This window comes from Mesorhizobium sp. M1334, assembly GCF_040317995.1.
Classification (GTDB): domain Bacteria; phylum Pseudomonadota; class Alphaproteobacteria; order Rhizobiales; family Rhizobiaceae; genus Mesorhizobium.
In genome coordinates this window covers 57,254-111,837 of record NZ_JAMYLM010000004.1, presented here as the reverse complement: position 1 = coordinate 111,837, position 54,584 = coordinate 57,254, and the positions used below count along the sequence as shown (strand labels likewise).

56 protein-coding genes, 1 tRNA gene and 2 pseudogenes (2 of these 59 running past the window's edge) are annotated in these 54,584 nt (G+C 62.5%); 23 read left to right on the top strand and 36 right to left on the bottom strand.

Annotated features, from left to right (window positions below):
* From NKH17_RS10190 to NKH17_RS10180, 3 genes and pseudogenes are all read right to left on the bottom strand, one after another.
* A pseudogene (locus NKH17_RS10190) lies at positions 1–712 on the bottom strand (sarcosine oxidase subunit beta family protein); it reaches 544 nt to the left of the window's first position.
* A gap of 10 nt (positions 713–722) precedes the next feature.
* Complete coding sequence (locus NKH17_RS10185) at positions 723–1,871, bottom strand: M24 family metallopeptidase (protein WP_352895668.1); 1,149 nt, start codon at positions 1,869–1,871, stop codon at positions 723–725.
* A 74-nt stretch (positions 1,872–1,945) separates the two neighbouring features.
* Positions 1,946–3,181 carry a M24 family metallopeptidase gene (locus NKH17_RS10180; protein ID WP_352970687.1) on the bottom strand — a complete coding sequence of 412 codons (1,236 nt, stop codon included), beginning with the start codon at positions 3,179–3,181 and terminating at the stop codon, positions 1,946–1,948.
* Positions 3,182–3,377: 196 nt separating this feature from the next.
* Between NKH17_RS10180 and ehuB the strand changes: the two genes are divergently transcribed.
* The 5 genes from ehuB to NKH17_RS10155 are packed head-to-tail and all read left to right on the top strand — an operon-like array spanning position 3,378 to position 7,188.
* The gene (gene ehuB, locus NKH17_RS10175) at positions 3,378–4,247 is read left to right on the top strand and encodes an ectoine/hydroxyectoine ABC transporter substrate-binding protein EhuB (protein WP_352807697.1); all 870 of its coding nucleotides are present in this window, start codon (positions 3,378–3,380) and stop codon (positions 4,245–4,247) included.
* A gap of 55 nt (positions 4,248–4,302) precedes the next feature.
* Positions 4,303–5,031, top strand: coding sequence for an ectoine/hydroxyectoine ABC transporter permease subunit EhuC (gene ehuC / locus NKH17_RS10170; protein WP_352476742.1), 729 nt, complete (start codon positions 4,303–4,305; stop codon positions 5,029–5,031).
* A complete protein-coding gene (gene ehuD / locus NKH17_RS10165; RefSeq protein WP_254818530.1) occupies positions 5,028–5,687 on the top strand; it encodes an ectoine/hydroxyectoine ABC transporter permease subunit EhuD in 660 nt (219 codons plus the stop codon). The genes ehuC and ehuD overlap by 4 nt, the downstream gene beginning before the upstream one ends.
* Positions 5,684–6,463, top strand: coding sequence for an ectoine/hydroxyectoine ABC transporter ATP-binding protein EhuA (gene ehuA, locus NKH17_RS10160; RefSeq protein ID WP_302895675.1), 780 nt, complete (start codon positions 5,684–5,686; stop codon positions 6,461–6,463). Before ehuD ends, ehuA begins: the two co-directional genes overlap by 4 nt.
* A complete protein-coding gene (locus tag NKH17_RS10155; RefSeq protein WP_352895666.1) occupies positions 6,460–7,188 on the top strand; it encodes a GntR family transcriptional regulator in 729 nt (242 codons plus the stop codon). Before ehuA ends, NKH17_RS10155 begins: the two co-directional genes overlap by 4 nt.
* A 106-nt stretch (positions 7,189–7,294) precedes the next feature.
* Here the strand turns inward: NKH17_RS10155 and NKH17_RS10150 are convergent, their stop codons facing one another.
* A complete protein-coding gene (locus tag NKH17_RS10150; RefSeq protein WP_352895665.1) occupies positions 7,295–8,065 on the bottom strand; it encodes a helix-turn-helix domain-containing protein in 771 nt (256 codons plus the stop codon).
* Positions 8,066–8,337: 272 nt separating this feature from the next.
* On the opposite strand from NKH17_RS10150, the gene NKH17_RS10145 reads away from it, so the two are divergent.
* Complete coding sequence (locus NKH17_RS10145; protein ID WP_352895664.1) at positions 8,338–8,700, top strand: VOC family protein; 363 nt, start codon at positions 8,338–8,340, stop codon at positions 8,698–8,700.
* Entirely contained in the window at positions 8,697–9,032 is a 336-nt protein-coding gene (locus NKH17_RS10140; RefSeq protein ID WP_352895663.1) for a DoxX family protein, read from the top strand. The genes NKH17_RS10145 and NKH17_RS10140 overlap by 4 nt, the downstream gene beginning before the upstream one ends.
* A 107-nt stretch (positions 9,033–9,139) precedes the next feature.
* On the opposite strand, the gene NKH17_RS10135 is transcribed toward NKH17_RS10140, so the two are convergent.
* Entirely contained in the window at positions 9,140–9,382 is a 243-nt protein-coding gene (locus tag NKH17_RS10135; protein ID WP_352895661.1) for a DUF1127 domain-containing protein, read from the bottom strand.
* A gap of 154 nt (positions 9,383–9,536) precedes the next feature.
* Here NKH17_RS10135 and NKH17_RS10130 point away from each other — a divergent pair, with 154 nt between their 5' ends.
* Complete coding sequence (locus NKH17_RS10130) at positions 9,537–11,045, top strand: winged helix-turn-helix domain-containing tetratricopeptide repeat protein (RefSeq protein ID WP_352896007.1); 1,509 nt, start codon at positions 9,537–9,539, stop codon at positions 11,043–11,045.
* Positions 11,046–11,076: 31 nt separating this feature from the next.
* Here NKH17_RS10130 and NKH17_RS10125 read toward each other — a convergent pair whose 3' ends face one another.
* Positions 11,077–11,469 carry a GFA family protein gene (locus NKH17_RS10125; RefSeq protein WP_352508686.1) on the bottom strand — a complete coding sequence of 131 codons (393 nt, stop codon included), beginning with the start codon at positions 11,467–11,469 and terminating at the stop codon, positions 11,077–11,079.
* Positions 11,470–11,636: 167 nt separating this feature from the next.
* Complete coding sequence (locus tag NKH17_RS10120) at positions 11,637–12,485, bottom strand: beta-keto acid cleavage family enzyme (protein WP_352807707.1); 849 nt, start codon at positions 12,483–12,485, stop codon at positions 11,637–11,639.
* 95 nt (positions 12,486–12,580) lie between these two features.
* Here NKH17_RS10120 and NKH17_RS10115 point away from each other — a divergent pair, with 95 nt between their 5' ends.
* The 10 genes from NKH17_RS10115 to NKH17_RS10070 all read left to right on the top strand — a co-directional run bounded on the left by NKH17_RS10115 (position 12,581) and on the right by NKH17_RS10070 (position 24,622).
* Positions 12,581–13,486 (top strand): MurR/RpiR family transcriptional regulator, encoded by a 906-nt coding sequence (locus NKH17_RS10115; protein WP_352476750.1) that lies wholly within the window; start codon positions 12,581–12,583, stop codon positions 13,484–13,486.
* On the top strand, positions 13,483–14,814 hold the full coding sequence (locus NKH17_RS10110; protein WP_352895658.1) for an aspartate aminotransferase family protein: 1,332 nt from the start codon (positions 13,483–13,485) through the stop codon (positions 14,812–14,814). Before NKH17_RS10115 ends, NKH17_RS10110 begins: the two co-directional genes overlap by 4 nt.
* 93 nt (positions 14,815–14,907) lie before the next feature.
* Positions 14,908–15,861, top strand: coding sequence for a TAXI family TRAP transporter solute-binding subunit (locus tag NKH17_RS10105; RefSeq protein WP_352476752.1), 954 nt, complete (start codon positions 14,908–14,910; stop codon positions 15,859–15,861).
* 56 nt (positions 15,862–15,917) lie between these two features.
* Entirely contained in the window at positions 15,918–18,518 is a 2,601-nt protein-coding gene (locus tag NKH17_RS10100) for a TRAP transporter permease (protein WP_352895656.1), read from the top strand.
* A 253-nt stretch (positions 18,519–18,771) separates the two neighbouring features.
* Positions 18,772–19,512 carry a DMT family transporter gene (locus tag NKH17_RS10095; protein ID WP_352970679.1) on the top strand — a complete coding sequence of 247 codons (741 nt, stop codon included), beginning with the start codon at positions 18,772–18,774 and terminating at the stop codon, positions 19,510–19,512.
* Positions 19,513–19,705: 193 nt separating this feature from the next.
* Entirely contained in the window at positions 19,706–20,425 is a 720-nt protein-coding gene (locus tag NKH17_RS10090) for a FadR/GntR family transcriptional regulator (protein WP_352476755.1), read from the top strand.
* Between the two features lie 51 nt (positions 20,426–20,476).
* Complete coding sequence (locus NKH17_RS10085; protein WP_502901837.1) at positions 20,477–21,451, top strand: sialic acid TRAP transporter substrate-binding protein SiaP; 975 nt, start codon at positions 20,477–20,479, stop codon at positions 21,449–21,451.
* Between the two features lie 142 nt (positions 21,452–21,593).
* The gene (locus tag NKH17_RS10080) at positions 21,594–22,166 is read left to right on the top strand and encodes a TRAP transporter small permease (protein ID WP_352508693.1); all 573 of its coding nucleotides are present in this window, start codon (positions 21,594–21,596) and stop codon (positions 22,164–22,166) included.
* A gap of 3 nt (positions 22,167–22,169) precedes the next feature.
* Entirely contained in the window at positions 22,170–23,576 is a 1,407-nt protein-coding gene (locus tag NKH17_RS10075; protein ID WP_352895651.1) for a TRAP transporter large permease, read from the top strand.
* Positions 23,573–24,622, top strand: coding sequence for an L-idonate 5-dehydrogenase (locus NKH17_RS10070; RefSeq protein ID WP_352895649.1), 1,050 nt, complete (start codon positions 23,573–23,575; stop codon positions 24,620–24,622). Before NKH17_RS10075 ends, NKH17_RS10070 begins: the two co-directional genes overlap by 4 nt.
* Positions 24,623–24,749: 127 nt before the next feature.
* Here NKH17_RS10070 and NKH17_RS10065 read toward each other — a convergent pair whose 3' ends face one another.
* The 10 genes from NKH17_RS10065 to NKH17_RS10020 all read right to left on the bottom strand — a co-directional run bounded on the left by NKH17_RS10065 (position 24,750) and on the right by NKH17_RS10020 (position 30,769).
* The gene (locus NKH17_RS10065) at positions 24,750–26,492 is read right to left on the bottom strand and encodes a relaxase/mobilization nuclease domain-containing protein (protein ID WP_352895647.1); all 1,743 of its coding nucleotides are present in this window, start codon (positions 26,490–26,492) and stop codon (positions 24,750–24,752) included.
* Between the two features lies 1 nt (position 26,493).
* Entirely contained in the window at positions 26,494–26,739 is a 246-nt protein-coding gene (locus NKH17_RS10060) for a hypothetical protein (protein WP_352895645.1), read from the bottom strand.
* Positions 26,736–27,521: a lytic transglycosylase domain-containing protein gene (locus NKH17_RS10055; protein WP_352895643.1), complete on the bottom strand. Its 786-nt coding sequence runs from the start codon at positions 27,519–27,521 to the stop codon at positions 26,736–26,738. The genes NKH17_RS10060 and NKH17_RS10055 overlap by 4 nt, the downstream gene beginning before the upstream one ends.
* A 262-nt stretch (positions 27,522–27,783) precedes the next feature.
* The gene (locus NKH17_RS10050) at positions 27,784–28,110 is read right to left on the bottom strand and encodes a DUF736 domain-containing protein (protein WP_352895641.1); all 327 of its coding nucleotides are present in this window, start codon (positions 28,108–28,110) and stop codon (positions 27,784–27,786) included.
* 45 nt (positions 28,111–28,155) lie between these two features.
* Complete coding sequence (locus NKH17_RS10045) at positions 28,156–28,716, bottom strand: S26 family signal peptidase (RefSeq protein WP_352895639.1); 561 nt, start codon at positions 28,714–28,716, stop codon at positions 28,156–28,158.
* Positions 28,713–29,144, bottom strand: a complete 432-nt coding sequence (locus tag NKH17_RS10040) for a replication initiator protein A (protein ID WP_352895637.1) — start codon at positions 29,142–29,144, stop codon at positions 28,713–28,715. The genes NKH17_RS10045 and NKH17_RS10040 overlap by 4 nt, the downstream gene beginning before the upstream one ends.
* A gap of 16 nt (positions 29,145–29,160) precedes the next feature.
* A complete protein-coding gene (locus NKH17_RS10035; RefSeq protein ID WP_254818552.1) occupies positions 29,161–29,451 on the bottom strand; it encodes a helix-turn-helix transcriptional regulator in 291 nt (96 codons plus the stop codon).
* A 114-nt stretch (positions 29,452–29,565) separates the two neighbouring features.
* On the bottom strand, positions 29,566–30,090 hold the full coding sequence (locus NKH17_RS10030; RefSeq protein ID WP_352895635.1) for a DUF2285 domain-containing protein: 525 nt from the start codon (positions 30,088–30,090) through the stop codon (positions 29,566–29,568).
* A 46-nt stretch (positions 30,091–30,136) separates the two neighbouring features.
* Complete coding sequence (locus tag NKH17_RS10025) at positions 30,137–30,322, bottom strand: transcriptional regulator domain-containing protein (protein WP_352476789.1); 186 nt, start codon at positions 30,320–30,322, stop codon at positions 30,137–30,139.
* Positions 30,323–30,490: 168 nt separating this feature from the next.
* Positions 30,491–30,769 carry a DNA -binding domain-containing protein gene (locus NKH17_RS10020; RefSeq protein ID WP_352895633.1) on the bottom strand — a complete coding sequence of 93 codons (279 nt, stop codon included), beginning with the start codon at positions 30,767–30,769 and terminating at the stop codon, positions 30,491–30,493.
* A 126-nt stretch (positions 30,770–30,895) separates the two neighbouring features.
* On the opposite strand from NKH17_RS10020, the gene NKH17_RS10015 reads away from it, so the two are divergent.
* Positions 30,896–31,111, top strand: a complete 216-nt coding sequence (locus tag NKH17_RS10015; protein ID WP_023674290.1) for a helix-turn-helix domain-containing protein — start codon at positions 30,896–30,898, stop codon at positions 31,109–31,111.
* A 194-nt stretch (positions 31,112–31,305) separates the two neighbouring features.
* Here NKH17_RS10015 and NKH17_RS10010 read toward each other — a convergent pair whose 3' ends face one another.
* From NKH17_RS10010 to NKH17_RS09995, 4 genes and pseudogenes are all read right to left on the bottom strand, one after another.
* Entirely contained in the window at positions 31,306–31,635 is a 330-nt protein-coding gene (locus NKH17_RS10010) for a DUF736 domain-containing protein (protein ID WP_352896004.1), read from the bottom strand.
* Between the two features lie 781 nt (positions 31,636–32,416).
* Positions 32,417–33,351, bottom strand: a pseudogene (locus NKH17_RS10005) (DUF2493 domain-containing protein).
* A gap of 312 nt (positions 33,352–33,663) precedes the next feature.
* Complete coding sequence (locus NKH17_RS10000) at positions 33,664–34,710, bottom strand: DUF7146 domain-containing protein (RefSeq protein ID WP_352970781.1); 1,047 nt, start codon at positions 34,708–34,710, stop codon at positions 33,664–33,666.
* Positions 34,710–35,027 carry a hypothetical protein gene (locus NKH17_RS09995; protein ID WP_352896052.1) on the bottom strand — a complete coding sequence of 106 codons (318 nt, stop codon included), beginning with the start codon at positions 35,025–35,027 and terminating at the stop codon, positions 34,710–34,712. Before NKH17_RS09995 ends, NKH17_RS10000 begins: the two co-directional genes overlap by 1 nt.
* A 904-nt stretch (positions 35,028–35,931) precedes the next feature.
* On the opposite strand from NKH17_RS09995, the gene NKH17_RS09990 reads away from it, so the two are divergent.
* Positions 35,932–37,203 (top strand): tyrosine-type recombinase/integrase, encoded by a 1,272-nt coding sequence (locus tag NKH17_RS09990; RefSeq protein ID WP_352895631.1) that lies wholly within the window; start codon positions 35,932–35,934, stop codon positions 37,201–37,203.
* A 9-nt stretch (positions 37,204–37,212) separates the two neighbouring features.
* Positions 37,213–37,300: transfer RNA gene (locus NKH17_RS09985), tRNA-Pro, on the top strand.
* 696 nt (positions 37,301–37,996) lie between these two features.
* Here NKH17_RS09985 and NKH17_RS09975 read toward each other — a convergent pair.
* From NKH17_RS09975 to NKH17_RS09920, 12 genes are all read right to left on the bottom strand, one after another.
* Entirely contained in the window at positions 37,997–39,016 is a 1,020-nt protein-coding gene (locus NKH17_RS09975; RefSeq protein WP_352688768.1) for an ROK family protein, read from the bottom strand.
* Positions 39,016–39,738: a ribulose-phosphate 3-epimerase gene (locus tag NKH17_RS09970; RefSeq protein WP_254818563.1), complete on the bottom strand. Its 723-nt coding sequence runs from the start codon at positions 39,736–39,738 to the stop codon at positions 39,016–39,018. Before NKH17_RS09970 ends, NKH17_RS09975 begins: the two co-directional genes overlap by 1 nt.
* Positions 39,735–40,562: an alpha/beta fold hydrolase gene (locus NKH17_RS09965; RefSeq protein WP_352895628.1), complete on the bottom strand. Its 828-nt coding sequence runs from the start codon at positions 40,560–40,562 to the stop codon at positions 39,735–39,737. Before NKH17_RS09965 ends, NKH17_RS09970 begins: the two co-directional genes overlap by 4 nt.
* Positions 40,562–41,380: a sugar phosphate isomerase/epimerase family protein gene (locus tag NKH17_RS09960; protein WP_352895626.1), complete on the bottom strand. Its 819-nt coding sequence runs from the start codon at positions 41,378–41,380 to the stop codon at positions 40,562–40,564. The genes NKH17_RS09965 and NKH17_RS09960 overlap by 1 nt, the downstream gene beginning before the upstream one ends.
* Positions 41,380–42,456: a Gfo/Idh/MocA family protein gene (locus NKH17_RS09955; protein WP_352895624.1), complete on the bottom strand. Its 1,077-nt coding sequence runs from the start codon at positions 42,454–42,456 to the stop codon at positions 41,380–41,382. Before NKH17_RS09955 ends, NKH17_RS09960 begins: the two co-directional genes overlap by 1 nt.
* A gap of 4 nt (positions 42,457–42,460) precedes the next feature.
* Positions 42,461–43,282: a sugar phosphate isomerase/epimerase family protein gene (locus NKH17_RS09950; RefSeq protein WP_352895622.1), complete on the bottom strand. Its 822-nt coding sequence runs from the start codon at positions 43,280–43,282 to the stop codon at positions 42,461–42,463.
* 187 nt (positions 43,283–43,469) lie between these two features.
* Complete coding sequence (locus NKH17_RS09945) at positions 43,470–44,312, bottom strand: carbohydrate ABC transporter permease (RefSeq protein WP_254818568.1); 843 nt, start codon at positions 44,310–44,312, stop codon at positions 43,470–43,472.
* Between the two features lie 5 nt (positions 44,313–44,317).
* Entirely contained in the window at positions 44,318–45,214 is an 897-nt protein-coding gene (locus NKH17_RS09940) for a carbohydrate ABC transporter permease (RefSeq protein WP_352895620.1), read from the bottom strand.
* 137 nt (positions 45,215–45,351) lie between these two features.
* Positions 45,352–46,599 carry an ABC transporter substrate-binding protein gene (locus NKH17_RS09935; protein WP_254818570.1) on the bottom strand — a complete coding sequence of 416 codons (1,248 nt, stop codon included), beginning with the start codon at positions 46,597–46,599 and terminating at the stop codon, positions 45,352–45,354.
* Positions 46,600–46,719: 120 nt separating this feature from the next.
* A complete protein-coding gene (locus NKH17_RS09930) occupies positions 46,720–47,865 on the bottom strand; it encodes an ABC transporter ATP-binding protein (RefSeq protein WP_352895618.1) in 1,146 nt (381 codons plus the stop codon).
* Between the two features lie 89 nt (positions 47,866–47,954).
* Entirely contained in the window at positions 47,955–48,905 is a 951-nt protein-coding gene (locus NKH17_RS09925) for a PfkB family carbohydrate kinase (RefSeq protein ID WP_352895616.1), read from the bottom strand.
* A gap of 3 nt (positions 48,906–48,908) precedes the next feature.
* Positions 48,909–49,709 carry a beta/alpha barrel domain-containing protein gene (locus NKH17_RS09920; RefSeq protein WP_254818671.1) on the bottom strand — a complete coding sequence of 267 codons (801 nt, stop codon included), beginning with the start codon at positions 49,707–49,709 and terminating at the stop codon, positions 48,909–48,911.
* A gap of 179 nt (positions 49,710–49,888) precedes the next feature.
* Between NKH17_RS09920 and NKH17_RS09915 the strand changes: the two genes are divergently transcribed.
* Both NKH17_RS09915 and NKH17_RS09910 read left to right on the top strand, forming a co-directional pair.
* Positions 49,889–51,037: a Gfo/Idh/MocA family protein gene (locus tag NKH17_RS09915; protein WP_352895614.1), complete on the top strand. Its 1,149-nt coding sequence runs from the start codon at positions 49,889–49,891 to the stop codon at positions 51,035–51,037.
* A 14-nt stretch (positions 51,038–51,051) separates the two neighbouring features.
* Positions 51,052–52,047, top strand: a complete 996-nt coding sequence (locus NKH17_RS09910; RefSeq protein WP_352895612.1) for an alpha/beta hydrolase — start codon at positions 51,052–51,054, stop codon at positions 52,045–52,047.
* Here NKH17_RS09910 and NKH17_RS09905 read toward each other — a convergent pair.
* The 3 genes from NKH17_RS09905 to NKH17_RS09895 all read right to left on the bottom strand — a co-directional run.
* Positions 52,035–53,057: a LacI family DNA-binding transcriptional regulator gene (locus tag NKH17_RS09905; protein ID WP_352895610.1), complete on the bottom strand. Its 1,023-nt coding sequence runs from the start codon at positions 53,055–53,057 to the stop codon at positions 52,035–52,037. The genes NKH17_RS09910 and NKH17_RS09905 overlap by 13 nt on opposite strands.
* Before the next feature lie 504 nt (positions 53,058–53,561).
* Complete coding sequence (locus NKH17_RS09900; RefSeq protein WP_352895608.1) at positions 53,562–54,323, bottom strand: hydroxymethylpyrimidine/phosphomethylpyrimidine kinase; 762 nt, start codon at positions 54,321–54,323, stop codon at positions 53,562–53,564.
* Positions 54,314–54,584, bottom strand: partial view of a thiamine phosphate synthase gene (locus tag NKH17_RS09895; protein WP_352707751.1) — the final stretch only. 335 nt of this gene lie beyond the right edge of the window; only the last 271 of its 606 coding nucleotides appear in the window; the start codon falls outside the window, past its right edge; it ends in the stop codon at positions 54,314–54,316. The genes NKH17_RS09900 and NKH17_RS09895 overlap by 10 nt, the downstream gene beginning before the upstream one ends.

The following is a 54,584-nucleotide window of genomic DNA, read 5'->3' as shown; positions in this document are numbered from 1 at the left end:
GCGACCGCGAGGCCGACCTTGCCGGCGCCAATCCGGCCTTTCGTCGTTTCGACGCCGACGATGCTGTCGCCGTCACGGACAAAGCTGTCACCTCGCAGTTCTGGATGATGTCGACGCCATGGCTGTCGGCGGCACGCGCATAGCCCCAGGCGACGGCGTCGTGGCGTGCCGTGCCCGCGCGGCCCTGAAAGATGGCGCCATGGATCGGGAAGCGGGCGGTGTCGGAAAAATCGAGATAGGGCACCAGCCGGCGCACGTCTTCGCGGTCGAGGATGTCGGCGTCGATGCCGTTCAGCCGCATGACGTTGGCGCGGTGGCTGAAACCGTCGAGCTGATCGGCCGAATGCGCCGTGACGAGTTGACCGCGCTGGGAGAACATCACGTTGAAATTCAGCGCCTGAGACATGTCCTCCCAAAGCTTCATCGAGAATTCGTAGAACTGGGTGTTGCCGTCGAGCAGGTAGTTGGAGCGGATGACGGTGGTGTTGCGGCCGACATTGCCGCCGCCGACATAACCCTTTTCGAGCACCGCGACGTCACGGATGCCGTGGTTCTCGGCGAGGTAGAAGGCGGTGGCCAGGCCGTGTCCGCCGCCGCCAATAACGATCACGTCATAGGACGATTTTGGCTCCGCGGCCCGCCAGGCTCGCTGCCAGTTCTTCTGGCCTGACAGCGCGTTGCGGAAAACCGAAAATGCCGAGTAGCGCGCCATGTGTGCAGGCCTATCGAATGATCGGGCAGGCCGGCGTGCGGGTAAGCACTTCGGCGCCCGCATCGGTCAACAGCACCGCGTTGGAGACGAAGTCATTGCCGCGACCCGTTCCCATCAGCCACGACAGGATGTGAAAGCTCATCCCGGTCTCGATCTCGAGGTCGGAATCGTGCCTCAAGCCGGTCACCGAATTGCCGCCGGTCCATGACGGCGGCTGGCCGGCGCCGACAAGGTAACCGCAGTGATGGCGGCGATAGTGGGAAAGACCGGCCTCGTCGGCGACGGCCTGCCAGGCGGCGTAGACATCGCGCGCCTTGGCGCCCGGCCGTAGCGCCTCGACGACCGCGTTGAACGCCTTGGCGGTCACCTCCGCCATTGTGGCGTCTTCATCGCTGATGTGGCCTATGCGAACGAGCCGGCCGAGCGGGGCGTGGTAGCGCGAGATGCACCCGGACAGTTCGACAAAGACGGGCTCGCCCTTGCGGTAGATCCCGTCGCCCCAGGTTGTGTGCTCTTCACCCAGGCGCGCGGCCGGGCGGATGAACGGTCCGAAGCCCGGCGCATGACCGCCGGCGCGGATCATTGCCGCAACACATTGGGCGGCGACCTCCTGTTCGGAAGCGCGATCGGAGATCGCCGCGATCGCGGCACCGGCGGCGGCGTCCGTCACTTGTGCCGCCCGCCGCATCAGCGCCTGTTCTTCGGCGCTTTTCACCCGCCGCATTTTGTCGATCAGACCGGAGACGTCGCTCCACTTTGCATCGGCTTTCATCTGGAGTGCCACGGCAAGTCCATGGCTAAGGCCGGCTGTCCAGTATTCGAGGCCGATCCGCTTGCCGGATAGGCCGAGCTCTGCCAGCACCCGCGCGGCAAGGTCCGCCGCCGTTTCGCTGTCGGAATGGCCACGGAATTCCGCTGCCTTCACCTGCTTCTCGATCGTCACCTTCTCCATCGAACGGGTGACCAGAACAGGTTTTCCCCGGAGCGGGACAATCAGCAGGTGAGGGGCAAAATACCCCCAGTGATCAAGCCCGGTGAGATAGAAGACGTTCTCCGGCGAGGCAAACACTGCCGCGTCGAGCTCACGCTCAATCAGTGCAGTACGGACCTTTGCCAGGCGGCCGGCGATTTCGGCTTCGGAAAAAGGATTGCGGTCCATCGGGCGTCCTCGTGCTTGTTGCCGGCTTGCTGGCGGGCATGGTCTTTTCGGCAGCCGGGTTCCCGGCCGCCATGTCAGTCGATGACGATGAGTTCGCGCGCCACATCGCAGAGGCGTTCGCCGCCGCGTTCCGTGACGACGAACGATTCCGAGATGGCGATGCCGAAATCGTCGAGCCAGACGCCGGCCATGAAATGGAAGCACATCCCAGGCTGCATCTCGGTAGTATCGCCCGGACGAAGGCTTGCGGTGCGTTCACCCCAATCGGGCGGGTATGCGAGCCCGACCGGATAGCCGACGCGGCTGTCTTTCTTCAGCCCGTTCCGTCGCAGGACTGCCTGCCAGGCGGCTTCCACCTGTTCGGCGGTGTTGCCGGGGCGCGCCTTCTCGAGGCCAGCGTCGACACCCTCGACGATCGCCTTGGCCATGTCGAGGATGGCTTGCCGCGGCTTGCCGAAATGTACCGTCCGGGTCAGGGCTGCATGATAGCGGCGGCGCACGCCGGCGATCTCCAGAATGGCGAGGCCGCTGTCCGGCAGCGGCGCGTCGGACCACGTCAGATGCGGCGTGCTGGTGCCTTCGCCAACGGGCATCAGCGGACAGATCGCGGCATAGTCGCCGCCCGCTCCGGGCACGCCCATGATCTGTGCGTGATAGATTTCCGCAATGACATGGTTTTGCGGCACGCCGGGCCGCATTTTCTCGATGGCGCGGTTCATCGCATGCGTGCAGATCGCACCCGCCTCGCGGATCAGCACCAGCTCGGCTTCGGATTTGACCAGCCGCGCCCAGTTGACGAGATCGTGGTTGTTGGCGAAGTGCGCTTCGGGCAGTCCTTCGACAAGGTGGGCGTGGCAGCGCGCAGTGTAATAATGCGCGTCCATCTCGACGCCGATACGGGCCTTTTCCCAGCCGCGCGACCGGATCAGTCGGGCGAGTTCGTCATAGGGGTGTTCGACGGGCTGCTGCACCAGCCGCTCCGAGAACGGCACGATGTTTGTCTCCGGCAGGCCGGTTGTCAGGCGCGCGCTCTTGGCATCCTGCGCCCTGCCGAACCAGATCGGCCGATCCTCCTCCAGATGGACGAGGACGCACTGCGGAACATAGAACGACCATCCGTCATAGCCGGTCAGCCAGCACATGTTGGCTGGATCCTGACAGACGATGAGATCGAAGCCGGCTTTTTGCATGCGTGTCTTCACGCCGGCGAGGCGCTGCCCATACTCCGCTTGCGTGAATGTCCCGAACCCGTTCGCAGTCGCCACCGAAATCCTGCCTTCCAGGTACGCCGCTTGTCCTTTGATCAACATGGGCAAACGGGCCAAATTGTGCACAACTCGACGTCAATTTGTTGGCTAACTACGAATTATCGCCGAATTTCCATGGTTTCTATATCTCTGCTTGCGAAATGTCTAGGGCAGTTGTATACGTCTTATCAAGCAGGCGTCGACCTCGAAGAAGGCCGCGCCCTGGGAACCATCCACAGTTGTCCAATGGGAGAAAAGCATGCTCAAATCATCGATATCGCGCCGCATGGTCGTGAAAGCGGCTGCCTGCATCGCGCTCGCCGCGACGTCATTGACGTCGCTGTCCGCTCACGCGGAAACCACCCTCGAACGGGCCAAGAAGGACGGCTACATCCGCGTCGGTTTCGCCAACGAGGCGCCGTTCGGTTACGCCACGCCAGACGGCAAGCTGACCGGCGAGGCGCCGGAAGTCGCCAAGGCGGTGCTCGCCAAGATGGGCATACCGCAGGTCGACGGTGTTTTGACCGAATTCGGCTCGCTCATTCCAGGTCTCAAGGCCGGCCGCTTCGACATCATCGCCGCCGGCATGTTCATCACTCCGAAGCGCTGCGCCGAGATCAACTACTCCGAGCCGTCCTACGGTATCGGCGAGGCTATGCTGGTGGCAAAAGGCAATCCGAAAGGCATCAAGGATTTTTCCAGCATCAAGGACAATCCGGATCTCAAGCTTGCCGTGATGGCCGGCGCCGTCGAAGGCGGCTTCGCCAAGGAAGCGGGCGTTGCCAGTGGGCAGATTGTCTCCTTGCCCGACCAGTCCAGCCTGGTCGCGGCCGTCCAGTCGGGCCGCGCCGACGCTGCTGCGCTGACCGCTCTTTCGATCGCCGATATGGCCAAGAAAGCCGACGGCGTCGAATCGACCAAGCCCTTCGGCGAGGTTGCCGGCAAATCGGTGAAAGGTCATGGCGGCTTCGGCTTCCGCAAGGAAGACACCGACCTGCAGCAGGCGTTCAACGCCGAGCTGAAGAAGTTCATCGGTTCGCCGGAGCATATTGCGCTGGTCGAGCCGCTCGGCTTCGGCAAGGACTACCTCCCCAACAAGACCACCGCGGAGCTTTGCGCGGGCAAGTAGGTTCCCAACTGCTGGCGGCGCGAAAGCGCCGCCCTTTTTTCTCCGGGGGAATCGCATGGGTATCCGTACGCTCGTTGCCATGCTGGTCATCGCGCTCGTCGTGATCGGCGCCTTGGCAACACAGGAAAGCTATCGAGTGTTCATGCCGGGGCTGCTGCAAGGCGCGGTCCTGACAATCGAGATCGCCGTCCTCGGCAGCCTGCTCGCAATCGTCATGGGCGTGCTTGCAGCACTTGCACGGATGTATGGCCCGACGCCGCTCAGATGGCTGGCCACGGTCTATGTCGAGATCTTCCGCGGAACGTCGGCATTGGTACAATTGTTCTGGCTGTTTTTCGTGCTGCCGCAATTCGGCGTCACGATCAACGCTTTCGTGGTGGCAGTCCTGGCACTCGGCCTGAACGTCGGTGCCTACGGGTCGGAGGTCGTGCGTGGTGCGATCCTTTCGGTCGCTCGCGGCCAGTGGGAGGCATGTACGGCATTGAACATGAGCCGGCCACAGATGTTGCGCCGGATCATCCTGCCGCAGGCCTTTGTGGCGATGATCCCGCCCTGGGGCAACCTGTTCATCGAGCTTCTGAAATCGACAGCGCTGGTGTCGCTGATCACGCTTTCCGACCTCGCCTTCAAGGCGCAGCAAATGAACCAGAATACGTTCAAGACCATTCCGATCTTCACACTTGTCCTTTTGATGTACCTGGCAATGTCGCTGGTTCTCACCATCGGCATGCGGCTTCTCGAAAGGCGGGCATCGATCGGACTGGCGCGAGGGAAGGCAGCATGATCTGGGACTGGGCATTTGCTTTTGAAATCCTGCCGGTGCTCGCCCGCGCGGCCATCGTCTCCATCGAGGCGACGCTGATCGGCTTTGCACTTGCCGCCTCGCTTGGCCTGGTGCTGGCCGTCGTCCGTATCGCCGTGCCGTGGACCGGCTGGACAATTTCGGTGCTGGTCGAACTGATCCGTTCGACCCCGCTGCTTATCCAGATATTCTTTCTCTATTTCGTCTTTCCGAAATTCGGTGTCGTGCTCGACGCCTTCACCGCCGGGGTGCTGGCCATCGGCATCCACTATGCCGCCTATTGCTCCGAGGTCTATCGCGCCGGTTTCGACAACATCCCTCGCGGCCAGTGGGAAGCCTCGATCGCACTTAATCTTTCGGCCTGGACAACGTTCCGCGACATCATCATTCCGCAGGCGATTCCGCCGATCGTTCCGGCGCTCGGCAACTATCTGGTTGCCTTGTTCAAGGAGACGCCATTGCTGTCCGCAATCGCCGTGCTGGAGCTGATGCAGACGGCCAAGATCATTGGCTCCGAAACCTTCCGCTACACCGAGCCGATGACGCTGGTCGGTCTGTTCTTCCTTGCCATGAGCCTGGTTTCTGCTGCGCTCATTCGCTCCCTCGAAGGCCTGCTCAACCGGAGGACCATGCGATGACGGAACAACCGATGGTTCGCTTCGACAATGTATCGAAACGCTACGGCACGTTAACCGTTCTCGACGGGCTTAATCTGGAAATAGCACGCGGCGAAAAGGTCTCCATCATCGGCCCGTCCGGCTCCGGCAAGACGACGGTGCTGCGCATGCTGATGACGCTGGAGACGATCAATGACGGTGTCATCTGGGTTGAAGGCGAGCCGCTGACCCATATGGAGAGGAACGGCAAACTTGTTCCCGCCGATCTCGCCCACATCCGCAAGATCCGCGCCAAGATCGGCATGGTGTTCCAGTCGTTCAACCTGTTCCCGCACATGACGGCGATGCAGAACTGCATCGAGGCACCGATAACCGTGCTCGGCATGAAGCGGGCCGATGCGGAGGCGCGTGCCGCCGAACTGCTCGACATGGTCGGCTTATCGGATAAGAAGGACCACTATCCCTCGCAGCTCTCCGGTGGTCAGCAGCAGCGTGTCGCCATCGCACGCGCTTGCGCCATGCGGCCCAAGATCATGCTGTTCGACGAGGTGACCTCGGCGCTCGACCCCGAACTCGTCGGCGAAGTGCTTGAAGTCATCCGAAAACTTGGTAGGGAGCATGACCTCACCATGCTGATGGTTACCCACCAGATGGGATTTGCCAAGGAATTCTCCGATCGTGTCTGCTTTTTCCACGCGGGCAAGATCTGCGAGCAAGGGCCGCCAGGCGAGTTGTTCGGCACCCCCAAGAACGAGCGGACACGGCAGTTCCTGCACGCTGTCCTGGAGGCTGGATGACGCTTGAGACAGATGCCACGCGCACAGCCGTGACCGCCGCGCCGCCACGTCCGCTCTCGGCCCGGGAGCGATTTGAACGCATTTACCGGATACTGCGCGACCGCATCTGCCTGCTCGATTACGCGCCGGGAAGCCATCTGTCCGAGGAAGAACTTGCCCAGGAATTCGAGATCAGCCGCACGCCGGTCCGGCGTGTCCTGGCGCGTCTCGAATCCGAGGGTCTGGTTCAATCCGTCCACGGCGTCGGCACGATCGTCACCGATGTCGATATCGAGGAATTGCAGCAGGTCTATCATGTGCGCCTGGAGCTGGCGCTCCTCGTCGGCAAGCTTTCGCCGATCCCGCGCACGGCGGACGATCTCGACCGGATACGGGCGCTCATCGCGCGTTGCGATGCCGATATACTCAATCCCGACCAGCGCGCTTTCCTGCGCCTCAACATGGATTTTTTCTACGAGCTCACGGCGATGACCGGCAACCAGCCGCTGCGCGAGATCAGCGAGCGCCTGTATTTTCAGGTCGCGCGCGTCGTCCTGAAGATGATGCCGCAATTGGGCCTTGTCGAGGAGTTCACCGCGTTCCGCCGCGAAATGGAAGAGGTCCTTGCCGCCGCCGAGATCGGTGACTGGGAGTCCATAGGGCACATAAGGCGGGCGCACATCTCAATGAGCTTTCGCCGCATGATGCGTCATGCAGGCGAGGCGAATCTGGATAGAGCAACATAGTCAGCCCCTCGGGTTGTGCTGGCCGCCAAGGTCGGCGACAGCGATAGTCAAAACCGAATGTGCGGTTTCATAGCAGTCTCCTCTGGTCGAAGAACGCGCCGAGAATTCACTGGCAGTGCAGCAGATAATGAATCTGTCGCGGGGTGCTTCCCGTCAGGCGGCGGCTCTCGCGGACAAGATGCGCCTGGTCGGAATAGCCCGCTTCGGCCGCCAGCATGGCGGTGGAGCTGCTGGAGCGGCTCGAAAGCCGCAGAAAGCGCTGGTAGCGGAGGATACGGTCAAGCGTCTTGGGGCCATAGCCGAAGCTCGTGTCGAAGCGCCGGCGCAACGTCCTTTCGCTCATCTCGAGCGCGCGCATCAACCAAGGGACGAGCGGCGCGTCGGGTGGCGGCCCGCGCTCGATCAAACGATATGCCGCCTGCATGGGAACGTCGGTCGCGGGCGCGGGCACCTCCTCGGCGACGACCTGTTGGAGCGAGCAGGCCAGATCCTCGGGACTGTCGCTGGCGCGCACGCGGCTGGCGAGGCGGCGAGCTCGCGCCCCCCACAGATCTTCGAGCGACAGCCTCTTGCCGACCAGCTCGATTTGCGGCACGCCGAGCCATGCCGCCGCCGCGGCAGGATGGAAGCGCAAGCCGATCACGACCTCGTCCGCCGCTAGAACCTCGGTCTGCGGTTCCTTGTCAGGGCCGGCAATTCGGAAGCTGCCCCCGATCCATTGCAAATCGATCGTTGTGTCGGGCATGATGACGATTGGCGGTGAGCCCGCCGGGTCCATTCGATGCACCCACACCGAAGCAAAGCTCCCGCGAAGCCGCGCCGACGCTGGACGTTGCTGAAATGAACCCGTTGCCTGCGCTGGGACGGGATCGCTCATCTCGCTCCCCTTCGGATTAGCAGCGGTGAACCTACGGCGCAGCGGCTGCGCCCGGCCGTCGCTCGAGACAACGTCTTCCAATCGAGAACGGTTGCAAGAATCGGTTGTTTTCTTCCGGCCGGAACGAAGAGGGCAGGTGGGGGGCGATGCCACGTGCATCGCCATCCGCAGCGCCGTGTGCGGCTCATACGTCAATGGCCGTTCTGTTCAATAAGGCACGCGAGATGCGTGCTTATCTTTCGGCGTCGTACATCACATGAGAGGTATGCGTCATGAGCAACAACAACGACCAACGGATCGACTACGTCGAATTCAACGTGAAAGACATTCAGCGGTCACGCGACTTCTACGGAAAGGCGTTCGGCTGGACCTTCACCGACTACGGCCCGCAATATTGCGAGTTCAACGACGGGCGCTTGTCAGGTGGCTTTGCTGCTGGCCCAGCGAGGTCCGGAGGAGGCCCGCTCGTCATTCTCTATGCCGATGATCTGCCGGGAACTGTCAAGCGTGTCGAGGAAGCGGGGGGCAAGATCGTCAGGCCGATTTATGGCTTCCCCGGCGGCCGGCGCTTTCATTTCGCGGACCTGGACGGTTACGAGCTAGCGGTTTACACCGAAGATGGCAGCAATGAATGATCGCGTTCCTCCCACCTCGGGTTGGTTTTGCTCGGCGGCGTCTTGATCTGGGCGGGCGCCGAGCATGTCCTCCGATTCCGGGCGATTGCAGCGTCCCTGGCCGGGCGGGGCTTCCTGCTCCCAAGCCTCTTCTCGCGGCCGGATCGGTGCTGGAGATTGCAGGCGGCTTTTGCCTCGCAACGGGCCTTGGTGGACGCTTTCCCGCCGCGGCCTTGGCCGTATTCACCATTACGGCGTCGTTCATGGCGCTCAACTTCTGGTCCTACAGAGGCGATGAACCGAAGCGCTTCGTACCGGCTTCACCATCAATGTTGCCGTCTTGGGCGGGTTGATTGTCGCCGCGACCACTAGCCTGTGATCATCGTTCGAGGCGGCGGCTTCGTCTTCATCTGCAATCAGCCGCTGGTCGTTGGTGATCCGGTGTTTTTGCAGCATTCGCCTATCGCTGCCAGAAGGGCAGCTTGGCGATCTCTTCCTCGGCCTGTCGCCTCGTCAGACCGATATCGTCGATCAGATGGGGATTGGTCTCCGCCAATCGCTTGAGATCCCAGCGAAAGCGTGTCGGCTCGCGCCAGGCCGCGATAATGCTTCGCAGCGTCGCCAGGCTGTAGCGCCGAGGCGATGCTTCCGCCGGCCGCACTGCCTGAAGCGGGGCCGAGGCAAAGGTGGGAATATCGTTCATGGCAACCTCCATATGGTTTGAGGGGCCCATACGATTTTGGGAGTGTGGGGCCCTCGACCTGAAAGAGGCTGAATTCTGCAGGATACGAACCGCGCCGTAATTAAGCTCTCCCAAATAGTTCTCAAAACTTCCAAACGGGCTATAGATGCGCCGTATGCAGGGATCGCGCTTTGCCTTTGGTCCGTTCGTGCTTGATCCGGGTGCGGGAACGCTTATTCGGAACGATGTCCCCGTTGCCGTTAGCTACCGCGGGCTAAAGCTGCTTGCGGCGCTCGTCGGACGGCCCGGCGAAATCCTTGAAAAGGCTGAGTTGATGGACGCGGCGTGGCCGGGTACAGCCGTCGAGGAAGGCAACCTAACCGTCCAGATCGCGCTGCTGCGGAAGCTGCTTGGCCCGGCCGCCGACGGCGGTGAATGGATCGCCACGGTTCCGCGCGTCGGCTACCGCTTCACGGGCTCCGTCGAACAGCTCGGCGTCGCGAAGCGAAAACCTTTGCCGCTGCCCGACAAACCATCGATAGCCGTGCTGCCCTTCGTCAATGTCAGCAACGATCCCGAGCAGGAATCCTTCGCGGACGGGTTGACCGAAGACCTGATCACCGACTTATCCAGGATCTCCGGCCTCTTCGTTATCGCACGCAACTCGGCCTTTGCTTACAAAGGAAAGGCGATGGACGTGCGCGGGATCGCACAGGACCTTGGTGTGCGCTACCTGCTGGAGGGTAGCGCAAGGCGCGCCGCAGGGCACGTACGCATCAACGCACAACTGGTCGACGCGGTGAGTGGCGATCATCTATGGGCGGAACGCTTCGATCGCAGCCTGGAAGATATTTTTGCCGTTCAGGACGAGGTCACCGGCAAGATCGTCGAGGCGTTACTCGGCCGGCTGCGCGCACCGCCGCCGCGCAATCGGCCCCAAAATCTCGAGGCCTACGATCTCTGCGTGCGGGCGCGCAAGCTGATGGATGATTCGCCGCAGACGGCGCAGGAAGCGCATCTGATGCTGACCCGCGCGGTTTCGCTCGATCCGGAATATGCCGAGGCCTATCGCTGGCTTGCCATGAACCACTGGATGGGATGGGTGCATTCCGGCGGACCAACCGAAACATCCCGTAGCGCTGCTTTGGAACTGGCGCGCAAAGCCGTGGCGATCGACCCCAACGATGCCGGCTGCCGCTGGGTTTTGGCTTACCTGCTTGCCTACGAGCGCAGCTTCGCCGAGGCGGATGCGGAATTCGCCAAGGCGATCGAGCTCGACCCGAACGAGGCCGATGCCTGGGCGGCATTGTCCGACATCGCGGTCCTGGCCGGACGGGTCGAGGAGGGTCTTGAGCACATTCGCAAGGCGTTCCGGCTGAATCCGTTTCCGGCAAGTTGGTATTATCTCGCGCTCGGCCAGGCGCAATATGCGGCCGGCGAATACGAAGCCGCTGTCGAGACACTGCGCAGGGACGAGACCTATCGTACAAGCTCACGCCGTTTCCTGGCGGCAAGCCTTGCCCAACTCGGCCGGCTCGACGAGGCGCGCGCAGAGGTCGAACTGTTTCTCGTCGGCAACCCGCATTTCACAACCCGCCACTGGGCGGCGACGGAGCCATTCCGCGACGCTGCGACGCTTGAGCATTTCGTTGACGGCTTCCGTAAGGCCGGCCTTCCGGAGTGACGCGCCGGCGCCGTCGCACGGTTCGTGCGACCTATTCCTCAAAGCGACCCGTGGCGTCACGATCGCGCTCGTATCGTCTCGTGAGCGGAAACGGCGGCAACCAGGACTCGCGACGGATGATCCAGCTTTCGTAAGTTGGCATCAGTTGGTCAGGCGCGTCCAGGGATCCGAGGTTCACTTCGACTTCGTCGGCGGTGCGGGCGAAAACGGTCGAGCCGCAGCGGGGACAGAAAAACCGCCCGGCATAGTCGCGTGTTTCGCCGTCGATCGTCACCGCATCTTCGGGAAATATCGCGGAAGCGTGAAAAAGGGCTCCATGATGCTTGCGGCAGTCGAGACAGTGACAAAGACCGACCCGGTATGGGCGCCCCGACGCGACAATTCGGACGTTGCCACACAGGCAACCGCCGGTGAATCGGTCCATGCTGCGTCTCCTCCAAAATCAAGCGGCCGGAATGGTTACAACGACCGGCACTGTTGTTGCAATCGGCGCGCCGCGGGCGGGGACACGTCGTTCTTCCGTGGCGATGACATTGCAGCCGCCTCTCTATGCCTTATGCGAGCTTGCCGCCGAAAATAGGCTTTGGTTTGTCATATGGAACGAAACGGCGCGTTCCATTGAGCCGCCAACTCGGCGGCCGAGGCGAGCTTGACTCCGCAGTCGGCGAGTATGCGTGCGACCGTCGCTACCGCCTCGGCGTTGGACGAGGCCATGCTGCCGTTCGGAAGGAAAAGATTGTTTTCGAAGCCGACCCGGACATGGCCCCCAAGCAATGCGGCGGCGGTCACGCACGCCGCTTCGTTACGGCCGAAGGCGCAGACGCTCCAATGATCGAAGCGCGGCATGTTCGCCGCGAGGAATGGCAAGAGATCGGCAGGAACGGACGTCTGTCCCGGCGTGTAGCGGCCCAGCACGTAGAGAACCGGTATGCTTGCCCAAGGGGTCAGTCCGCGTTGCTGCATGTCCGAAAGCCTGACGGCCTCCTCGGGCGAATAGAGGATGATCTGTGGCGCAACCCCCTCGGTGTGCAGCCAGGCCATGAAGCGCACGAAGGCGAGTTCCGATCCGGCATCAGGAACGATTTCGCGAAGCGCCAGGGAGACAGCTTGCGGCTTCACATCTTGTACGACGGCCATCTGTTGGGCCGGCGAATAGATACCGAGTGCTTCGGAGGTGATCTGGATTACCAAGCGGTCGCCGGCAGCACCGCGGATGGCGGCGATCGCCTGGCGGTAGGCGTCGGCGTCGAGCAGATGATTGCCGCTTCGGTCGCGGACATGAACGTGGATCATAGCCGCACCGGCATCGGCGCATTCCGCGGCCGTCCTCGCAAGTTCGGCTGGTGTCAGCGGAATCGCCGGATGGTCGGCCTTGCTGCGACGTCCCCCGTTCGGGGCGACGGCTATGGCGATGCCGTCGACACCATGGGCCGGCTTCATGGGAACGTTCTGTAAGCGACAAGATTCATATGAATCATCTTTGATCACACTGAAACAGACGTTGCAATCGCTGGTCTGGCGAGCTAGCAATATCCATGGACCAGGAAGAGCTTGCTGGACAGATCGTCACTGCCTTCGACGGCATGTCGGCGCAGCTTCGGTCCGCCGCGCGCTATGTCCTTGATAAGCCGTATGATGTCGCGCTGTTGTCCATGCGCGAGCAGGCCCGGCACGCAGGAGTGCAGCCGGCGACGATGACGCGGCTGGCCCAGCATCTCGGCCTTGATGGCTACGAGGCGGTACGCGATATCTACGCCGCCGCGATCCGGGACGGCGAAATCGGTTTCGCCGGCAAGGCGGGCCTTCAGGTCGCCAGCCAAAAGCTCAAGGGCGACCACGCGCTGGCGGCCGATATTCTGGATTCGATTTCCAGCCAGCTTGCCCATCTCGCCGAAGGCAGGTCGATCGACCGTCTGGTCGAGACGGCCAGGGCGCTCAGTGCGGCAAGGCGCGTCTATTGCCTCGGCCTGCGCTCGAGCCACGCGGTGGCCTGGCATCTGCATTACATCCTGTCGCTGATCGGCGAGAAGTCGGTGCTGCTGCACGGCATCGGCGGAACCGATGGCGACGCTCTGGCCCATGCGACCAGGGACGACGTGCTGATCGCCGCCAGCGTCCTGCCCTACACGCGCTTCACCATCGAGCTTGTCGAGTACGCTGCCGGCCGCGGCGTACCGGTCATTGCGATTACCGACAGCGGGGTAGCGCCCTTGGCGCTGCTTGCCGATCACCTGGTCGTCGTGCCGACCGGCAGCCCGTCCTTTTTCCACACCATGACGCCAGCTTTCATCGTTGCTGAGGTCCTCGGTGCTCTTGTCGCGGGGCAGGCAGGCGAGGGCGCTGTTGAGTCGCTGCGACGTTTCGATGAGCAGGGCGCCGCCCTCAAGACCCATCTGAACCAGCGTCCGCCGAAGAAAATGCCCATCAGGGACCGTCGATGACACACATTCTTCATCGAACCATCCGCTCGACGCTGCCGGTCGCCGCTCGCGGCCAAGGCATCGAACTGTTCGATGCCGAGGGCAAGTCCTATATCGACGCGTCGGGTGGCGCCGCCGTGTCCTGTCTCGGCCACGGTCATCCCGACGTGATCGCCGCGCTGCACGCCCAGCTTGACCGCATCGCCTACGCACACACCAGCTTCTTCACCACCGAGGTGGCGGAGCGCTTGGCGGATCGGCTGGTCGAGGACGCGCCGAAAGGGTTGGACCACGTCTATCTGGTCAGCGGCGGCTCGGAGGCGGTCGAGGCCGCGCTCAAGATGGCCAGGCAATATTTCGTCGAGAAAGGGGAGCCGCAACGGCGCCATCTCATCGCACGCCGGCAGAGCTATCACGGCAATACGCTCGGCGCTCTCGCCACCGGCGGCAACGAATGGCGGCGCGCCCAGTTCAGGCCGTTGCTGATCGAGACCCACCATATCGACCCCTGTTACGCCTATCGCTATCAAAAGCATGGCGAAAGCGACGAAGCCTATGCGGCGCGCGCCGCTCGGCAGCTCGAAGACAAGATCCTTGAACTCGGCCCGGACGAGGTCATCGCCTTTGTCGCCGAGCCGGTGGTGGGTGCGACACTCGGCGCCGTGCCGTCGGTCGCCGATTATTTCAAGCACATTCGCGCGATCTGCGACCGCTACGGCGTGCTGCTCATTCTCGACGAAGTGATGTGCGGCATGGGCCGTACCGGCACGCTGCATGCGTGCGAGCAGGACGGCATCGCTCCCGACCTGCTGACCATCGCCAAGGGGCTCGGCGGTGGCTACCAGCCGATCGGCGCGGTGCTGCTTGGCCGGCATATCTTCGAAGCCTTTGCCCAGGGCTCGGGCTTCTTCCAGCATGGACATACCTATATGGGGCATCCAATGGCGGCGGCGGCCGGCCTCGCCGTGCAGGAGGTCATCCGGCGCGACCGCCTGCTCGACAACGTCAGTGCAATGGGCGCGCAGCTCGACGAGCGCCTGCACCAGCGCTTCGATAATCACGATCACGTCGGCAACATTCGCGGACGAGGTCTGTTCAGGGGAATCGAGCTGGTGGTCGATCGCGCCAGCAAGGAACCGTTCGACCAGAGATTTGAACTCAACGCTCGCATCAAGCGCGAAGCAATGGCCCGCGGCCTGATGATTTATCCGATGGCCGGGACGATTGACGGTGTGCGGGGCGTTCATGTGCTTGTGGCGCCGCCTTTCATCATTTCCAGACAGGATATCGATCGGATCGTCGAACGGCTCGGTGAGGCGATCGACGCTGCGATCGCTTCAGCGGCCTGAACCGCACGACGCGGACCGCCTCAATCAGTTCCAACGCGTCATCGGCGATGGGCCGGGACACCCACCAGAGAGGTAGCAACCATGTACAGTTCAATGAGAACCCTGATCGGCGCGGCGGCTTGCATGCTGCTGGCGCTGCCGTCCGTCAGAGCCGAGCAGCGCTTCGTCACGGTCGGCACCGGCGGGGTCACCGGCGTCTACTATGCCGTCGGCGGCGCCATTTGCCGGCTGATGAACAAGGACCGGCAGAAAACCGGCATCCGATGCTCGACCGAGTCGACCGGCGGTTCGGTCTTCAACGTCAACTCCATCCAGACTGGCGATCTCGATTTCGGCTTGACCCAATCGGACGTCCAGTACCAGGCCTATGAGGGGACCGGAAATTTCGACGGCAAGCCGTTCAAGGATCTGCGGGCCGTCTTCTCCGTCCATCCCGAGCCGTTTACCGTGCTGGCGCGGCCCGATGCCGGCGTCACCAAATTCGAGGACTTCAAAGGCAAACGCTTCAACGTCGGCAACCCCGGGTCAGGCACCCGCTCATCGATGGAGGAGTTGCTGAAGCAGATGGGCTGGACGCTCGGCGAGTTCTCGCTTGCCGCGGAGCTGAAGGCGGACGAGCAGGGCAGCGCGCTGTGCGACAACAAGATCGACGGTTTCTTCTACGGCGTTGGTCATCCTTCCGCCGCGATCCAGGATCCGACCACGGCCTGCGGCGCCAAGCTCATCCCGCTGACCGGTCCGGCAGTGGACGCGCTGTTGGCAGCTCATCCGTACTATTCAGTCGCCACCATCAAGGGTGGCATGTACGCCAACAACCCGGACGACGTGAAGACATTCGGCGTCCGCGCCACCGTGGTGACGAATGCCAGCACGCCCGATGAGGTGGTCTACGAGCTGGTGAAGTCGGTCTTCGAAAATTTCGACGACTTCAAGAAACTGCATCCGGCTTTCGCCAATCTCGATCCCAAGGAGATGATCAAGACCGGTCTGTCGGCGCCAATGCATCCGGGCGCGGAGCGCTATTACAAGGAGAAGGGCTGGCTCTGAGGCCTTCAATGCGAGGCGCCAAGGGCGCCTCGCATCGCAAATAATTGTGAGGAACGATGACAGATCAAAGCCAGCGGGCGGCAGCGCCTGACCAACCCGTTATCGACATCGACAAGCTCAGCGAGATCGTCGCGGAAGCCGACACCGGTGGACGCAAGCCGACCGGCCGCACCGCGAAGCTGATCCTCGGCGTATCGCTTGCATGGTCGCTGTTCCAGCTCTGGTATGCTTCGCCCCTTCCGTTCATGCTCAATTTCGGCGTTGTCAGCGACGGCATCGCCCGCTCCATCCATCTGGCCTTCGCCTTGTTTCTGGCGATGCTGACGTTTCCGGCCTTCAAGACCTCATCGCGCAGCCGGGTGCCGCTACCCGACTGGGTGCTAGGCATCGCCGGGGCGGCGTCCGCCCTCTATCTGCTGGTCTTTTATAGCGATATCGCCCACCGGCCGGGTCTTCCCACTACAGCTGACCTGGTCGTATCGATCGCCGGCGTCCTCATCCTGCTCGAGGCCGCCCGTCGCGCCGTCGGACCTGCCATCACTGTCATCGCGGCGATCATGCTGATCTATATTTTCGCCGGGCCTCACCTTCCTGGCCTGCTCGGCCACAAGGGCGCGACGTTATCGCGCGCAGCCTCGCAGATGTGGCTGACGTCCGAGGGGGTGTTCGGTGTCGCCCTCGGTGTGTCCACCAATGTCGTCTTCATGTTCGTTTTGTTCGGAACATTGCTGGAGCGCGCCGGCGCCGGCGGCTTTTTCATCCAGCTTGCCTTCTCGCTGCTCGGCAAATACCGCGGCGGTCCGGCCAAGGCCGGTGTCGTGGCTTCCGGCCTGACCGGCATGATTTCCGGCTCTTCGATCGCCAATGTCGTGACCACCGGAACCTTCACCATCCCGCTGATGCGGCGGGTCGGATATTCTGCGGTGAAGGCGGGTGCCATCGAATGCGCGGCCGGCGTCAATGGTCAGCTGATGCCTCCGGTGATGGGCGCCGCCGCGTTCCTGATCGCGGAATATGTCGGCATCTCCTATGCCGAGGTGGTCAAGCACGCCTTCTATCCGGCGCTGCTGACCTACGGCTCGTTGTTCTACATCGTCGATATCGAGGCGATGAAGACAGGGATGAAGGGCCTGCCGTCACGCCGCACGCACTCCGCATTTCAGGGTGCACTGCGCGGGCTGATGGGCATATGCGGCTTCATCGTCCTCGCAGGGCTTGTCTATTACGGCATTGGCTGGACGAAGATCGTTTTCGGCGCGGCCGCGACCTGGATGATCACTGCCGCGCTGATCGCCGTTTACATCGGCCTCGTCGCCTACCGAGCGCGCTATCCCGACCTGCCGCTCGAGGATCTGGAGGGCGAGATCGTCAGGATTCCGCACTTCGGCGAGACGGCGCGCACTGGATTGCATTTTCTGCTTCCGGTGATCCTGCTGATCTGGTGCCTGATGGTGGAGGAGCTGTCGCCGGGCCTCTCGGCATTCTGGGGCGTTGTCGCCCTGATGGCGCTGATCGTCACGCAACGGCCGCTCACCGCCTTTTTCCGCAAGGACCGAGCGCTGGCACGGCATTGGCTTCACGGTTTCGACGATCTGATCGGTGGCCTGTCCGCCGCTGCGCGCAACATGACGACGGTCGGCATTGCCACTGCGACGGCCGGCATCATCGTCGGCACGGTCCTGCTCACCGGCATCGGGCTGGTGATGACCGAGCTCGTCGAATTCATCTCGGGCGGCAGCTTCATCGTCATGCTTTTGTTCACCGCGGTGATCTGCATCATTCTCGGCATGGGCATGCCGACGACCGCGAGCTATGTCGTCGTCGCCACCTTGATGGCGCCGGTCATCGTCGATTTGGCGGCGCAGAACGATCTTGCCGTGCCGCTGGTCGCCGTCCACATGTTCGTTTTCTATTTCGGGCTGATGGCGGACGTGACGCCGCCGGTGGGGCTGGCGGCTTATGCTGCTGCGGCAATTTCAGGCGCCGATCCGGTGAAGACCGGGATTCAGGGCTTCAAGTACGAGATCCGTACCGGCCTCTTGCCATTCATCTTCATCTTCAACACCGGACTGCTGATGATCGATCTCGAAGGGCCGTTCGACTTCGTTGCGATGGTCGTGACATCGACGCTGGCCATGGTCTCGTTTGTAGCAGCGACGCAGAATTGGATGCTCGTGCGCAACCGCTGGTACGAGACGATTGCGTTGCTTCTGGCCTGTTTCATCTTGTTCAGACCGGGATTGTTGCTCGATCAGGTGAGCGAACCTTATCGGGCAGTGCCTGCCTCCGAACTCAGCCGTATCGTCGACGAGACACCCGAAGGCGGAGCGGTTCGCCTGCGCCTGACGACACTGAACCTCAACGGCGATGAGATATCGAAGCTGGTTCGGCTACAACTCGGGCCCGCAAATTCATCGGCCGAACGCCTGAAGGCTGTGGGGCTGGACGTCAGCGCGCTCGGCGACAGCGTGACAGTCGGCGTCGTGCGACTGGGCAGCCAGGCGGCCAAATTCGGCCTGCAGCCCGGCGACGAAATCAACCAGGTGCTAGTGCCCGCGGAGCGGCCGTCGCGCTATTGGTTTGCGATTCCAGCCCTGCTGTTGCTCGGTCTCGTCTTCTGGATTCAGAAGCGGCGAAGGCGGGCAGTCGGCCCGTAAGCGTCTTGTGAGCGGAAGAGGCTCGCCAGCATGTCAGTAACAAGAGAACCAAACGGCGCCGCGGAACCGGCTAATGCGGAAATGCGCATGACGACGCGCGACCGCCCCTTCGAACCCGTCGACTACGGGCTTTACGCGCTGACGGTCATTGCCTGGAGCGCATCGTGGTTCGCGATCGAACTTCAGGTCGGCAGCGGCGTGTCGAACGAGGTCAATCTGGTCTGGCGCTTCGCCATCGCCACGCTGCTGATGTTTGCCTGGGCGGCTTTTTCCGGTCGGCGGCTCCGCTTTCCGATCACCGATCATTTGCGCTTTGCTGTGCTTGGCATCCTCATCTTCTCGTCGAACTTCCTGGTTTTTCTATTATGGCGCCGGCTATCTCGTCAGCGGCTTGCTCTCGGTCGTCTTCTCGCTCGCCTCGGTCATCAACATGCTGCTCGGTGCCTTGGTCATCGGCGAGCGCCCGGCGCCGCGCATTCTCGCCGGCGGCGTCATCGGCTTCGCCGGCATAGCGCTGATGTTCTTCCCCGAAATCGCTGCCAACGGGCTTTCCGGCGGCACGTTGGTGGGCCTTCTTCTGTGCCTCTGCGGCACCCTGAGCTTCTGCGCCGGCAATCTCGTCTCCGTCGCAAACCAGCGCCGCGACCTGCCGCTCGTTTCAACCAACGCCTGGGGCATGCTCTACGGCACTTTGTGGTCGGCGTTCCTGGCCTTCCTGTTCGGTGAGCCGTTCGTGTTCGCGACGACCGCCTCTTATATCGGCTCGCTGGTCTTCCTCGCCGTCATATCGACGGTCGTGGCTTTCGCCGCCTACCTGACGCTGCTCGGACGCATTGGCGGCGCCCGCGCCGGTTATGCGACCGTCATATTTCCCGTCTTTGCGCTTTTGATCTCCACGGCGCTGGAAGGCTATGCCTGGACTGCGTATGCGATCATCGGGCTCGTCCTCGTCGCCGCCGGAAACGTCCTGGTCATTCGAGGAGGACGACGCTGACGCATGCAATGCGTCGCAATGCGCCGCCTTCCGCTGCGCGGGCCCCGCCACATAGGTGCACCGGATAAATCGGGCGGGGCGCCTTCTTCTTCTGTCTGTTTATCCAGCTTGACTCTCTGGGTCGTCAGTTTAGGCTGCGGTCAATGGGTCAGACCAATGTACCAGGGCGGCCGGGGAGGGGAATTAGACGCGCATGCCGATCCAGGCTGTTGAACCTCGCCGGCTATACCGACAGGTCGCCGATCAGCTCAGGCAGCTGATCGATGCCGGCGAGTTTTCCATCGGCGACCGTCTGCCGACCGAGCGGGATCTGGCCGACCAGCTCGGAATTTCCCGCCCGACGGTCCGTGAAGCGCTGATAGCGTTGGAGGTCGAAGGCCGCATACGCATCCGCGTCGGCTCGGGTATCTACGTCACCGATCCGCCGAACGCCGCCGCCTCCGAACCCGAAGTCGAGGAAGGCCCGTTCGAGCTGTTGCGCGCGCGCGAATTCGTCGAAGGCGCGATCGCCGCCGAAGCGGCCCTCCATGTCCGGTCTGCAGATATCGAGCGGCTCGACGACGTGCTGCGCCGGATGGAGGCCATGCGCCACCCCAACAAGATGACCATTGCGCTCGACCGGGAATTCCATACCGCTGTCGCCGGCATTCTCGAGAACGCGGTGCTGGTGCGCTTCATCGGCGAGCTTTTCGACCAGCGCATGAACCCGTACTTCGAACGCCTGTCGATCTATTTCGAGACCAGCGATTCCTGGCAGGTCGCGGCAAGGGAACATCGTGCCGTGCGCGATGCAATTGCCGCGCGCGACCCCGAGCGGGCCAAGGCCGCCATGCAGCAGCATCTGCGCCAGTCGCAAATCAGATTCTCACGCAATTTCGATGAGAGAGCCGCAGCCAAGGAGGTTGCGGAATAGCAGTTGGCCTGGGGGAGATCCGGCCGTCAAGTTCAACCAGGGAGGAATTAGATGCTGAGAAAATACGCAGTTCTGCTCGGTGCGATCGCCGCAATTGCCATACCCATGGCGTCGGCCTCGGCGGAAACGGTCCTGAAATGGGCACATGTCTACGAGACGACGGAGCCCTTCCACACCGAATCCGTGTGGGCTGCCGACGAAATCAAGAAGCGCACCCAGGGCCGCTATGCCATCGACGTCTATCCGGCCTCGCAGCTTGGCAAGGAAGCAGACATCAACCAGGGCCTGATGCTCGGCACCGTCGATATCATCATTTCCGGATCGAGCTTCGCGGCGCGCGAATATCCACCGATCGGCGTCACCTATTTCCCGTACACTTTCCGCGATGCCGACCATCTGCTGAAATACACCAAGAGCGACGTCTACAAGGCCCTGACCAAGGGCTATGAGGACAAGACCGGCAATCACATCGTCGCCACCACCTATTACGGGACGCGGCAGACCACCTCGAACCGGCCGATCGCCAAGTGCTCCGACATGCAGGGCTTGAAGATGCGCGTTCCCGACGTGCCGGCCTATCTGGCCATGCCGCGTGCCTGCGGCGCCAACACGGCGCCGATTGCCTTCGCCGAGGTCTATCTGGCTCTGCAGAACGGCACGGTCGAGGCCCAGGAGAATCCGCTGACCACCATCGAGGCGAAGAAATTCTACGAGGTGCAGAAGAATATCGTGCTAACTGGCCATATCGTCGATCATCTCAACACCATCATATCGGCGTCGCGCTGGGCCTCGCTGTCCGACGAGGACAAGAAGATCTTCACCGAGGTGATGCAGGAGGCTGCCGCCCGCGCCACTGCAAAGATCGTCGCCCGCGAAAAGGAACTGGTGCAGGTATTCAAGGACCGCGGCATCACCGTAACGGATGTCGACCGTGCCGACTTCGAGAAGAATGTGTTGGAGAAGGTCACCTTCGACGAGTTCGGGTACAACAAGGCCGATTGGGAAGCGATCCGCGCTATCAAGTAGAGCATCGGAAACTGGATGCTCAATCAAGAGGATAGAGCGGTAATCGGATTCGCCGCTTTAACCTGCCTATCCGTCCGGCTTCAAACTGCGCCGGACGGCCTTCCAATCCTTGACGATCCACCAGCTTCGGGAGTGCGCGCCAATGGCCGAGGAACACCACACCGAGATCACCGTCGAAGAGATTGCGCACGCCTTCGAGGAGGTGCCGATACGCGTCGACCTGTCGGACCACGGTATCGAGGACTGGGTCACGCTTGCCGTGTTCTGGGGCATGGTCGTCTGTGTCTTCCTGCAGTTCTTCACCCGTTATGCGCTGAACAACAGCTTTGCGTGGACCGAGGAGATCGCCATCAACGCGCTCGTCGTCGTTGTCTTTCTCGGCGCCGCCATGTGCGTGCGCCTTTCGCGCCATATCCACGTCGACGTGCTTTACCACTATCTGCCGGAGCGTGTCGGCCGCTGGCTGGCGCTCGCCGTCGATATTATCCGCATCGCATTCTTCGCCTACGGATCCTGGCTGATGTGGCGCTACGTCACGATCGTGGCGCATGAGCGCATGGTCACCGTCAACCTGCCGCGGCGCTGGTTCTTCTACGCCGTACTGGCCGGCTTCGTGCTGATGCTTCTGCGCTCGATCCAGGTCTTTATCGGCAATTACCGGCGCGGCTATTCGGTGCTCGAGCGTCCTGGTGCGTTCGAGACGGCGGGGGTCTGAGCGATGCTGCTTCTGGTCGGGGGCTTTCTTGTCCTGATGCTCATCGGCATACCGGTCGCTGTTTCGATGGCGGTCGCCTCGATCCTTTACCTCGTCATCTACGGCGTGGCGCCCGACATCATCGCAGCCCAGCGCATGATCGCCGGGGTGGAGAGCTTTCCGCTGCTCGCCGTGCCTTTCTTCATCCTGGCCGGCAACCTCATGAACATCGCCGGCGTCACCGGGCGTATCTATTCCTTCGCCCTTGCCCTGGTCGGCTGGATGAAGGGCGGCCTGGCGCAGGTCAACATCATCGGATCGGTGATCTTTTCCGGCATGTCGGGTACCGCGCTCGCCGACGCCGCCGGTATCGGCACCATCGAGATCAAGGCGATGAAGGACCACGGCTATCCGATCGACGCCGCGGTTGGCGTCACCGCCGCTTCCGCCACGCTCGGCCCAATCTTTCCGCCCTCGCTGCCCTTCGTCATCTACGGCATGATGGCCAATGTCTCGATCGGCGCGCTGTTCATGGCCGGCATCCTGCCCGGCGTGGTCATGACCATGCTGATGATGATTACGGTTGCCATCTTTGCCTACAATCGCGGCTGGGGCTCCGACACGCCTTTCGAGCTTCGGCGGCTCGCCGAAGCGGCGGGCGAGGTGCTGGTGGTGGCTGCCTTTCCGATTGGCTGTTACGTGCTTGTGCAGCTTGGCCTGTCGATCAACGTCGCGGTCGGCATCGCGCTGCTGCTGCTGATCGCCGCGGACTGGTATTTCGATTTCTCCGCGGTCATGGCGCTGATGACGCCGGTCATCCTGATCGGCGGCATGACCATGGGCTGGTTCACGCCGACCGAGGCGGCAATGGCGGCTGTGATCTGGTCGCTTTTCCTCGGGCTGGTGCGCTACCGCACGATGACGCTGCGCTTGCTTGCCAAGGCCAGCTTTGACACGATCGAGACGACCGCCTCCGTACTGTTCATCGTAACCGCCGCATCAATCTTCGCCTGGCTGCTTACCGTCAGCCAGGCGGCACAGCTGTTTTCGAACTTCATTTTCGCGCTCACCGAAAACAAGTGGGTCTTCCTGATCCTGGTCAACATCCTGATGCTGGTGGTCGGCTGCTTCCTCGATACGATCGCCGCGATCACGATTCTGGTGCCGATCCTGCTGCCAGTCGCCGCCGTCTACGGCATCAACCCGGTGCATTTTGGGCTGATTATGACGCTCAATCTGATGATCGGGCTTTTGCACCCGCCGCTCGGCATGGTGCTGTTCGTGCTGTCACGCGTCGCCAAGCTCTCGGTCGAGCGCACCACCATGGCGATCCTGCCGTGGCTGGTGCCGCTTATCGTGGCGCTGCTTCTGATCACCTTCATACCCGCCATCACGCTTTGGCTGCCGACCGAGATGGGCTTGATCCGGTGAGTGGCCAGGTGATCGCCGCAACGCTGTTCGGCCCGCAGGACCTGCGCGTCGTTGAGCATCCGCTCGAACCGCTGGCACCAGGCATGGTGCGTGTGCGCTTCGGGGCCGGGGGCATCTGCGGCTCCGACCTGCATTATTTCCGCCATGCCCGCACCGGCGACTTCGTTGTGACCTCGCCGCTTGTCCTCGGCCATGAAATCTCCGGCGAAATCGTCGAGATCAACGGCGCGGCACCCGGCCTGGGCGTCGGCGACCACGTCGCGGTCAATCCGTCACGCTGGTGCGGGCATTGCGCTCGATGCCTGGAAGGCCGCGCCAATCTCTGCGAAAACATCTACTTCATGGGCTCGGCATCGAAGACGCCGCATATGCAGGGCGGCTTCGCCAGTCTGTTCGACGTCGCGCCCGCGCAATGTTTCAAGGTTCCATCTGATGTGGCCTACCAGGCGGCCGCACTTGCTGAACCGCTGGCGGTCAGCCTGCACGCCGTCGCGCGGGCCGGCGACATCAGGGGCCGCAACGTCGTCCTGTTCGGTGCCGGTCCCATAGGCCTCTTGACCATGCTCGCGGCCAGGCTTGCCGGCTGCGCTGAACTGACCGTCGTCGATATCGCCGCCGCGCCGCTCGCCTTCGCACGCAGGTTGGGCGCCGACAGGACGATCGACCTTGCCAGCGGGGACGCCGAGATCCAGTCGCTCGCGGCCGGCGGTTCGCTTGATGTGGCGTTCGAGATTTCAGGCACTGCCGCAGGCCTTGCCGCGGCAATCGCCGGCGTCCGGCGCGGCGGCACGGTGGTCCAGGTCGGCAATCTTCCCGGTGGCCAGATCCCGCTGCCCGCCAATGCGGTGATGGCCAAGGAGATCGACCTCAAAGGCACCTTCCGCTTCGGCAGCGAGTTCGGTCGCGCAGTCGACCTCATTGTGTCGCGGGAGGTGGACGTCCTAAAGCTGGTGACGGCGGAGCGCACGCTTTCCTCCGCCCCCGATGCCTTCCGACTTGGCGCCGACCGCGCTCAAAGTGTCAAGGTCGTGCTGACCGCGGACTGATTGAGGATTCGCAACGTCCCTGTTTTTTACCAGCCCATTGGCGCTTCACCGTGCAGGTACAAACAGAGGATGTGCGACGGACCGTGCCGGCTTCCCAGCATCAGGATAGAGCATACGCGTGTAACCATCATAAGCCGATGCCGCGCTTCTTTCCAAGGCTCCAATCCACGCCCCCCGTATCTGAACACACGACCCCGGTAACTTGATTGCCCAATCGCTTTTCGAGCGACGGCGACCAGGGCACCAGCTTGAATTCGAGTCCATTATCGATCATTGCGAGCCGGCCTGAAGCCAGCAAGAAACGCCGCCGGTAAATCCCAGCCACATGATTGCCGTTGGCGGCCTTCGTGAATGACAGGCCCGTCTCGGCGGCGACGCGGGCACCGAGCGATTCCACCTCATGATCGTGTAGTGCATCGATCAGATTGCGGGCAAAAATGACGCGCTGTCCCTCGCGCCTGGCCAGATCGCGCCTGACAAGGTGATCTACCCGATCTTGCAGTGCCCGTCTTACGTCCTTGCCAAAGCCGCCGTCACCGAATTCGGCGGGCTCGCGTGCAACGAGTTGGCGATCGAGCCAAGTCGCGCCGGAAGCATGGACCTGCTGTTCGATTGAGAGGTCGGAGCGGACGGCGAGCGTGACCCGGCCACCGCCATTTGCACTCGCATCGCGACACAACTCCACGACCGAGCCCGGGTCGGAATCTCCTGCCGCATCAGGATCATGGAAGCGAATGTGGTGCGTGCGTCCATCGATGCCATCGACGATGGCATAGGCCGCGCCGCGCCGTTCGTCATCAAGGCCGCGTTCGAGCAGTCGGCCGATCACGGGCGCATCAATTTTTTCCGCGGCCAGCACGTAGTCGACTGTCCCCTTTTCTAGCCCATGCACGGTGAGACTGCGGTGCATGCGCTTGATGATGTCGCCGCGTTCACCGAGGGCGCGCAAAGTGGCCTCGGCCTCTTCGACCACCATCCATTGGCCGGGACCGATCTCGTTCGCGAGACCCAGGCATTCCAGTTGCCGCAGCCGGCCGACTTTGAGCCCAAGGAACTGGTCGGGATGGCGATCAGGGTGTGGCGCGAGATCAATGATACCATGACGGTCGGCGTCACGAACAAGCTGGCGATCGAGCTGCGTCCAGCGCTCATTGTCGACTTGGTGCTCGATGGCCTGGCGGATGTCGAGGTCGGTGCGGAGCCCAAGCGTCTGGGTGAGAATGTCGCTCGCCCGATCGCGCATGCCTTGGCGGATGTAGTCGCGCGAGATGACAAGACTCTCGCCATCGTCGGCAACGCCGCGAACGAGGATATGAACGTGCGGATGTTTGGTGTTCCAGTGGTCGACGGCTATCCAGTCGAGCCTCGTGCCGAGGTCGCGCTCGATGTCGACCATCAGGTCACGAGTGAAGTTCTTGAGGTCGCCGAGCTCCATTGCGTCGTCCGGTGAAACGATGAAACGGAAGTGATGCCGATCGTCCTTGCAGCGATCGCAGAAGGCGTCATGATCTGCCTCTTTGGTCTCAGGGCCGAACATCCTCGCCTTCTCACCATCACGCGTAACACCTTCGCGGCGAAGATATTTGAGATGGGTGGCGAGTGGCGCAGACCCTCTGAACTGCCGCACCACACGGGTCTTGACGACGGCGCCGCGTGAGCGGTCAGAGATGAGGCGACTGGCGCGGATGCTCGCTGACCTGCCGCGGCCAAACGTTGAAGCTCGCGGGGAGGTGATCCGACCCTCGCATGTAAGGTGACCGCCGGCGCGCTGTGTGGCCGCAAGAGCCTGGAAGATGAAGGGTCGTGCGCGCTGGCCGGCGCGGGAGCGGATACGACCGGGGCGGATGCGAAAGGTATCGTCACGCTTCATGCTAGGCGGCCACGAGGTGCGGTTTCCATTGAAAGACTGAAAAAATGGGGATAGCGCACATCGCTGATTGTGGCAGCACATCGCGAAATGAGTCGAAAATTGTAAGGAAAACATCGGCCGAACCGAGCCGCACCTCGCGGCCCTTTATCCTGCCACTCTCTCTGTCCTCATCTGCGGCCAACCCTTCCGCCGCAATTTCCGCGACGGAACAGGCCGGAATGGAATTGAGGAGGAACGTGGCGATCATCGCGATATGGCTAAAGAGGGCTGAGCGAATAGGCCGGAAACAGCGTGGTTCGATTGGAAATCGGTTTCACTCCGCCGTGGCTCGATCGCGGTCAGGTCCGCAACAGGATGGCCCATTGGCGACTGCATCGCTGACGAATGAATCGCCGCAAAGATCGTCTCGGCATAACCATTGTCATCCGATACAGCGGCGTTCCGAATGTCATGGGGATGCGCAAAGATCGTTGCACGGAGTGAGCTGGCTCTGCCCCTTCTTTGCCGCGCGCGGCGCGGACTGAGAACTGCACCATCGAGCAGCGGCGCGAGTTTCCTAACGTAGTCGACCGTCTCGCGTGGGAGCGGACGGCCGGTCGAGAGATGTTCCGTGTACCGACCAGGACCGGCATTGTAAGCGGCAAGAAAGCCGCTGCGCCCGAAGCTGTCGAGCATTTCGCGAAGATATGCTGCACCTGCAAGAATGTTGTCACGCGGTCGATAGGGATCGTCACCGAGACGGTATTTGATGCGCAGTTCTTCCCACGTCGCCGGCATGATCTGCATCAAGCCCATTGCGCCCTTGCTTGAAAGCGCACGAATATCGCCGACGCTCTCAACATGCATGACGCCGCGCAGCAACCGCTCTGGAATCGCGAAGCGTTTTGACGCTTCCCGGATATGCCGCGACCACGGGCCAGCCGACAAGATCGTCGACTCGGAGTGCGCCGGCCGTTCACCAGAGGAAGCCGCTGCACCAGTTTCGGGCGCCACGAAGCCGAGCATGACACATGCGGCAAACGTCGTCATGCCTCTGTGGACTGCATCCCGCAGACCGCAGAACCGATGCGCCGCCAGCCTGCGACGGTGTTCGCTTCCGTTAAGGGCAGGGGCTCGCCGATCGAACCGGCTTTGCCAAAACTGTGATGAGATCGGTGTCCGGAGCCACAGGCAAGTGTCCGGCCCCCTCTGGGCTGCGTCGCGGGCGATCGGGTCGAAGGGTTTGACCGGCACGCAATGGATCAAAAGGGTTGGCGAGAAAGATTCGTCGAAGGGCTCCAGAAGCATCTGTTCAGCCTCGCCCGTCGCGCTTCGAGGATCGGTTCCAGTGCAGGCTCCAGACGCTGTTCTCTGCATCGGACCGGAACAGCTTGGCGCGGATCGGCTGCGTAAAGGACGGGTCGTCAATTGAGACGGAGAGGTGATCCCCAGCCTTGTCTCCGGCGCGGTCCCAAGCCGCACCGACCGCCATCCCTTCGCAATAGATCAGATAGTCGGGCGCGTTTTCGGTTTTTGATTTCTCGGCAGGCAGAATGGCAATCTTCGCCTCGATTGTTAGCGTGGAGAGATTGCCGAAGAAGCCGTCATCATTGCGCGTGAAGGTTCCGATCTGGGTCATTGCAGTGCTCCTTTCATGAGTGTTAGTGCGCGTTCAGCCGAGCCGTCACGGCTCGCTAGAAAGGGGATCGTGGGTGACCTCCAGCACCGGAGTGGTGGGCTCCGTGGTCCAGACGGGAACCGCGCGGCCAACGATTGATGAGAGCGGGAGCGGGCCGAAATAGCGGCTGTCAAAACTGTCGGCCGCACCCGGGTTCATAAGGAAGACGTCCGCCTCGGCAATGTCGCGGCAGCCCTGCCAGATGGGCAGGGGTCGACCGCGACTGTCACGCTCGCGCGCATGTCCATACGTCTTGCCGTTGACGATGATCGTTGTGCCTTGGCGACAGACGGTTGCGCCTCCCAGTGCTAAAATACGCTTCAGGAGCGGCACATTTTTCGGCAGATACCCGCGTCTTGCCATGAAGGCCGCCAATGGCTCGGGCGGCATGATGACGGCGATATCGGCAATACCGATTTTGTCTGCCGGCTGGACGCGATAGAGCCCGACGGGGATGCTCGCCGATGCGTTCCAGATGGACAGCGGCGGAGGGCTTATCCATGCCGGCGCCGCCGCCAGCACTGCGCCGCTAATCATCGTGGCGATGATCTTTGTGCGCTTGCTCATGACTCGATCCCGGGGCGCAGCAGGCAAGTTTTACGACGCTGGGCCGTGTATCGGCTCGGCTGCTCGCGTGGGGCTATCCGGCTGTGGACATGGCGCCGATTACGCGGCGACATGAACGTCAGGGTTTGCTGCTGTTTCGCCGCTACCACGCGCCGCAGTTGCAATCTCCTGGCTTGCGCGTGGATGGTTTGCGACGCAGCCCAGACCAGGATGGCAGCGTTCCAAATCGCTGCTATGCCGTGCACACTTGCCGCCTCAACGCAGGTCGATTCTTCGCCCGCATGAGAATGGATCGGTCTCAGGTGGCGGGATTTCACCAACAAGACGAGTTGCCACGCCACAACGTCCTGCGTGCCGGGTGGAGCGAAGCCGGATGAGGGGACATGAGGCAGCGCAAATTGCTGCTGAACGGTCTCGCGATACTGCATTGCGGTGCGCCACAGATCAGGAGCTGCGGTCGCGCCTGCCGACATAGGCGGGCGCGCGGGCTGCATGGGGTTTTGCCGGCGGAACATAGGTCGCGTTGGCATCGCTGGTGGAGGTGCGTGCGCCCAGATCTATCCAAGCGTGCAGGTCGTTGATGTCGTAGAGAACGCGCCCGCCGACCTTTCGGTATTTTGGGCCGGTGCCGTAGGTCCGGTGCTTTTCGAGTGTGCGGGCGCAGAGCCCGACGATGTTTGCTGCCTCCTTCGTGCGCAAATACTTTTGGGGCGCGTCCGCGGGACCCTTCGACATCGCTCGATCTCCATTCGGTTCTGCTGTCGTCCTGGCCTGCCGGGACGCGCGAAGTGGACCATGATCGAAATGAGGAAAGGCGAGGGAGGGCAAAGATTGGGGGGTGCGTTTTTGCTACCCCGAAGAAGGACTTCGGCGGCCGGACTTTTCGCTGCGGTTGTGGGGGTAGAAGAGAAGATCGCGATAGCCGCCGGCGACTAAAAAAGCTGCACGGCGTAAGATAGCTCGGACCTTGTGGCGGAGATGATGATCACGCCAATCTCGCGGCACAATCGGCTCTTGCGAGAACAGCACCTCCGCGAGCTGACGATAGGTTGCACCCCTGCGGTGACCATCATGTGCGCGTAAATTGAGGATATGCCGGGTCTTGGTCTGTTGCGGCAGTGCGCCGTAGGATGGACCGGCTGCCCGGCCGTTCAGTGCGCGCCAGAACCGGCGCGCTGCATCGAGCCGCGTCTCGAATGCAGCGTCGAGCGGCAGAAGGATAGCGTTGAATTCACCGGCGCGGTCGTTAGCGACGAGATGACTTTTCCCAATTGAGGTAGACCAAATAATGTGAAGGCCTTCGTCCTGCGGCCAAACGCTGGCTCCGCCAAGGCTGGAAGGTCGAACTGTCTGATCGGATGCAGATACCCGCATGACCCGGAGCACGCGCGGCGAGGCCTGTTCCGTCCAGATGATATTGTCAGCTTTCGGAACTCCGGCAGCGGCAGTTTTGAAATCGCGCGCCCCAACGGGCGGCGAGATCGGGCTGACCGGCAGGTTCTCCAGAACCAGCGGGTTGCGATGCAAGCTGGCTGCACTCTGCCACGAATTCGTCATTCCGGATCAGATACTCGGCAGCGAACTCCGTAGCCTGGTAGCTGCACATATGTGCATACGCCGCCGGATCGGTCCAATCGCCTTGCACTGTTCCTGTCCTCGCCGCGTACCCGGATGTGAGGCGTCGGCGTCAACATTCAGGGGGATAAGGAAGTTGGACGAGTTGGAGAGTCGGCAAAACATTATGCCGATTCAGCAAAGTGGAGCGCCGGTCGCGTCAGTGCGGAGCGCCGCCGGCGAGAAGATATCGGTAGCCGCTGGTCGTCATCCATCGCGCGCGGGCAAGATGGGTCTCCCAGGACCGGAACGCTCGTTCCGGCTCCTGCTCCGGGTCCATATGCAAGACGATCCTGGCCACCTCTCGCCAATCGGCATCTTCGGCTGCCGCGTCAAGCAGGCGAATATAGGTGAGCAGACGCTCCTCGTCATAGCCGGTCAGGACCGGAGCATCCGGCGCAATGTCGGCGACATCAGGATCGAGCAGCGGTTTAGGCATGGTATTTGACCGTTCATATTTCGATCGCGATCTCGAAGGAGCCGTCCTGCAGATCGAGCACCAATCATAGCGAATAGGAACGATCATTCCTAGAACGATAGTTCCCTTTCTGATCCCTAATCCGTCATGAACCTCAAGGAGATCATGGCGGCCAACATGCGTCGTCTGCGCCATGACCAGAACGTGACGCAGGAGGAACTGGCCGCCCGCTCTGGACTGAGCATGCGTTACGTGGGATCGATCGAGCGCGCTCGGGTCTCGGCCAGCATCAGTGTTCTTGGCAGGATCGCCACTGCGCTGAATGTGGACCCCTGCGAGTTGATCAGAAAATCGGCACCGTGAGTTGACGCGGGAAGCACCGCGAATTTTCGATGATCGGCGAGGCAACATGCAGGAATGAAGTCTCCAGTCGCGAACACGACCGGTAGTCGCCCCACAGACCGACGGAGCTCGTTGCGCAGCGACTGCGCTCAACTTGTCGGGTAAAAGAAGAGCGGCCCCACCCTGTTCGTCCGGGCGGAGCCTTGGTCGGGGCCTTACTCGGCGTTGCGGCGCCCGTTGGGGCGGGACCAGACGAGGCTGAAGCCTTCGCCTTCCTCATCGTTGAAGAGGTTGGCGTAGATCGGAGCAGTGAAGCTCGGATCGTCCAGCTTCATGCCGAGATAGTCGCGGCCGTCATTGGAGCGCTTGGACCATGCGGCGCCGATCTCGACCTGCCCGACGAAGACACGGTGGCTGGGGGCGCTGTCACCAGAGCGGTTGGTCTCGGGCACGACCCGGACGTTCTTGGTCTGGAGCGAGAGGGTCACGATTTCGCCGGTGAACTCGTTGTTGCCGGCCCTCTTGAAGGTTCCGATTATCGCCATGAGTTTTCTCCTTGAACTCTGTTTCGAGCCCGCACCGTTGCGGCCTCGATGGCGATCGGCGGGCCGGAGGCGATCGACGCCGCATCGCTTGCGACCGCAGCGCCAGCGGAGGATGGCAGCCAGGCGACTTTGTTGTTTGGCGAGGAATGACGGCGCAGCCGGCAGGGGAAGAAAGTCGATCGGCGCCATTGCGGCTTAGGCGATCGAGGCGCAGCCGACCTTCGGCCAGATCAGCCCATTAAAGAGGCCGTTTGGAGTGGCCCACCAGATAGAGACATCAACGGAGAACCTGGCGATACCGTCGCTGGCGAAATCCCGGCCACGAGGATCAGCGGCGTCGATGCTCCTCTGTACAGGCAGTGCGAGTCGCAAGCTGTTGTCAGCACCGCGCTTAAGACACGGTTCAAGTCACGGCTGACGTGCATCACCGGATATCCGCTATCTCTGGAACGAGACGGCACGCCGTGGTGGATTCGAACTGTGCGTCGCGCGATGCCGTGTCAGCGACAACGCTAACAATGCGACGGCCGCTCAAGAACAAGCATCCTGCCCACGCCGGTGTTCGATGAGTTCGCCCAGATCCGGCCCCTGTTCGGTTGAACAGGCGTCGTTATTCGCAGCTGTAATGCCAGCTGCGACGCAGCTGAAACGTTGACGGCAAGCGTGACGGCGTCGCGCGCCTTTGCCAGGGCGCGGACTTGAGTATCGCATAAGAGGGCGGCGCCGCGCCGCCCGACCGCGGCCGTATTGTACAATCGACAAAGGGTAGGGCGGGCAGCGCTTACGCGCCGCCTCCCTTGGGGCGGAAGTCGAGGACTGGGATGCCGAGCTTTTTTGCCTTGTCAGCAAGATTGTCCTGAATTCCGGTCCCGGGAAAGACGATGACGCCTATCGGCAGCAACTCCAGCATTGCGTCATTGCGCTTGAACGGAGCGGCTTTGGCATGCCTTGTCCAATCAGGGGCAAAGCCGATTTGGGGTACCTTGCGATGATCTGCCCAACAGGAGGCGATTTTTCGCCACCCGTCGGCGATTTCCCGTGCATCAAGACCATGTCGGGATGCCGGGCGTGGACCTGGTCGAGCTTGGCCCAGATCAGCTGGTGGTCATTGAAGTCGAGCCCAGCGGTGAAGGCGATTTTCGGGCCAGGTGGCAGAAGGACTTCCTGCGAGGCACGTTTCTTGGCGCTGAGAAAGTCGCGGCTGTCGATCAGCGCAGAGGTCAGGTTCCGGTGGTTGACCATCGATCCGCTGCGCGGTCGCCAACTGGATCCGGTGTGGCGCTCATAGTGCTCCGCGGCCTGATCACGCATCAGTTCGAAGGCGCTTTGGCGTTCGATCAGCGTCTGCCCTTCGGCCGTCAGGCGTTCCAGCTCGACGGATTTCACTTCGCTGCCGTCCTGCTCACACTGGCTGCGGCGTTGCGCCTGCTCGTTGTGGTCGAGCTCGCGCTCGATCCGATCTGCGGCGCGGTGAAAGATGTTGACGGTCGACCATAGAAGATCGTCGAGATCGGGCTCGAGGCGAGTGTCTTGCAGTGCCACGATGAGGGCGTCGAAGATGTCGGCGATCGCGCCGGCGACGCAGTGGCCCTCTGGAAGCGGTCGAGGATCAGGCTCATCCGCGAAGGGCCGGTAGCCATAGAGCTGGAGTTCGGTGAGGACTTGGTCGATGGGTGAAGACGAGTGCTGTGGTTCGTAGTCGTTATGCTCGCTCATTGGATGCTCCGCCGGTTGGACCGCGACCCTCGCGGCCTTCATGGCGACGGAAGCCGGCGGACGGGACGGACCTGCACCCGCAGCGAAGCGAAGGGCCGGAGTGTCAGCGGAGGAGGGGGAAGGCCGGCTATTTTGCTTCGCGATGGAAAGCGCTCCCTTGGGAGCGCGCCGGAAAATAGTCGGCCGAAGACATTGCGGGTCTGGCTCGTTTGCTGGCCGATCGCCCTCTCGAAGGCCCGCAGGCGCGGTTCTCTCCGACTTCGGGGGCATCCGAGCGATGCAAGCGACAGCGGACAGGTTGTTCGTTCCAAATTATCCCGCCACTGCCATGAAACGGGCGATGTCCTGCGGCGCGAGCTGGACACGCGCGCGTGCTCGAAGATCATCCACGCCAAGCGTACAGAGATCTTCGTTGAAGTCTCCAAGTGTCGGCGAGAGCTCAATCGCCTCAATCCCGGCAGCATTCGCTCTTTTGATCAAGGTGTCACGTGCGCCGTCGCCGGCTGGATCGGCATCGCGCACGATGTAGAGCCGTCTCAGCGTGAGGGGGAACAGCATGGCAGCGAGATGGGCTGCCGAGAGTGCCGCTGCCATAGCCATATCGGGCAGGATGCACCGAAGCGACAAGACGGTCTCGATGCCTTCGCCGCCCGCCATGACGTCGCCCGGCAGGCCAAAGCGAACCGCGTGACCGAGAAGATCGCCCATCGCGCGCTTCGGCGTACCGACCGGTGCCTTGCCCCTGCCGGAAGGATCAAGCCAGGTGCGATGTGCGCCAGTCAAATGGCCGTCGAGATCGGTGACGGAAGCGATCATCGCCGGCCAGGTCTCGGTCGGCGCGTGTTCGTCGGGCCGGTAGTAGCAGTGCGGGTGAAAACGCAGGCTTTCGGTCCCGTGCAAAGCGGTAATACTGCGGTTGCGCAGATACGCCTCTACGACTGTACCCGCAATCGGCTGCGACATCGCAAACAGCCGACGCGCTGCTCCCGATGATCCGGATGGCGTGTCTACCGATTTCTGCCGGGGAGAAATCTGCTCTGGTTCGGGATGCGGGAAGCCGAGAAACGCCATTGCTTCATTGACAACGTCCTTGAAGTTGCTGAAGCCGCGGCTTTCCCGAATGACGTCCAGAAGGTCGCCATGCTCGCCAGTCGCCGCATCGGCCCACTTGCCGGCTGCTCCTTTTCCGCTCGCTGACCCGACGAGTCGCACGAACATGGAGCGGCCCGGCGTGTTTTGCACGTCGCCGACAAGCCAGTAGCGGCCCTCGCGATGCCCGTTGGAAAGATAGTGGCGACAAACCGCCTCGGCCGGCCGGGCGCGGGGGTGCGGCAGTTCTGACGCATCGTGGCGGGGCATCATGCATCCTCCCGCGTGTCGGTGCGCTGCATGGGATAGGGTTCCCGCAGCTCGGCCCAATTCGCGGGTCCGAGTGCCTGCGGCTTAGTGGGATGGGCCGACCCGGCGCGAATCTCGACTGCGAGGCGGTCGATGCCTCCACTGCTGGTCTTGGGCGCGATAAGGCGCGAGTGGCTCGCCACTTCAGCTACGAGGTCAGGCAGGTCCTCGATCCAGATGTCAGCCTTGATGCGGGCCTGGGACTGGGAGAACACCAACTTCCTGAAGGTGATGTCTCGCGAGGACAAAAGGGTAATTTTCTGAACGGTAGTCGCCATCGGGATGTACTCCGAGACGGGCAGTCGAGAGCCTCTCTCTCGAGCTTCAAACCCGTCATGGAGATCCCGGCACTCCTTGTCCTCTTGTGCTTGGCAGCCAACCGAAGTTGTCGCGGGATAGCAACTCAGTCACGGCGCTCCTGTTTACAAACGCGGCTGCAACATACAAACGTGCAGCAGCGCGCCACGGCGCTGCGATGAACAGGAGCGCGGTCGGTAGCGTGCGACACCGAGGCTATGCGGCTGAGCTCCATCGCGAATAGAGCGCTTTTTGCGACGGGAAAACGATTTGGACGTGGGTGGTCATCACGGGCGGCCTGCCGCTAATCGTCGCCAGCAATAACGTTGCCAGCCAAGAAGCGAAGGAGATAGTCCGATTCCCTGCTCGCCTGAGAGGCGGCGCGGGGCGCGCAGGCGTTGCGGCGCAAGGGGCCATGCCGGCAGTGTCGATACTGAACCGATGGTCGAATCCCCTTAGGAGTGTGTCTGGCCGGACTGGAAGCAGAGGCCAGCCAAAGACTTGGTGGCGCAATCACGCCGATTGACAGGTCGAAGGCGCCTCTTCGCCGCAGCACCTCCGGGCGGCGGTTTTCGCAGCGGGTTTTTTGGACAAGAGTTCTCTAGCAGGACCGTATCCAGAATGGCGAGACAGAACGGCGTGCTCAACGAGATCCGCGAACAGCTTGGGCCTAAGGACTGCTGAGGACTTCTTATTGAAAATCCCCGACCAATTCGACGAAACCACGCCATTGCGCGTCGAAATCGCTGCGCGAATTGCCTTTCCCGACGGCTCGATGAGTGCAGCAGGCCTACGTAAGGAACGTGACGCCGGTCGGCTTGAAACGGAGCTAATCGCCGGAAAGGAATACGTGACCTTGATAGCAATCACGAGGATGAGGGAACTATGCCGCGGACGTCGAAAGGGCCACGCCTTGTATGGCGTGACGAAAGCTGGAAAAAAGATGGAACGCTCCGAAACAAAGCTGGATGGTTTATCCGCGATGGGACCAGCTTCATCAGCGCTGGCGGCGGCGAAAAAAGCCGTCCGGGAACTGAAGCGGAAAAGGCGCTCGCCGCCTACATCGGAAGCAAATACCACCGAGCGCGCGGAGCCGAGGAAGTCTTAATTGCCGATGTGGTCAACCTCAACCTTAAAGAGGTTGCACCGAAGCACGCCACACCAGAAGAGACCGCGGCTCGGCTGGACAAAATCCTTGATTTCTTCGGCGAAAAAACTCTCGCCGCCATCAACGGCAAACTCTGCCGCGAGTACGTTGCCTCGCGCCCAACCGAAGCCGCGGCGCGCCGCCAACTCGAGGATCTTCGTGCCGCCATCAACTATTACCGCAAGGAGGGTTATACAACCGCCGCACCGACCATCACCCTGCCTGACAAGGCCGTCGCTCGCGAACGCTGGTTGACCCGCGGCGAGGCGGCCGCACTCATATGGGCCGCCTGGCGAATGAAGCAAACATGGAAGGGCCAAGAGAGTTGCCGGCGCACCGGGCGACATCTCGCGCGCTTCATGCTCGTCGCGCTTTATACGGGAACGCGCTCGGCCGCAATCTGCGGTGCCGCCATGCGTCCAACCAAAGGGCGCGGTCATGTGGACCTCGACCGCGGTATTTTCTATCGGGGTGCCACCGGCGCAAGGAAGACCAAGAAGCGCCAGCCCCCCGTACGCTTGCCGGAGCGGCTGCTAGCGCACCTCAGGCGCTGGGCGCGCACCGATCTCCACATCGAGACCAAATCGCGCGGCAAAAGTGCGAACATCGGTCGCAAAATATCGCAGGATTTTGTTGTCGAATGGAATGGAAAGCCGGTGCAGTCGATAGACAAGAGCTTCAAGAGGGCGCGCGAAATCGCCGGCTTAGGGCCCGACGTTACTCCGCACGTGTTCCGCCACACCGCGGCGACTTGGATGATGCAGGCCGGCACCGATATGTGGCAGGCTGCCGGCTTTCTTGGCATTACAGTGGATGTCCTGATTGAAACTTACGGTCATCATCATCCTAATTTCTTGGCAGACGCCGCCGAGAAGATCACGAAGAAGCCGGTTTTCTCCAGGTCGCCGCAAACCGTTCCCAGTATGACTCAAATCACGAGATACGAACGCGGTGTGCTCATCCCACAGGTTTCCCACAGATACGGCGAAAGGACACGCGACCAGTCGTGAGCGAGCGTGGCGAAGGAGCCCAGGAACTTAACGGCTTTCTGGTAGCGCACATCGTTCGGGGCGATGGGGTCGCAGGTTCAAATCCTGCCACTCCGCACCCCCGCTCAAAACACACAGTTCTTCGGCACGATCGGTAAAGACCTGCGAGCACTCGCGTCCGGCAAGCTCGACGAGATCGCCGGGAGCGGGCACAGGGCGATCCAGGGGAGTATCAAGTGCCCGGCTACTCAGCGGGCCTGCTCCATATAATGTTTTGCTGCCCTTCGCGTCGATAGGGACGCCGGGTAGCGCAGCTCAGTGGTGCATGAGGCAGAGAACATCGCGATAAGCGCCGTCGCCGTGGGATCTGGCGTCCAGCGCCAGCTCCGCGTCATTGGCAACATAGCCGACGTTGGGCTTCGCGTCAGCTCGGTCTCGAACACCGCGATCACTTCCGGCCCTCGAGCCAAGCCGGCTTGAGCCACACGCCCTCGCTCTTAGCGTAGATTGTGAAGAACCTGTTGACGTCTGCTGAGCCTGAGCGAAGCGGATGCAAGTCAGATGAAGCTTCACTGTTTTTCGAAGCCTACAATCCCTTGAATGACAGGCGATGGCCTGTATCGCTTGAGCACACCGGGGTGACGATGAAATGTCCGTAAGACGGACAGCGTTCATTCATTAACGGAGGCAGTTCGTGATCCCGAGTCCGGTTCAATGGGGCGGCCTAAGGAGCGTCAGCATAGCGCCGCCGCGGCCGAGACGCGGGATTGACCGCTCTCGTCAAGGGGATTTGCGCGCGCCGCGCAGCTTGAGCTCAGCCTTGGCTTGCCTCCCTGGCGCCGGTCGTCGTCTCGTCGTTCTGCACCATCGCCAGCGCAGTGCCGGGCTCGCCCTCCCATAGGATCAGGCTCGCCGCGCCGACCAGGCCTGCCCGGTCGCCAAGTTCGGCCGGAACGATCGGCACGTCGCGATAGGCTTGCATGGCGCGCTGCTCGATGGTCGCCCTGATGGTCGGTGCCAAGAGGTCGAAGCCGTTGGAAAGGCCGCCGCCCATGACGATCAGGTCGGGCGAGTAGAGATGCAGGAGGTTGGTGAAGCCGATGCCCAGCCACTGCGCCTCGGCCTCGACCAGTCCGCGAGCCGCCACATCACCCGCCCGCGCGGCCTCCACGACGTGTCGCGCCGAGACGTCGCCATTGTTGGAAAGCCGCCGGAGCAGCGAGCCGTCGCCCGGCACGGTCAGCCGTGTCGCCCGGCGTCCGAGCGCCGTACCGGAGGCGACCGCCTCGAAGCAGCCGACGGCGCCGCAGAAGCAGCGGTCGCCTTCGCCGGTGATGGTCATGTGGCCGATCTCGGCCGCCAGCCCGCGTCTGCCGTGATAGACGTGGCCGTCGGCGATGACGCCGCCGCCAATGCCGGTCGACACGGTCACGAATACCAGCGATCCGGTGCCGCGGCCGGCGCCGAAGCGCCATTCGCCAAGCGCCGCCGCATTGGCGTCGTTCTCCAGCCGCACCGGTAGGCCGAACTGCCGGCTGAGGATGTCGATCAGCGGCACATTGTGCCAGCCGGCCAGTGTCGGCGGCCCGATGACGATGCCCGCCTTGGGGTCGAGCGGACCGGGCGCACACATGCCGATACCGGTGACTTTCGCTTGTGGGTGCTCCTTGAGCAACGTGTCCGCTAGCGTGATGATTTGGCCGATCACCGCCTTCGATCCTGCGCCGGCAAGCGTCGGCGCCGAGACGCGGGCGACGACGTCGCCACCGCGCTCGACCAGCGCGCCGCGCAGCTCCGTGCCGCCGAGATCGAAGGCAAGCGCAAGCGTGCTCATCAGGCGGCTGCTTTCAGCCCGTGCAGCCAGGCGATGCGTTGCGCAAGGTCAGGGTCACCGAAGGCGAGCGAGCCCAGCACCACGGTGTCGGCGCCGGCGGCGCGCAGCAGCGGCACCGTCTCATGGCGGATGCCGCCATCGGCGGCGAGCACGATGTCGGCCTCGCGGCCGGCTTTCCTGATCAGCGCGCGCGCCTCGATGAGACGCGGGCAGGCCTGCTCGGACAGGCTCTGGCCCTTGACGCCGATCGAGGTGCCGAGAAGCGTGACGAAGGTGACCTCGGGCAGGAAAGGCACGATTGCCGCGACCGGCGTCTCCAGCCTGAGCACGACCCCGGCCTCGGCGCCGAGCTCATGCGCCAGCTTGACGGCGCGCAAGCCCGCCTCGCCATTCTCGGCATGGATGGTGATGAGGTCGGCGCCGGCCTCGATGAACTGCCGCGTCTGCGCCTCGACGATTTCGGCCTCGACCATCAGATGCACATGGATCGGCTTCGCCGTCAGCTTGGCGATGCGCGCCACCAGATCCGGGAAGAACAGGAAGCCGGGGGTGAAGCGGGCGTCGGCGACGTCAATGTGATGTAGATCGGCATGGGCCTCGATGCGCTTCAGGTCGCGCTCCATATTGGCGAGATCGGCCGACCACAGCGAGAATTCGCCGAGCAGCCGGTTGCGCGGCAGAGCGGCTATCGCGGCGGGGCCTGAGAGAGATTTGCTGATCATGACGGAATGAGGCTCCGGACGTTCGAGTGGGCGTGAAGGAAGGCCGAGATCTCGGCGTCTAAATCGGTGAAATGCCTGGCGCTGTCGAGCGCCTTGGGGGTGATCTCGGCGAAGATCCCATTGGGGATGACTGCGGCGAGCGTATAGGCGGCCGACAGCGGGTGGACCGCGTCGCTGGCGTTGCCAATGGCCAGCGTCGGGATGCGCAGGGCGGCGGCGTCGCGCTCGGAAACCCCGGGCCCGTCGGCGGCGATGTTGGCGAGCACCTGCGCAAAGGTGTGGGCGTCCGATCGGTCGAAATAGCCGAACAGCGAGGACAGGTTGTCGGGCGCCTCGCGGTAAAGCCGCGTCGCCGTCTCGGATTGCGCGAAGATACTCCGCGCCCTGTCGGCGCCACGGTCGAGGATGAGTTCGGCGACCTCGGTTATAGGCTGCATGTTCACCGGTGCTGCCGTGAACGTCCACGCCGGCCGCACCAGCACCAGCGCGGCGACGCGGTCGGGATGGCGGCAGGCGAGGCGGAGCGCGATCGCGGCACCCATCGAGACGCCGCCGGCAACGAAGCGGTCGAGGCCGGCCTGGTCGGCGGCCGCGAGCACATCGTCGGCGAAAATCTCGAACGAAAATGGCCGTCGCTCGCCAATGCCGGAGCCGCCATGGCCGCGGCATTCCAGCGTGATGCGACGAAAGCCGGTGGGGAAGGTCTGCGCAACCTGCGCCTCGCCGCCACCCAGCCCGTGCTGGAAGACGACCGCCAGCCCGTCGCCCGTATCGGAAACCCGAAGCGCGGCGCCATCGCGGAGCAGGATCGTCGGGCGCGCCATCACAGCAGCCCCTTGAGGAAACGGGCGACGCCGGGCGCTTCCCCGGCCGAAAGCCCATGCGTCACCAACGGCCCGTCGAAACCTGTTGCCTTCAGCCGGGCGATGAAGTCGGCGAAGTCGACGACGCCTTGCCCGGCGGTGGCGAAGCGGCCGTCGGCGAAACGGTCCTTGGCATGGGCCATGGCGACATGGCTCGCCGTGCGCTCGACTGCAGCCGCAACCATGGCGCGCGCCTGCGCGGCATCCGCCTGTTCGAACAGGTTTGCCGGATCGAGCACGATGCGCAGCCGCTTCGAACCCATCTCGGCGATGAGCCGCATCGCGTCACGGGCGGAGGTGACGATGTTGGCCTGTTCAGGCTCGATGCCAAGATCGACACCGTAACGCTCGGCGAGTTCGAGCGCCTTTTCCATCTCGACCGCCATGTCGGTCCATGCCGAGGGATCGGCATTGTCCGGATGGTGCCCCCATTGGTCGTCACGATTGCGCGTTCCGGTGCAGAGCGTGACGAGTGGCGTGTAAAGCCTTGCGGCGGCTTCGATCACCACCGCCAGCCGGCGCAAGCCATCGTCGCGTACCTGCTTGTCCGGATGCGCCATGTTGTAGGTGCCGGACAGCGCCACGAGACCGACGCCGGAGCTGTCGACTGCGGCATCGATTGCCCGGATCGCCCCTGCGGGAACATCATCCGGCATCGACGGCAGGCCGGCGCAGGCGAGATTGAATTGGGTGACCGCAAAACCTGCGTCACGGACAGACGCCAGCACGCCGGCAGGCTCGCTACCCGGGAAGGTCTTGGCGAACACCCCGATCTGCATCAGACCGCTCCAGTCACGCTGGCGACCTCGACGCGTTCGCTGCTTTCGACCGAGCGCGCGATCGCCACCATGGCGCGGATTGATGCGAGCCCGTCGTCGACATTGGCGCCGCGCATCGGCTTGCCGTCGAGCACCGTCTCAGCGAGGCCTTCGAGCTGGCGTCGAAAGAAATGGCCGTCAGCGCCGAGCGGCTTTCGCGAGGTGGCGTCCTTCTCGTGGAAAATGTCGACTTCACTCGCCCGGAAGTACCAGGGATTGAAGGTCTTCGCGACCACCGAGCCGTTCTCGCCATAGAGCTGAAAACCCTCGTGCCAGTCCATGCGCACGGCGACGGTGAGGTCGAGATGGCCGAGCGCGCCATTGGCGAACTCCGTTTCGACGAACCAGCAATAAGCGCCGAATTTCTCGTTGAGGCGGGCGCGCACGGCGGTGATCTCGCCGCACAGGAAGCGCGCCGTATCGACGAGGTGCGAGCCATGCGCCAGCATGAAATACTGTCTGGGATCCGCCTTCGGGTTGCCGGCCGGCTTGCGCGCCAGCTTGCTGGTGACGGGCAGCGGCTGCACCGCGTCGGTGTTGGTATAGCGATGGGTTGAGTCACAGTACCAGGCCTTCAGCGCGAGGATCTCGCCCATCTCGTCGCGTACGAAATCGCGCGCTGCCTCGAGCGCCGGATCGAAGCGCTTCATATGCCCGACCTGCAGCACCTTGCCGGAACGCCTGACCGCATCGGCCAGCTTTTCACCTTCCTCGACCGAGACGCCGATCGGCTTTTCACACAGCACGTGCTTGCCGGCTTCCAGAGCCTTGATCGACATCGGCACGTGATAGGCGTCGGAGGTGGCGACGATCACCGCTTCCAGCGCAGGGTCGGCGAGCATCGCGTCATAGTCGCCATACATCTTCTGCGCCTCGTAGGTCGCGCCCATACGCGCGAGCAGATCGGGTGCTGCGTCGCAGATCGCGTAGAGATCGGCATTGCTCGCCTTCACGCAGGACGCCAGATGCGCGAACTGCGCGATCGGCCCGCAGCCGAGCACACCGACACGAAGGCGACGGTCTTTCTTGCGCATCATCGTCTCAGGCTCCGTAGCCGCGCATGGTCTGGCGGTTGGTCTTGACCGCGCCGGCCGGATCGGCGGCGGCGGTCTCGGATTCTTCCTCCAGCACCAGCCAGCCATTGAAGTTGGGTGCCGCACTGGCGATCTCGATCACCTTCGCCGTGTCGCAGACGCCCTTGCCGAGCATCGCCCAGGTGCCGCTCGCATCGACATCCTTAAGGTGCACGTAGCAGATGCGATTGCGATAGGTGGTGAGCGTGTCGGCCATGTCCCTGTGGCCGCGCAGGATGTGGCCGGTGTCCGGCACCCAGCCGACCAGCGAGGCATCGAGCAGCCCGAAGATGCGGTCGTAATCGGCGCGATCGTAGAGCAGCGTGTTGTGGTGCGAGCTCGGATGCACCGCGACCTGGACGCCGGCCTTGCGGCCGAGTTCACCAGCCTTGTTGTAGACCTCGGCCGCAATGGCGAACTTGTCGTCGCGCGGACCGTCCGACACGACGGTGGCCGAGCCCATGGACACCATCGCGCCCGGAAAGGCGGCGGCGAAATCGATCCAGCGCTTGGCGGTCTCGAGGTCGGCGCCGATCTTCTCCTTGAGTGTGAAGCCGCTGTCCGAACCGAAGGCGAAGGAGACCAGCGTCAGGCCGGATCTCTTCAGCGCCGCAGCGAACTCCGCCGGCTTGCCGGCATAGCGGCCGATCATCGTGTCGGTGATCTCGATACCGGCATAGCCGCCATCGGCGATCGCTTTGAGCAGGTCGTCGGGGCCGCCGGCAAAGCGGTCTCCGAGCATTTCCCAGGTGAAGGTCTGGCAGCCGACTTTGAGGTCTTTCACGTTCATCCTTTCATTCCTTGATTCTACCTGCGTAGGCCTTCGATGATGTGGCGCTGTAAGAACAGCATCGGCACGATCAGCGGCGCTGTGACGACGCCCGAGGCCGCGGCAATATCGGCTGTCAGCAGAGAAGGTCCAATCCATCGATTTCGATGCGCGGCCTACTCCATCAGTTCTCCGTGGGAGGGACATGCTACTTGACCGAGCCCGCGGTCATGCCGGCGAGGAAGAATCTCTGGGCAACGAGGTAGATGAGCAAGAGCGGTAGCGAGCCGAGCACGCTCATCGCCATCATCTGGTTCCATTCGAAGGCGTGCTGCCCCATCAACAGCTGGATGCCGATCGGGACGGTGCGCATGGACGCTGACTTCGTCAGCGTCAGCGCAAACAGAAATTCGTTCCAGCACAACAGGAAGGTGTAGACCGACGTCGCCACGATACCAGGCAGTGAAATCGGGACGATCACCCGCCAGAGTGCCGTCCAGCTGCTGCCGCCGTCGACAGCCACCGCTTCATCGAGATCGCGGGGCAAGGTGTTCAGATATCCCGTCATCAGCAGGATCGCGTAGGGCAGCGTAAACACCAGGTAAGTCAGGATCAGTGCGACGTAGGTGTCGAAGATGCCATACGAGACGACAAGCCCGAAGAAGGGGATCAAAAGCGTGATCGGCGGGATCGTCTGCGTGCTGATGATGAGCGTGTTGAGGCTGCCCTTGCCGCGGAAATTGAAACGGCTGAACCCATAGGCCGCCAGCAAGGCGATCAGCACCGTCAACACTGTCACCGCTCCGGCCACGAAGTAGCTGTTGAAGAAGAAGCGCAGCTTTACCGGGTCGCCAAGGATGGCCGCATACGCTTCCAGCGTGAAGGCCTTCGGCAGGACGGTTGGTGGCAGGGCAAAGATTTCGGTATTCGACTTGAACGAGCTGCTCAGCATCCAGTAGATCGGGAAGGCCGCGAAAAAGAGCCCTGCGGCAAGCGCGACATGGAGCGCGACGGTGATCAGCCTGTCTTTCGGCGAGTGCCTTTTCCTCATGGTGACTACCGAGCCTTTTGATAGCGGATGTAGAACAGCGTCAGGCCGAGAGAGATCAGCAGGATGACCACGGCGCTTGCAGACGCCTGCGACAGGTTGTAGCTCGAAAACGCCAGCTTGTACGTGTAGGTGCTGAGGACCTCGGTCGAGTAGATCGGACCGCCGCCCGTCGTTATCCAGATCAATGGAAAGACCTGCATCGTCCAGATGAAATCCAGCAGCGAGATGCTGATGATGATCGGCATCAGCTGCGGGATGGTGATGAAGATCAGCTTCTGGTAGGCCTTCGCCCCGTCGATATCGGCGGCCTCGTAGAAATCCTTGGGAATGCCCTGCAAACCCGCGAGCAGGCTGACCATGAAGAGCGGATAGCCCGCCCAGATATTGGCGAAGGTGACGGCGTGCAGCGCGGTCTCAGGCGAGGAAAACCACTCGACTTTGGAACCGATGATGCCCGTCTGCATGAGAACGCTGTTAACGACACCATTCGGCTCGAGCAGCAGGCGCCAGATCACGGCGATAATCACCGCGGTGAACAGCCAGGGCAGAATGTAGAGCACGCGCAGGATATTGCGCAGCGTGGGATTGATGCGGTCGCTGTTCAGCATGAGCGCGAAGATCATGCCGATGGTCATGTGGAAAACCACACTCATGCATGTGAAGTAGAGCGTATGCCACAGCGAAGCCCAGAACACGGGATCGTTAAAGATCGCCTGGTAGTGTTTCAGTCCGGCAAAGGACGGGTCGCGACGCAGCACTGCGCTGTTCTGGAACGAATAGCCAATCACCGTCACCATCGGCAGCAACATCAGCAGGCCGATTATGAGGAGCGAGGGCGACAGGTAGAGATAGGGTGCGACCGCTCGTTTCAGTCTATGGCGAGAGCGCTTCTGCCGGGTCATATGACAACCTTGGGATACGCCTTCAAGAGAAGGGGCTTCGGAAACAGGTCCGTCTCACATTGCCGATCCGTTGTTGCCGGGAGGCCTGCCCGAAGTCAGGCCTCCGGTCGAGGATCGAAAACGAGGAAACAGGCCGATCAGAATTTCGCCATCCAGCCCTTTTGAGCGTTGGCCGCGGCTTGTTCCGGAGACTGCTCGCCGGTGAGCATCTTCTGGGCCTCCACGTCGAACTGGGTCATCAGGTCTTCCGCCACCGGCAGGCCTGTGAACTCATTGGCAAGATAACCGGTCTTGAAGATTTCGAAAGCCTTGCCGAAAGCCTTGTCGGAGGTCACGAAATCGGGCTTGGCGTTGACGTTGCCGGGGAAGGCGTTTGCCAGCGACACGAGCTTGGCGTTCACCTTTTCACCCATCAGATATTGGACGAGCTTCCAGGCTTCCTCCTGATGTTTCGAGGCGGCAGAGATGCCTATGCCCCAGGAGGCGTAGGGAAGGCCGCGCTTGCCGTTGTAGTTCTCCACGACCGGGACCGGGATGAGATCGAAGTTCAGTTTGGGATTGCGTTTGCGAATGAGGTTCACGTGCGCAAGCGAGTCGATCATCATCCCGACCCGATCGTTGACGAATTCCTCGACCTTTTCCTGTTCGGTCTTGGTGGCGATGCCGGGCGAGATGACGCCGGCGTCGTTCAGCGATTTGACGAAGGTGAGCATATCCACCACCGGCTTGCCCTCGAGAGCCGGCTTGCCGTCCGCCATCATCGATTGACCCGATGCCCAGACCCACGACATCATGTCGTTCTGGACACCGGACGGCGTTTGCAGCGACAGGGGTAGCACCCAGCCATACTGGTTATTGTCGGCATGGGTCATCTTCTTGGCGGCTTCGAGAAACTCCGCGCGGGTCGACGGCAGCTTGGTCACGCCTGCCTGGGCGGCGAGGTCCAAATTCACGAAAACCGGATAGACGAACGAAGCCACGGGAAACATCACCGCCTTACCGTCCACCTTGATGATATCCGCGACCTGGGTCTTGTCGAACCCGCTCGCATCCATCATCGGGTTCATGTCGGCCAGCGCATTCTGCGCGTTCAGATTGTTCACCCAGGCGCCGTCGAGACCGACGACGTCGCTAAGCGTTCCAGTTGCAGCACCAACCGAGATCTGGTCTCGCGTGGTCGCATAGGGGCCGCTGACCAGCGTCACCTTGATTCCGGGGTTTGCAGCCTCGAAGTCATTCATGATTGCCCTGAGCGAGCCGGCCGGCAATTCGGGCTCCCACCACTGGGTGAATTCTAGCGTCGTGTCCGCCATGGCGCTGGTTGCGCCAAGCAACCATGCGGCCGCGGCTACCTTCAGCATCGCGGGTTGTATCCGAAACATCATTTTCTCCTCCTTCTTCAAGATCGACCGCACAATGCGGACGATCATCTGGTTTATTCAGAAACCTTCTTGCGAGTATCTTTCGCAGGCGCCTCGCTCCCGCCTGCGGTCTGCCGCAGATCTTCAGATCACCAGATGCGTCTCGGGATCGAAGAAATGGAACTTGGAATCATCCAGGGCCAACCGGATCTCCGAGCCGGAGTGGACGGCGCTGGCCGGCTCGAATCTCGCCACCGCGTTCGATGCCAGGCCAAAATCGTCCACCGCGTCCGGATCGCCGGAGTCCACCCGGACCGCGTCGATGTTCAGGTGGACGATATGTTCAGAGCCGAGCTCTTCGATCGAAGTCACCTTTGCGGGTATAGTCTGATACTTGCGGCCGGATTCGAGGCTGCTGTCATAAAGATCCTCCGGTCGTATCCCGAACACGATCTTGCGCCCCGCATAGGACCGCAAGCCCGGCCTGCGTACGAAGGCTGCATCCTGCAGCCGGATGGCGAAGTCGCGAAAAACGAGCTCGCTGCCCTTCAGGGTCGCTTCGAAAAGGTTCATCGAAGGAGAGCCGATGAAGCCGGCAACGAAGGCGTTCACCGGCGATTCATAGAGTCTCTTGGGTGTGTCGACCTGCTGCAGCACGCCACCTTTCAACACCGCGACCCTGTCGCCCATCGTCATCGCTTCGATTTGGTCGTGGGTCACGTATATGGTCGTGACGCCGAGTTGCTTTTGCAGGCTGGTGATTTCGGCACGCATTTGCACGCGCAGTTTTGCATCCAGGTTGGAAAGCGGTTCGTCCATGAGAAAGGCGGCCGGCTCGCGCACCATGGCGCGGCCCATGGCAACCCGTTGACGCTGTCCGCCTGACAGGTTCGCGGGTTTGCTGTCCAGCAAAGACGTCAACTGAAGGGTTTTGGCGATCTCGTCGACGCGCTTCTTGCGCTCGGCCTTCGGCTTGCCTGCCAGCCGCATCGAAAAGGCGATGTTTTCGAACACCGTCATGTGCGGGTAGAGCGCGTAGCTCTGGAAGACCATCGCGATGTCGCGGTCCTTGGGCGGCATGTCGACGACGTCGACTCCGCCGATCCGAAGGCTGCCGCTGGTGATGTCCTCCAATCCCGCGATCATTCGCAACGCGGTGGATTTGCCGCAGCCGGACGGCCCGACGAGAATCAAGAACTCGCCGTCCTCGACCGATAGGTTCAATTGGTCGATTGCGCGAAAATTGTTCCCGTAGGTTTTGCAGATCTTCTCAAGAATGACTTCTGCCATCTTCCTGCCTCCACAAGCATAAGCCAATGATTCTTATAATTTCCTCGGCCTATGGTCACCGGCGAAATGTTTCCTCGGATAGTTTCAGGCTACGTTCCAGTCTCGACATACGCATTTTTTAGTTCGACTGCTGACGGCGCGTTCGTCGATGCCAGGAGTTCCGTGACCTGGTCGTCGGTCGGAAGCGCCTCGCGCCCGCCACGTCCCGTTATCGAGAGGGCCGCCGCCGCGGCCGCGAATGCCACCCGGCCTGCGGTGTCGGCTCCGCGCATCAACGCATGCGCGTAGGCGCCATGAAAGCAGTCACCCGCGCCGGTCGAGTCGACGACCACAACCCGGTGCGGGGGCAGATGCCAGAGACCTGTCTCTTGACGCCCGCGATAGTACACGCCCCTGTCGCCATCGGTCAGAACCACGGCGGACCGCGACGGCGACCACAATGCATCGAGCATCTCGGCGGGCGATCGGCGCCCTGTGGCAGTCCGCCCAAAGCCGAGGGGAAGAATGAGATGGTCGCAGAGCGCGATCAGCCGCTCCGTGGCTGGGCCGCAGCTCCATTCGATATCGCCGAGGATCGCAAGGCCGAGATCGCGAGCCCGAGCAACGACATCCAGCGACCGGATCGCGTAGCTATCGACGATCAGGACAGTCGCGCGGCTGAGGACCTCGTCCGGGAAGTCCGACGCGGTGCCCAGCATCGCGTCGTCGTCATACGCGATGAACCGTTCCCCGTCCGAGCCGACGGTAATGCGCGAGCGCACCGGGCGCGCGTCCGGGTGGCGCGGCGCGAATTCGGTTTCAACACCGCTCGCAACGAGATCGCGCAGCACGGCGTCGTCAGCGGCGCTGCCCAGCCATCCGACGAACCCGGCGCTTCCGCCGAGCCGCGCGACGGCGGCTAGCGCCGTCGCGACATTTCCCCCGAAAGACCGGGTACTATGCAGAACCTTCCCCTTGCCCGCCGACAACGGCTGATCGACATAGACGATGTCGTCGATCGCAATAGCGCCGAAGCCGAGGATTGAAGGGACGGTGGGCATCGTTCAGGCACCCGCCTTCGCCAGGGCGTCTTGCGCCGAAAGGCCGTCATGGATGACGCCCCGAAAGGCAAGCGCAGCCTTCTCCGGATCGCCATGTCCCCAGAGATTGCGGCCTACCACGGCACCGCGTGCGCCGGCACGGATGGCGTCCGCCGTCTGCTTAAGCGCGCCGAGCAGCGTATCGGTTTTCGGACCACCCGCGATCACAACCGGCACCGGGCAGGTCCGGACGGTCTCTCGGAACGACTCGAAATCGCCCGTGTAGCCGATCTTGATCACGTCGACGCCGGACTCGTAGCCGATGCGCGCCGCGTAGGCGATCTCGTCGGGGGTGAAGACTATCGTTGCCCCGTCGGTGAAATCGCGAGGGTAGATATGCGCGACCACAGGCATGCCGTAGCGGGCCGCTGCATTCACCGAATCGGTCAGCCAGCGTATGTATTTGCCCTCGGTCGCGCCGCGCACCGGAATGGCCACGGCCAACGCATCGGCCCCCGCGCGCACCGCATCCTCGGGTGTTGCTATCAACTCGCTGATGCGATCGTCCGGAGTGAAGCAGCCCGCCTGAATCACCAGGGAAGCCTTGCCCGCATATTGCGGCCACAGATGGCGCGCGGTGCCAGGCTGGATGCTGACGTAGTCGGGTTTGCCCGCCATGACGCGGGCAAGCGCACCCGGCAGGTCGGCAAGTCCGCCTTTGCGCACGTCGCCATAACCGACGAAGTGGTCGACCGCGCCGCCAAAAAGGTTCCCCGATGGATGCGAAAAGAGGCGCGCAAGACGCACCTTGGTTCCTAGGCTCATGAGTTCAAAATTCCCCAATCGTTTGTTTTCAAAATCCTGCTGCGCCATCATTTTCATATGCTCTATAAAAATTTTACGCGCGTCAAGAATTAAAATGTTGTATAGCGGCTTTCGACTGTGATCCATTGCTGGCGCAAGGGTGCAGCCAGGCCATGACCGCTTGGGGAGGTAGATCTGAAATGCACGGGACATCAAAGACAAAGCTCGGCATCGGCATCATCGGATGCGGCAACATCTCGATGACCTATCTGCGCAATGCGGGCCTGTTCGGCGGGGTCGAGTTGCGCGCCTGTGCCGACATTTCAGCCGACATGGCGGCGCTCCGTGCCAAGGAATATGGCATCCGCGCGCTCGGGGTCGACCCGCTGCTGGCCGATCCGGACATCGACCTTGTCCTCAATTTGACGATACCGGCGGCGCATTTGGACATTTCGCTTTCGGCGCTTTCAGCGGGCAAGCACGTCTTCACCGAAAAGCCGCTGGCGACGTCCGTCGCCGATGGCCGCCGGCTGGTGGCCGAGGCGGCAAAGCGCGGGCTGCTGCTCGGGTCGGCCCCCGACACCTTCCTCGGCGCCGCCGGACGGCGGGCGCGCCGGCTGATAGATGAGGGCGCGATCGGCCGCGCCGTGACCGGCACCGCTTTCATGATGGGGCGCGGCATGGAGCACTGGCATCCCAACCCGCAATTCTACTACCAGCCTGGCGGTGGCCCCGTCTTCGACATGGGTCCTTACTATCTGACCATGCTGGTCAACCTGCTGGGCCCGGTCGCCCGCGTCATGGCGATGGCGACGCGCGGCCAGGAGGAGCGTCTGATCACCGCCGACGGGCCTTACAAGAACACCACCTTCAAGGTCGGCACACCGACCAACATCGTGTCGCTGCTCGAATTCCGCTCCGGCGCCACGGTCACCTTCGGCGCCTCCTGGGACGTCTTCAAACACTCCAACCATCCGATCGAACTGCACGGCACCGAGGGCTCGCTGGGGCTGCCCGATCCCGACACCTTCGGCGGCACCGTTTCGCTCTCGGCGCGCGGCTCCGACTGGAAAGATCACGAGAGTGAGAGCCAACTCTACGGCGCGCGCAACTGGCCCTATGCGGCGCCCGACCGTGCCAACTACCGCATGCTCGGCGTCGCCGATCTGGCGCGAGCGTTGGTCGAGGGACGCAAGCCCCGCGCGTCCGGTGAATTGGCGCTGCATGTACTTGAGATCATGGAAGCCATCCTGGCCTCGGGCGAAAGCCGCGGCTCGGTTGCCGTCAACGGCACGGTCGACCAGCCGCCGCTGCTCGGCGAGGACGAAGCGGCGAGCCTGCTGGCCTGACGGGAGGTCCGCCGATGACGACAACGCCACTGATGGCAACGCCGTCCCCGTCCGCGCTCGACCGGCAGGCGCGACATGTTCTCGATCTCGGCCGCCGGGCGAACAGGCCGCCCTTCGAGGCTGGCACGCCGGAACAGGCGCGCCGTGCCTATGTAGACGGTCTTCCCGATCTACAAGGCGGCCGCGAGCCGGTGGGCTCAGTCACCGAGCGCACAATCGCCGGACCCGGTGGGCCGCTGACGCTGAGGATCTATCGCGGGCAGGGCGCGCCTGATGCGGATGCTCCGGCGCTGCTCTATCTGCATGGCGGCGGCTGGGTAATCGGCAATCTCGAATCGCATGACGAGATCTGCCGCTGGTTCGCCAATGTCGCGGCTTGCGTCGTCGTGTCGCCGGATTACCGGCTGGCGCCGGAGCACAAGTTTCCGGCCGCGGTGGAAGACTGCCGCGCCGTGCTGTCCTTCATGCAGGATCATGCCGCCGATCTCGGCATCAACCCGAAACGCATCGCCGTCGCAGGCGACAGCGCCGGCGGCAATCTGGCCACTGTGCTCAGCCTCATTGCGCGTGGGGACAAACATCCGCTGACGGCGCAACTGCTGCTCTACCCCAACACCGATGCCGCGCAGACGGCGGACAGCTATCGTCGCTTTGCCAAAGGTTTTGGCCTGACTGCCACGACCATGGCCTGGTTCCGCGACCACTATGTCCGCGACGCCGCCGATGTCGGCGATTGGCGCGTCTCGCCGCTCAAAGCCGAAAGCCTTGTGGGAGTGGCGCCCGCCTTCATCGCCATCGCCGGTCATGACATCCTCGCCGACGAGGGCGAAGCCTATGCCGGGCGCCTACAGGACGCCGGTGTGCCGGTCGTGCTCAGGCGCTGGCCGGGCCAAATCCACGGCTTCGTCTCGATGGGCCGTCACGGGCCGGCATCACGGCAGGCGGTCGAGGCGGCGGTTGCCGCATGGCAAGGCTTCGATCTCGCTTTCGCGAAAGATCAAGCCGACTGACGCATCACTAGCGTCGCGTCGAGTTTGACCTTGGGCGCGACCGCCGTCTCGTCTTCATTGAGCAGGGCAAGCAGCGTCTCGACGCTGCGCCCGGCCATCGACGCGAAGTCCTGTGCCATGGTGGTGAGGCCTGGGCATGCGTAGCGGCTAAGCGGATGGTCGTCATGCGCGGCGACGCGCAGGTCGCAGTCGGGCTTGCGGCCGATCTTGAGTCCCCGGGCAAAGGCTGCGGCCATCAGGCCGAAGGCCAGACGGTCATTGTTGCACAGGATGGTCTTGCCCGGCAGGTCGCCATTGCTAAGCATTCTTTCCGTCTGCTCGTAGCCGATGCGCTCGAAATCCCAAGTGTAGTCCTTGCTGTTGCCGATCACGATGGGCTCATGCCCGAGCCGCTTCATCGAGGCGACATAGCTGCTCAGCCGTTCGGGTGAATTGTGGTTGACGTGCGGGATGTCGAAATAAACCGGCGCGTCGCCCGAGCGGCAGAGATAGTCGACGATGGTCGCGACGCTCTGCGTGTTGTTGTTGCCGACGAAGGGCGTGTTGCCCTCGAGGTAAGTGTCGAAATAGACGATCGGGATCGCCTGCGTCAGCTTCTCGAGCGTCCGATGGTCGGAGCGCCGCCCGAGCGGCGCGACGAGCGCGCCCGAGACCTTGAGCGACAGGATGGTCCGCGTCGCCTCGACTTCGAGTTCGGTCGAGCCGTGCGAGGAGATGACGATCGGCCAGTAGCCTTCGTCGCGCAGCCGAAGCTCGATGCGGCTGACCATCTCCGAATAGAACGGATCGGTCACAGTCGGCACGACAATGCCAATGCTGCGCGTGCGCTTGCGGTTGAGGTTCCGCGCAAACAGATTAGGCTGGTAATCGGACGAGCGCAGCGCTTCCTCGATGCGCTTGCGCGTCGCCGGCTTGACGCTGGTCGGATCGTCGAAATATTTGGAGAGCGTGGGCCGGGACACGCCGCACGAACGGGCGAAATCCTCCATCGTCTTGTGCGTCATCGCCATTCAAACCCTCGCAGCATGGATTTCGGCCTGGTCCATGCGTTGTCCCCGATGATTTCCTATGGTGAGCCGGCGCGCGACTGCAAGTCGAAATTTTACAGGAAGCTTTGCAAATTATCAACGCGTGGACAAAAATTATTGCATGCGTAAATTTATTAATTGACGTGAAATATACCAAGCCGTATTCACATCCGGGACGTTGCACGCAAGCAGCGCAGTGGATTGGAGTTTAGGCCGGAAACGAGGCCTCGGGCTTTGAGCGCCCTCGACCGTCGCTCAGATCAAGCCGTATCGGGGTGCGACAGTCTTGTGCGACGATTGTTTCTATATTGGCACTATCGATCTGCGCCAGCGAACGAACTTACTCGCCCCGGAGGAGTCTGGCGTCACTCCCGACAGCGAACCGCGCGTGCGCATGATCGAAGGATGTGAGCGGCAGCCGTATCGTCGAGAATCTCGCGGCGAGCGACGCGGACTTAAGCTCGACTGGGCCGGGAGATGCCGCGGTCATTCGGCTGCCTTCTTCTGAAGCTGCTCGAACACAAACAGCTTGCCTTTGCGCACGCTGTTTTCGAGTGGGCTCGCGTTCGCCAGATGCGCCGCAATCGCGCTGGCCAGCATGCAGCCCGTCCCGCGCATCGATACGGAAAGTCGCGGTGTGTCAAAGCGGATTGGTTCTTGATCAAAGTGCAAAAGAATATCGGTCGATCGGGGTCCCGCCGCGTGGCCGCCCTTGATCAGCAGGGCCTGTGCGCCAACTGCCAGCAATTTCCGTCCCTGTCTCACCGCATCGCTCTCGTTCGCCGCCGGTTCAGCGCCAACAAGGAGCGCCAGCTCGAAAAGATTGGGTGTGACGAGACGGCAAAACGGCATCAGATCGCGTTTCATGGCGGCGATGGCGTCCGTTTCGAGTAGCGCTCGACCTGAAGTGGAGACCAGAACCGGGTCGAGCACTGCCGGCACCTGCGGATTTTCGCGCAGCACGGCGGCAACGCCAGCCACGATCTCAGCGGTTGCGAGCATGCCGATCTTGATGGCCGTCACATTGTTGGCCTGCAGCGCAGCGCGCATCTGATCGGCCACGAGACCGGGCTGAGAAGGATGGACTGCCATGACGGTTTCGTGCGTTTGCACCGTCAGCGCGGTGACAGCCAGGCAGGTGCGCACACCAAGGGAGGAGATCGTCTCGATATCGCGTCCTATTCCGGCGCCCCCGCTGGAGTCCGAACCACTGACAACGAGCACATGCGGTTCTCGCCTCAGCGCCATTTCTCTGTCCTTTCGATCCACTCTCGCGTGCGTGTTTCGGGATCGGCGTTGAGCGTGATGTCGGTGACCACGGCCGCGCTGTCCGCACCAGCCTCAAAGACACTGTCGAGCCGGTCGGGGTTGAGGCCGCCGATGGCGACCAATGGGATCGGCGCTACCCGATGCTTCCATTTGCTGATCCGCTCGAGCCCCTGCGGCGCCCATTTCATCTTCTTGAGGCTAGTGGGATAAATAGGCCCCAGGGCCACATAGTCCGGCTCG

Excerpts from the sequence above, each read along its gene's own strand:
- NKH17_RS10080 (WP_352508693.1), top strand. The coding sequence starts at position 21,594 with ATGGCCGAGGAACACCACACCGAGATCACCGTCGAAGAGATTGCGCAC.
- NKH17_RS09910 (WP_352895612.1), top strand. The coding sequence starts at position 51,052 with ATGACGACAACGCCACTGATGGCAACGCCGTCCCCGTCCGCGCTCGAC.
- NKH17_RS10120 (WP_352807707.1), bottom strand. The coding sequence starts at position 12,485 with ATGAAGCCGGCCCATGGTGTCGACGGCATCGCCATAGCCGTCGCCCCG.
- NKH17_RS09995 (WP_352896052.1), bottom strand. The coding sequence starts at position 35,027 with ATGGCGACTACCGTTCAGAAAATTACCCTTTTGTCCTCGCGAGACATC.
- NKH17_RS10090 (WP_352476755.1), top strand. The coding sequence starts at position 19,706 with ATGCCGATCCAGGCTGTTGAACCTCGCCGGCTATACCGACAGGTCGCC.
- NKH17_RS10085 (WP_502901837.1), top strand. The coding sequence starts at position 20,477 with ATGCTGAGAAAATACGCAGTTCTGCTCGGTGCGATCGCCGCAATTGCC.
- NKH17_RS10055 (WP_352895643.1), bottom strand. The coding sequence starts at position 27,521 with ATGACGACGTTTGCCGCATGTGTCATGCTCGGCTTCGTGGCGCCCGAA.
- NKH17_RS10075 (WP_352895651.1), top strand. The coding sequence starts at position 22,170 with ATGCTGCTTCTGGTCGGGGGCTTTCTTGTCCTGATGCTCATCGGCATA.
- ehuA (WP_302895675.1), top strand. The coding sequence starts at position 5,684 with ATGACGGAACAACCGATGGTTCGCTTCGACAATGTATCGAAACGCTAC.
- NKH17_RS10150 (WP_352895665.1), bottom strand. The coding sequence starts at position 8,065 with ATGAGCGATCCCGTCCCAGCGCAGGCAACGGGTTCATTTCAGCAACGT.
- NKH17_RS10105 (WP_352476752.1), top strand. The coding sequence starts at position 14,908 with ATGAGAACCCTGATCGGCGCGGCGGCTTGCATGCTGCTGGCGCTGCCG.
- NKH17_RS09900 (WP_352895608.1), bottom strand. The coding sequence starts at position 54,323 with ATGGCGCTGAGGCGAGAACCGCATGTGCTCGTTGTCAGTGGTTCGGAC.
- NKH17_RS09970 (WP_254818563.1), bottom strand. The coding sequence starts at position 39,738 with ATGATCAGCAAATCTCTCTCAGGCCCCGCCGCGATAGCCGCTCTGCCG.
- ehuD (WP_254818530.1), top strand. The coding sequence starts at position 5,028 with ATGATCTGGGACTGGGCATTTGCTTTTGAAATCCTGCCGGTGCTCGCC.
- NKH17_RS09915 (WP_352895614.1), top strand. The coding sequence starts at position 49,889 with ATGCACGGGACATCAAAGACAAAGCTCGGCATCGGCATCATCGGATGC.
- NKH17_RS10035 (WP_254818552.1), bottom strand. The coding sequence starts at position 29,451 with ATGTCGAAGGGTCCCGCGGACGCGCCCCAAAAGTATTTGCGCACGAAG.
- NKH17_RS09950 (WP_352895622.1), bottom strand. The coding sequence starts at position 43,282 with ATGAACGTGAAAGACCTCAAAGTCGGCTGCCAGACCTTCACCTGGGAA.
- NKH17_RS09930 (WP_352895618.1), bottom strand. The coding sequence starts at position 47,865 with ATGGCAGAAGTCATTCTTGAGAAGATCTGCAAAACCTACGGGAACAAT.
- NKH17_RS09920 (WP_254818671.1), bottom strand. The coding sequence starts at position 49,709 with ATGAGCCTAGGAACCAAGGTGCGTCTTGCGCGCCTCTTTTCGCATCCA.
- NKH17_RS10060 (WP_352895645.1), bottom strand. The coding sequence starts at position 26,739 with ATGATCGCCACGTTCCTCCTCAATTCCATTCCGGCCTGTTCCGTCGCG.
- ehuC (WP_352476742.1), top strand. The coding sequence starts at position 4,303 with ATGGGTATCCGTACGCTCGTTGCCATGCTGGTCATCGCGCTCGTCGTG.
- NKH17_RS10130 (WP_352896007.1), top strand. The coding sequence starts at position 9,537 with ATGCAGGGATCGCGCTTTGCCTTTGGTCCGTTCGTGCTTGATCCGGGT.
- NKH17_RS10145 (WP_352895664.1), top strand. The coding sequence starts at position 8,338 with ATGAGCAACAACAACGACCAACGGATCGACTACGTCGAATTCAACGTG.
- NKH17_RS10025 (WP_352476789.1), bottom strand. The coding sequence starts at position 30,322 with ATGTGCAGCTACCAGGCTACGGAGTTCGCTGCCGAGTATCTGATCCGG.
- NKH17_RS10045 (WP_352895639.1), bottom strand. The coding sequence starts at position 28,716 with ATGAGCAAGCGCACAAAGATCATCGCCACGATGATTAGCGGCGCAGTG.
- NKH17_RS10015 (WP_023674290.1), top strand. The coding sequence starts at position 30,896 with ATGAACCTCAAGGAGATCATGGCGGCCAACATGCGTCGTCTGCGCCAT.
- NKH17_RS09955 (WP_352895624.1), bottom strand. The coding sequence starts at position 42,456 with ATGATGCGCAAGAAAGACCGTCGCCTTCGTGTCGGTGTGCTCGGCTGC.
- NKH17_RS09940 (WP_352895620.1), bottom strand. The coding sequence starts at position 45,214 with ATGACCCGGCAGAAGCGCTCTCGCCATAGACTGAAACGAGCGGTCGCA.
- NKH17_RS10125 (WP_352508686.1), bottom strand. The coding sequence starts at position 11,469 with ATGGACCGATTCACCGGCGGTTGCCTGTGTGGCAACGTCCGAATTGTC.
- NKH17_RS09945 (WP_254818568.1), bottom strand. The coding sequence starts at position 44,312 with ATGAGGAAAAGGCACTCGCCGAAAGACAGGCTGATCACCGTCGCGCTC.
- NKH17_RS10010 (WP_352896004.1), bottom strand. The coding sequence starts at position 31,635 with ATGGCGATAATCGGAACCTTCAAGAGGGCCGGCAACAACGAGTTCACC.
- NKH17_RS09990 (WP_352895631.1), top strand. The coding sequence starts at position 35,932 with ATGCCGCGGACGTCGAAAGGGCCACGCCTTGTATGGCGTGACGAAAGC.
- NKH17_RS09905 (WP_352895610.1), bottom strand. The coding sequence starts at position 53,057 with ATGGCGATGACGCACAAGACGATGGAGGATTTCGCCCGTTCGTGCGGC.
- NKH17_RS10115 (WP_352476750.1), top strand. The coding sequence starts at position 12,581 with ATGGACCAGGAAGAGCTTGCTGGACAGATCGTCACTGCCTTCGACGGC.
- NKH17_RS10065 (WP_352895647.1), bottom strand. The coding sequence starts at position 26,492 with ATGAAGCGTGACGATACCTTTCGCATCCGCCCCGGTCGTATCCGCTCC.
- NKH17_RS10180 (WP_352970687.1), bottom strand. The coding sequence starts at position 3,181 with ATGTTGATCAAAGGACAAGCGGCGTACCTGGAAGGCAGGATTTCGGTG.
- NKH17_RS10100 (WP_352895656.1), top strand. The coding sequence starts at position 15,918 with ATGACAGATCAAAGCCAGCGGGCGGCAGCGCCTGACCAACCCGTTATC.
- NKH17_RS10020 (WP_352895633.1), bottom strand. The coding sequence starts at position 30,769 with ATGCCTAAACCGCTGCTCGATCCTGATGTCGCCGACATTGCGCCGGAT.
- NKH17_RS09935 (WP_254818570.1), bottom strand. The coding sequence starts at position 46,599 with ATGATGTTTCGGATACAACCCGCGATGCTGAAGGTAGCCGCGGCCGCA.
- NKH17_RS10140 (WP_352895663.1), top strand. The coding sequence starts at position 8,697 with ATGATCGCGTTCCTCCCACCTCGGGTTGGTTTTGCTCGGCGGCGTCTT.
- NKH17_RS10110 (WP_352895658.1), top strand. The coding sequence starts at position 13,483 with ATGACACACATTCTTCATCGAACCATCCGCTCGACGCTGCCGGTCGCC.
- NKH17_RS10040 (WP_352895637.1), bottom strand. The coding sequence starts at position 29,144 with ATGCAGTATCGCGAGACCGTTCAGCAGCAATTTGCGCTGCCTCATGTC.
- NKH17_RS10155 (WP_352895666.1), top strand. The coding sequence starts at position 6,460 with ATGACGCTTGAGACAGATGCCACGCGCACAGCCGTGACCGCCGCGCCG.
- ehuB (WP_352807697.1), top strand. The coding sequence starts at position 3,378 with ATGCTCAAATCATCGATATCGCGCCGCATGGTCGTGAAAGCGGCTGCC.
- NKH17_RS09965 (WP_352895628.1), bottom strand. The coding sequence starts at position 40,562 with ATGGCGCGCCCGACGATCCTGCTCCGCGATGGCGCCGCGCTTCGGGTT.
- NKH17_RS10000 (WP_352970781.1), bottom strand. The coding sequence starts at position 34,710 with ATGCCCCGCCACGATGCGTCAGAACTGCCGCACCCCCGCGCCCGGCCG.
- NKH17_RS10050 (WP_352895641.1), bottom strand. The coding sequence starts at position 28,110 with ATGACCCAGATCGGAACCTTCACGCGCAATGATGACGGCTTCTTCGGC.
- NKH17_RS09960 (WP_352895626.1), bottom strand. The coding sequence starts at position 41,380 with ATGCAGATCGGGGTGTTCGCCAAGACCTTCCCGGGTAGCGAGCCTGCC.
- NKH17_RS10030 (WP_352895635.1), bottom strand. The coding sequence starts at position 30,090 with ATGCGGGTATCTGCATCCGATCAGACAGTTCGACCTTCCAGCCTTGGC.
- NKH17_RS09975 (WP_352688768.1), bottom strand. The coding sequence starts at position 39,016 with ATGAGCACGCTTGCGCTTGCCTTCGATCTCGGCGGCACGGAGCTGCGC.
- NKH17_RS10185 (WP_352895668.1), bottom strand. The coding sequence starts at position 1,871 with ATGGACCGCAATCCTTTTTCCGAAGCCGAAATCGCCGGCCGCCTGGCA.
- NKH17_RS10135 (WP_352895661.1), bottom strand. The coding sequence starts at position 9,382 with ATGAACGATATTCCCACCTTTGCCTCGGCCCCGCTTCAGGCAGTGCGG.
- NKH17_RS09925 (WP_352895616.1), bottom strand. The coding sequence starts at position 48,905 with ATGCCCACCGTCCCTTCAATCCTCGGCTTCGGCGCTATTGCGATCGAC.